The 57,216-nt window shown below is 72.4% G+C and carries 46 protein-coding genes and 1 pseudogene (1 of these 47 only partly in view); 20 read left to right on the forward strand and 27 right to left on the reverse strand.

From position 1 onward, the window contains the following. The 5 genes and pseudogenes from ABD236_RS31055 to ABD236_RS31075 form a co-directional block, all read right to left on the reverse strand. Nucleotides 1–280: pseudogene (locus ABD236_RS31055) on the reverse strand (class F sortase); the annotation flags it as partial. Next, entirely contained in the window at nucleotides 267–893 is a 627-nt protein-coding gene (locus ABD236_RS31060) for a hypothetical protein (RefSeq protein ID WP_344079523.1), read from the reverse strand. The gene ABD236_RS31060 and the pseudogene ABD236_RS31055, both read right to left, overlap by 14 nt. 155 nt (nucleotides 894–1,048) lie before the next feature. Next, complete coding sequence (locus ABD236_RS31065) at nucleotides 1,049–2,422, reverse strand: CitMHS family transporter (protein WP_344079733.1); 1,374 nt, start codon at nucleotides 2,420–2,422, stop codon at nucleotides 1,049–1,051. A gap of 123 nt (nucleotides 2,423–2,545) precedes the next feature. Then, nucleotides 2,546–4,771 carry a molybdopterin oxidoreductase family protein gene (locus ABD236_RS31070; protein WP_344079526.1) on the reverse strand — a complete coding sequence of 742 codons (2,226 nt, stop codon included), beginning with the start codon at nucleotides 4,769–4,771 and terminating at the stop codon, nucleotides 2,546–2,548. A 151-nt stretch (nucleotides 4,772–4,922) separates the two neighbouring features. After that, nucleotides 4,923–5,537: a TetR/AcrR family transcriptional regulator gene (locus ABD236_RS31075; protein ID WP_344079736.1), complete on the reverse strand. Its 615-nt coding sequence runs from the start codon at nucleotides 5,535–5,537 to the stop codon at nucleotides 4,923–4,925. A 97-nt stretch (nucleotides 5,538–5,634) separates the two neighbouring features. Between ABD236_RS31075 and hmgA the strand changes: the two genes are divergently transcribed. From hmgA to ABD236_RS31095, 4 genes are all read left to right on the forward strand, one after another. Next, nucleotides 5,635–6,954, forward strand: coding sequence for a homogentisate 1,2-dioxygenase (hmgA, locus tag ABD236_RS31080; protein ID WP_344079529.1), 1,320 nt, complete (start codon nucleotides 5,635–5,637; stop codon nucleotides 6,952–6,954). Between the two features lie 112 nt (nucleotides 6,955–7,066). Next, nucleotides 7,067–7,843, forward strand: coding sequence for a GntR family transcriptional regulator (locus ABD236_RS31085; RefSeq protein WP_344079532.1), 777 nt, complete (start codon nucleotides 7,067–7,069; stop codon nucleotides 7,841–7,843). Nucleotides 7,844–8,211: 368 nt separating this feature from the next. Continuing rightward, complete coding sequence (locus ABD236_RS31090) at nucleotides 8,212–9,381, forward strand: type ISP restriction/modification enzyme (protein WP_344079739.1); 1,170 nt, start codon at nucleotides 8,212–8,214, stop codon at nucleotides 9,379–9,381. 49 nt (nucleotides 9,382–9,430) lie between these two features. After that, nucleotides 9,431–10,627, forward strand: coding sequence for a CaiB/BaiF CoA transferase family protein (locus ABD236_RS31095; protein WP_344079535.1), 1,197 nt, complete (start codon nucleotides 9,431–9,433; stop codon nucleotides 10,625–10,627). A 91-nt stretch (nucleotides 10,628–10,718) separates the two neighbouring features. On the opposite strand, the gene ABD236_RS31100 is transcribed toward ABD236_RS31095, so the two are convergent. Next, entirely contained in the window at nucleotides 10,719–10,982 is a 264-nt protein-coding gene (locus ABD236_RS31100; RefSeq protein WP_344079538.1) for a hypothetical protein, read from the reverse strand. Nucleotides 10,983–11,250: 268 nt separating this feature from the next. Here ABD236_RS31100 and ABD236_RS31105 point away from each other — a divergent pair, with 268 nt between their 5' ends. Further along, the gene (locus ABD236_RS31105) at nucleotides 11,251–12,909 is read left to right on the forward strand and encodes a serine/threonine-protein kinase (protein ID WP_344079541.1); all 1,659 of its coding nucleotides are present in this window, start codon (nucleotides 11,251–11,253) and stop codon (nucleotides 12,907–12,909) included. Between the two features lie 43 nt (nucleotides 12,910–12,952). On the opposite strand, the gene ABD236_RS31110 is transcribed toward ABD236_RS31105, so the two are convergent. Beyond that, the gene (locus ABD236_RS31110; RefSeq protein ID WP_344079544.1) at nucleotides 12,953–13,768 is read right to left on the reverse strand and encodes an SGNH/GDSL hydrolase family protein; all 816 of its coding nucleotides are present in this window, start codon (nucleotides 13,766–13,768) and stop codon (nucleotides 12,953–12,955) included. 307 nt (nucleotides 13,769–14,075) lie between these two features. On the opposite strand from ABD236_RS31110, the gene ABD236_RS31115 reads away from it, so the two are divergent. The 4 genes from ABD236_RS31115 (at nucleotide 14,076) to ABD236_RS31130 (ending at nucleotide 17,645) form a co-directional block, all read left to right on the forward strand. Beyond that, nucleotides 14,076–14,432 carry a hypothetical protein gene (locus tag ABD236_RS31115; RefSeq protein WP_344079547.1) on the forward strand — a complete coding sequence of 119 codons (357 nt, stop codon included), beginning with the start codon at nucleotides 14,076–14,078 and terminating at the stop codon, nucleotides 14,430–14,432. A gap of 347 nt (nucleotides 14,433–14,779) precedes the next feature. Further along, the gene (locus ABD236_RS31120) at nucleotides 14,780–15,673 is read left to right on the forward strand and encodes a glycosyltransferase family 2 protein (protein WP_344079550.1); all 894 of its coding nucleotides are present in this window, start codon (nucleotides 14,780–14,782) and stop codon (nucleotides 15,671–15,673) included. Nucleotides 15,674–15,699: 26 nt separating this feature from the next. Beyond that, entirely contained in the window at nucleotides 15,700–16,857 is a 1,158-nt protein-coding gene (locus tag ABD236_RS31125; RefSeq protein WP_425543996.1) for a glycosyltransferase family 2 protein, read from the forward strand. 20 nt (nucleotides 16,858–16,877) lie between these two features. Beyond that, nucleotides 16,878–17,645, forward strand: a complete 768-nt coding sequence (locus ABD236_RS31130; RefSeq protein WP_344079742.1) for a polysaccharide deacetylase family protein — start codon at nucleotides 16,878–16,880, stop codon at nucleotides 17,643–17,645. A gap of 17 nt (nucleotides 17,646–17,662) precedes the next feature. On the opposite strand, the gene ABD236_RS31135 is transcribed toward ABD236_RS31130, so the two are convergent. After that, on the reverse strand, nucleotides 17,663–19,060 hold the full coding sequence (locus ABD236_RS31135) for a GH39 family glycosyl hydrolase (protein WP_344079557.1): 1,398 nt from the start codon (nucleotides 19,058–19,060) through the stop codon (nucleotides 17,663–17,665). Between the two features lie 142 nt (nucleotides 19,061–19,202). On the opposite strand from ABD236_RS31135, the gene ABD236_RS31140 reads away from it, so the two are divergent. Beyond that, nucleotides 19,203–20,306: a DUF5925 domain-containing protein gene (locus ABD236_RS31140; RefSeq protein WP_344079560.1), complete on the forward strand. Its 1,104-nt coding sequence runs from the start codon at nucleotides 19,203–19,205 to the stop codon at nucleotides 20,304–20,306. A 113-nt stretch (nucleotides 20,307–20,419) separates the two neighbouring features. Here the strand turns inward: ABD236_RS31140 and ABD236_RS31145 are convergent, their stop codons facing one another. Next, complete coding sequence (locus tag ABD236_RS31145) at nucleotides 20,420–20,794, reverse strand: GntR family transcriptional regulator (protein WP_329397503.1); 375 nt, start codon at nucleotides 20,792–20,794, stop codon at nucleotides 20,420–20,422. A gap of 76 nt (nucleotides 20,795–20,870) precedes the next feature. Here ABD236_RS31145 and ABD236_RS31150 point away from each other — a divergent pair, with 76 nt between their 5' ends. After that, nucleotides 20,871–21,371: a DUF402 domain-containing protein gene (locus ABD236_RS31150; protein WP_344079622.1), complete on the forward strand. Its 501-nt coding sequence runs from the start codon at nucleotides 20,871–20,873 to the stop codon at nucleotides 21,369–21,371. 171 nt (nucleotides 21,372–21,542) lie between these two features. Continuing rightward, nucleotides 21,543–22,559 (forward strand): lytic polysaccharide monooxygenase auxiliary activity family 9 protein, encoded by a 1,017-nt coding sequence (locus ABD236_RS31155; protein ID WP_344079625.1) that lies wholly within the window; start codon nucleotides 21,543–21,545, stop codon nucleotides 22,557–22,559. Nucleotides 22,560–22,632: 73 nt separating this feature from the next. Here the strand turns inward: ABD236_RS31155 and ABD236_RS31160 are convergent, their stop codons facing one another. From ABD236_RS31160 to ABD236_RS31170, 3 genes are all read right to left on the reverse strand, one after another. Then, the gene (locus ABD236_RS31160; protein ID WP_344079628.1) at nucleotides 22,633–23,511 is read right to left on the reverse strand and encodes an esterase/lipase family protein; all 879 of its coding nucleotides are present in this window, start codon (nucleotides 23,509–23,511) and stop codon (nucleotides 22,633–22,635) included. Nucleotides 23,512–23,737: 226 nt separating this feature from the next. After that, on the reverse strand, nucleotides 23,738–24,784 hold the full coding sequence (locus ABD236_RS31165; protein WP_344079631.1) for a DNA polymerase Y family protein: 1,047 nt from the start codon (nucleotides 24,782–24,784) through the stop codon (nucleotides 23,738–23,740). Further along, nucleotides 24,781–28,263 (reverse strand): DNA polymerase III subunit alpha, encoded by a 3,483-nt coding sequence (locus ABD236_RS31170; protein ID WP_344079634.1) that lies wholly within the window; start codon nucleotides 28,261–28,263, stop codon nucleotides 24,781–24,783. Before ABD236_RS31170 ends, ABD236_RS31165 begins: the two co-directional genes overlap by 4 nt. A 183-nt stretch (nucleotides 28,264–28,446) precedes the next feature. Here ABD236_RS31170 and ABD236_RS31175 point away from each other — a divergent pair, with 183 nt between their 5' ends. Continuing rightward, nucleotides 28,447–29,490 (forward strand): ABC transporter permease, encoded by a 1,044-nt coding sequence (locus tag ABD236_RS31175; protein WP_344079637.1) that lies wholly within the window; start codon nucleotides 28,447–28,449, stop codon nucleotides 29,488–29,490. A 55-nt stretch (nucleotides 29,491–29,545) separates the two neighbouring features. Here the strand turns inward: ABD236_RS31175 and ABD236_RS31180 are convergent, their stop codons facing one another. After that, a complete protein-coding gene (locus tag ABD236_RS31180; RefSeq protein WP_344079640.1) occupies nucleotides 29,546–30,352 on the reverse strand; it encodes a slipin family protein in 807 nt (268 codons plus the stop codon). A gap of 212 nt (nucleotides 30,353–30,564) precedes the next feature. On the opposite strand from ABD236_RS31180, the gene ABD236_RS31185 reads away from it, so the two are divergent. Then, nucleotides 30,565–31,434: an alpha/beta fold hydrolase gene (locus ABD236_RS31185; RefSeq protein ID WP_344079643.1), complete on the forward strand. Its 870-nt coding sequence runs from the start codon at nucleotides 30,565–30,567 to the stop codon at nucleotides 31,432–31,434. 76 nt (nucleotides 31,435–31,510) lie between these two features. On the opposite strand, the gene fxsT is transcribed toward ABD236_RS31185, so the two are convergent. From fxsT to fxsA, 5 genes are read right to left on the reverse strand one after another with little or no spacing between them, the layout of a single operon-like run. Further along, on the reverse strand, nucleotides 31,511–35,446 hold the full coding sequence (gene fxsT / locus ABD236_RS31190; protein WP_344079646.1) for an FxSxx-COOH system tetratricopeptide repeat protein: 3,936 nt from the start codon (nucleotides 35,444–35,446) through the stop codon (nucleotides 31,511–31,513). Further along, nucleotides 35,430–36,770, reverse strand: coding sequence for an FxsC protein (fsxC, locus tag ABD236_RS31195; protein WP_344079649.1), 1,341 nt, complete (start codon nucleotides 36,768–36,770; stop codon nucleotides 35,430–35,432). The genes fxsT and fsxC overlap by 17 nt, the downstream gene beginning before the upstream one ends. Nucleotides 36,771–36,830: 60 nt before the next feature. After that, the gene (locus ABD236_RS31200) at nucleotides 36,831–37,646 is read right to left on the reverse strand and encodes an AAC(3) family N-acetyltransferase (RefSeq protein WP_344079652.1); all 816 of its coding nucleotides are present in this window, start codon (nucleotides 37,644–37,646) and stop codon (nucleotides 36,831–36,833) included. Next, nucleotides 37,639–39,885, reverse strand: coding sequence for a radical SAM/SPASM protein FxsBH, inactivated beta-hydroxylase extension form (gene fxsBH / locus ABD236_RS31205; RefSeq protein WP_344079655.1), 2,247 nt, complete (start codon nucleotides 39,883–39,885; stop codon nucleotides 37,639–37,641). Before fxsBH ends, ABD236_RS31200 begins: the two co-directional genes overlap by 8 nt. 27 nt (nucleotides 39,886–39,912) lie before the next feature. Next, nucleotides 39,913–40,080 (reverse strand): FxSxx-COOH cyclophane-containing RiPP peptide, encoded by a 168-nt coding sequence (fxsA, locus tag ABD236_RS31210; protein WP_344079658.1) that lies wholly within the window; start codon nucleotides 40,078–40,080, stop codon nucleotides 39,913–39,915. A 243-nt stretch (nucleotides 40,081–40,323) separates the two neighbouring features. On the opposite strand from fxsA, the gene ABD236_RS31215 reads away from it, so the two are divergent. After that, complete coding sequence (locus ABD236_RS31215) at nucleotides 40,324–41,229, forward strand: DUF4231 domain-containing protein (RefSeq protein ID WP_344079661.1); 906 nt, start codon at nucleotides 40,324–40,326, stop codon at nucleotides 41,227–41,229. 16 nt (nucleotides 41,230–41,245) lie between these two features. On the opposite strand, the gene ABD236_RS31220 is transcribed toward ABD236_RS31215, so the two are convergent. From ABD236_RS31220 to ABD236_RS31235, 4 genes are all read right to left on the reverse strand, one after another. After that, nucleotides 41,246–41,725, reverse strand: a complete 480-nt coding sequence (locus ABD236_RS31220) for a hypothetical protein (RefSeq protein WP_344079664.1) — start codon at nucleotides 41,723–41,725, stop codon at nucleotides 41,246–41,248. Between the two features lie 160 nt (nucleotides 41,726–41,885). Next, a complete protein-coding gene (locus tag ABD236_RS31225; RefSeq protein ID WP_344079666.1) occupies nucleotides 41,886–42,791 on the reverse strand; it encodes a S1 family peptidase in 906 nt (301 codons plus the stop codon). Nucleotides 42,792–42,985: 194 nt separating this feature from the next. Further along, complete coding sequence (locus ABD236_RS31230) at nucleotides 42,986–43,774, reverse strand: DUF1684 domain-containing protein (protein WP_344079668.1); 789 nt, start codon at nucleotides 43,772–43,774, stop codon at nucleotides 42,986–42,988. 175 nt (nucleotides 43,775–43,949) lie between these two features. Further along, nucleotides 43,950–45,170 (reverse strand): DUF5685 family protein, encoded by a 1,221-nt coding sequence (locus ABD236_RS31235; RefSeq protein WP_344079671.1) that lies wholly within the window; start codon nucleotides 45,168–45,170, stop codon nucleotides 43,950–43,952. A 314-nt stretch (nucleotides 45,171–45,484) separates the two neighbouring features. Between ABD236_RS31235 and ABD236_RS31240 the strand changes: the two genes are divergently transcribed. Beyond that, a complete protein-coding gene (locus tag ABD236_RS31240; RefSeq protein WP_344079674.1) occupies nucleotides 45,485–45,919 on the forward strand; it encodes a cell division protein SepF in 435 nt (144 codons plus the stop codon). A 30-nt stretch (nucleotides 45,920–45,949) separates the two neighbouring features. On the opposite strand, the gene ABD236_RS31245 is transcribed toward ABD236_RS31240, so the two are convergent. Together ABD236_RS31245 and ABD236_RS31250 are read right to left on the reverse strand one after the other, a co-directional pair. After that, a complete protein-coding gene (locus tag ABD236_RS31245; protein WP_344079677.1) occupies nucleotides 45,950–47,149 on the reverse strand; it encodes an acyl-CoA dehydrogenase family protein in 1,200 nt (399 codons plus the stop codon). Between the two features lie 133 nt (nucleotides 47,150–47,282). Further along, nucleotides 47,283–48,932 carry an MFS transporter gene (locus ABD236_RS31250; protein ID WP_344079680.1) on the reverse strand — a complete coding sequence of 550 codons (1,650 nt, stop codon included), beginning with the start codon at nucleotides 48,930–48,932 and terminating at the stop codon, nucleotides 47,283–47,285. 523 nt (nucleotides 48,933–49,455) lie between these two features. Here ABD236_RS31250 and ABD236_RS31255 point away from each other — a divergent pair. Continuing rightward, the gene (locus tag ABD236_RS31255; RefSeq protein ID WP_344079683.1) at nucleotides 49,456–50,454 is read left to right on the forward strand and encodes a phosphatase PAP2 family protein; all 999 of its coding nucleotides are present in this window, start codon (nucleotides 49,456–49,458) and stop codon (nucleotides 50,452–50,454) included. 130 nt (nucleotides 50,455–50,584) lie between these two features. Here the strand turns inward: ABD236_RS31255 and ABD236_RS31260 are convergent, their stop codons facing one another. Beyond that, complete coding sequence (locus tag ABD236_RS31260) at nucleotides 50,585–50,800, reverse strand: I78 family peptidase inhibitor (RefSeq protein ID WP_344079686.1); 216 nt, start codon at nucleotides 50,798–50,800, stop codon at nucleotides 50,585–50,587. Nucleotides 50,801–51,285: 485 nt separating this feature from the next. Between ABD236_RS31260 and ctaD the strand changes: the two genes are divergently transcribed. After that, a complete protein-coding gene (gene ctaD / locus ABD236_RS31265; RefSeq protein ID WP_344079689.1) occupies nucleotides 51,286–52,995 on the forward strand; it encodes an aa3-type cytochrome oxidase subunit I in 1,710 nt (569 codons plus the stop codon). Nucleotides 52,996–53,094: 99 nt separating this feature from the next. Here the strand turns inward: ctaD and ABD236_RS31270 are convergent, their stop codons facing one another. Further along, nucleotides 53,095–53,814, reverse strand: coding sequence for a transglycosylase family protein (locus ABD236_RS31270; RefSeq protein WP_344079692.1), 720 nt, complete (start codon nucleotides 53,812–53,814; stop codon nucleotides 53,095–53,097). 526 nt (nucleotides 53,815–54,340) lie between these two features. Between ABD236_RS31270 and ABD236_RS31275 the strand changes: the two genes are divergently transcribed. Next, entirely contained in the window at nucleotides 54,341–55,114 is a 774-nt protein-coding gene (locus tag ABD236_RS31275) for a hypothetical protein (RefSeq protein ID WP_344079694.1), read from the forward strand. Nucleotides 55,115–55,352: 238 nt separating this feature from the next. Continuing rightward, nucleotides 55,353–55,781: a hypothetical protein gene (locus ABD236_RS31280; protein WP_344079697.1), complete on the forward strand. Its 429-nt coding sequence runs from the start codon at nucleotides 55,353–55,355 to the stop codon at nucleotides 55,779–55,781. A gap of 83 nt (nucleotides 55,782–55,864) precedes the next feature. Here ABD236_RS31280 and der read toward each other — a convergent pair whose 3' ends face one another. Next, a protein-coding gene (der, locus tag ABD236_RS31285; protein WP_344079700.1) for a ribosome biogenesis GTPase Der crosses the window boundary here: on the reverse strand, nucleotides 55,865–57,216 show its 3' portion. Its footprint extends 106 nt past the window's final position; only the last 1,352 of its 1,458 coding nucleotides appear in the window; the start codon falls outside the window, past its right edge; it ends in the stop codon at nucleotides 55,865–55,867.

The following is a 57,216-nucleotide window of genomic DNA, read 5'->3' on the forward strand; positions in this document are numbered from 1 at the left end:
GCCTGCCGCGCCCGGCCGGGGCCGGCGCCCGTGCGTCCGGCGGGGCGGGCCGCGCGGGCGCCGGCGGCCCCTGCTTGTCCCCGTCGGCCCCCGTGGGGGCGGAGGGCGTCGCCACGCCTCCGCCCCCGGCGGCGCCCATGGCGACCGGTGCGACCGACCCGTCGTCCTGGGCCCACCAGACGCCACCGACGACCAGGGTCGCGGCCAGCGCGGCCGTCCGCGTCAGCCGGTAGGCGCGGGTGCGGTGGAAGGGCCTGGGGGATCCGCTACGCGGCGCCATGGGGGCGGCGGCGCAGACGTCGGACGAAGAACACCCCGGAGAGCCCGACGAGGCCGAGGGCCGCGATGCCCGCGGCGGGCGGGATGCCGTCGGTGGGGCCGTCGGTCCCGGCCAGCCCGCCGCCGCCGGCGTTCGGCCCGCCGGCGGGGATCACCCGGGGGACGGCCGACGGGCCGGTGACCGGGCTGCAGTCGACCTTGAAGACCTTCATCTTGCCCGCGCCGTTGCCGCCGGCGATCTTCCAGGTGAGCTTGTACTGGCCGTTGGGGAGGGTGAGCGGCAGCGTGTGGCCGACGCCGGTGGCCAGGGTGATGGCGCCGCTGAGGGTGGCGCCGCCGGCCCGCAGCGGCTGCGTCTGGATGGACCAGGTGACGCTCTGGGCGGTGTCGAAGTTGAACCCGTCGAGGTAGAACCCGCAGACCTTGGGCTCGTTGCGCTGGTCGCTGAACGGGGTGCCCAGGTTGTGGATCTTCACGTCGCCGTTGTCGCCGGGCGCCGCGTACGCGAGGGGCGTTCCGCCCACGACGACCGCGGTGAGCCCGAGGGCGAGGGCCGCGGTGGCGGTGAGGGCGGGGCGGCGGACGGTGGGACGCGGGGGTGAGGAGGCAGACATGCGCTTTCCTTTGAGTCAGATTGTCATATAAATCGACCTTTCGTCTGACTCTCTTTCACATCCGCACGGCGAAACGGCGGCGCAGCGCCGGACGGGCCGCCCGATGTCGCCCGTCCGGCGCAGCGCGCCCCGCGTCCGCCCCTCGGCGCCCGGTCTCAGATGATCCCGAAGAGGATTCCCGCGCCGAGGACCACCAGCGAGGTGAGCGCCGCCCACTTCACCGTGAACCGGGTGTGGTCGCCGAACTCGACCTTGGCCATGCCCACCAGCACGTACACGGCGGGCACCAGCGGGCTCGACATGTGCAGCGCCTGCCCCACCAGCGAGGCGCGGGCGATCTCCACGGAGGAGACGCCGTGCGCGGCCCCGGCCTCGGCGAGGACGGGCAGCACGCCGAAGTAGAAGCCGTCGTTGGACATGAAGTACGTGAGCGGCAGGCTCAGCACGCCGGTGACCAGCGCCATGTGCGGGCCCATGCCCTCGGGGACGGCGCCGACCAGCCAGTCCGCCATGTGCTTGACCATGCCGGTGCCGTTGAGGACGCCGGTGAAGACGGCGGCGGCGAAGACCATGCCCGCCACGTTGACGACGTTGTCGGCGTGGGCGGCGATCCGGGCCTTCTGGTCCGGCATCTGCGGGAAGTTGACGGTGAGCGCCAGCGCCGCGCCGAGCAGGAACAGCACCGGGATCGGCAGCCACTCCATGATCATGGCGGTCAGCAGCGCCACGGTGAGGGCGGCGTTGAACCAGTACAGCTTGGGCCGCAGGGTCGGGCGCTCGGGGTCGAGCCCCGGGAAGTCGGCGGCCTCGGGCAGGTCGGCCCCGCCGCCCGTGCCCGGACGCGGCGTCTCGGAGCCGCCCGCCGCCACCAGGACCGTCTCGCTCTCCGGCTCCAGGACCTCGTCCAGCGTGAGGTAGCCGAGCCGCTTGCGCTCGCGGCGCCCCAGCACGTACGCGAGGACGAACACCGCGACCAGACCGACCGCGAGGGCCGGGATCATCGGGACGAAGATGTCGCTCGCGTCCAGCTTGAGGGCGGTGGCGGCGCGGGCGGTCGGGCCGCCCCAGGGCAGGGTGTTCATCACGCCGTTGGCGGTGGCCGCCACTCCGGTCATCACGACCAGGCTCATCCCCAGCCGCTTGTAGAGCGGGTACATCGCGGAGACCGTGATCATGAAGGTGGTCGAGCCGTCGCCGTCGAGGGAGACGATCGCGGCGAGCACCGCCGTACCGACGACCACCCGCACCGGGTCGGCCTTGCAGAACCGCAGGATGCCGCGGACGACCGGGTCGAAGAGGCCGACGTCGATCATCACCCCGAAGTAGATGATCGCGAACATCAGCATCGCGGCGGTCGGCGCGAGCTTGCCCACGCCCTCGACCACGTAGTCGCCGAGGTGGGCGCCCTTCCCCACGAAGACGCAGAAGAGGGCGGGGATCAGAACCAGCGCCGCGATGGGCGACAGCTTCTTCAGCATGATCAGCACCAGAAAGGTCGCGATCATGGTGAAGCCGAGGACGGTCAGCATGGAGGACACCTAACGTTCACCCTTGAACTCCCACCAGGGGGCTGGTGGTGCGGATGACGTTAGGTCGGCCCTTCCGGCGTCAGCAAGACGTTGACGTGTGAGCAATACGAGCAAAACCCCAGGTCAACGAAGTGCCACCAACTCGACGGGGAAGCCGTTGAGCACCGCGGTGCCCGACAGCGGGTCAAGGCGCGAGCCGTCGAGCAGCTGGTTGACGTTGACCCCGGGCCGCCCGGCGGCGACCCCGAGCCGGGTCTCCGGGCGGTCGTGGCCCCACCCGTGCGGCAGGCTGACCACGCCCGTACGGACCGAGTCGGTGATCTCCACCGGCGCCGCCACCTCGCCGCCGTCGGCCTTGACGCGCACCGGGTCGCCGTCGCGCAGCCCGAGCCGTGCCGCGTCCTCGGGGTGGACGTGCAGGGTGCAGCGGTTGGAACCGCCGTTCAGCGAGGCGATGTTGTGCAGCCAGCTGTTGTTGGAGCGCAGATGGCGCCGACCGACCAGGACCAGCCCGTCGGGCCGCGAGTCCAGGGCCGCGCGCAGCCGGGGCAGGTCCTCGGCGATCGGGGCGGGCAGCAGCTCGATCAGCCCGCTGCGGGTCCGCAGCACCTGCGGCAGCCGGGGCCGCAGCGGGCCGAGGTCGATGCCGTGCGGGTGGGCCAGCACCCGCTCCAGGGTGAGGCCGTCGGGGTCGGCGCCGAAGCCGTCGCCGTACGGGCCGAGCCGCAGCATCATGTCCAGGCGCCGCTCGGGGCCGCTCTCGCCGGTGAGCCCCGCGGCGAGCTCCTCGGGGTCGCGGCCGTGCACGGCCGAGTGCGGGTCGGCGACGGCCTTGCCGAGCGTACGGTCGACGACCATCGCGTCCACGGCGTCGGCCGGGGCGCCGTGCATCCCGCTCGCGGCGAGCACCAGCCGGGCGTGGATCTCGCACTCGTCGAGCCTGCCCTCGGCGAGCGGCACGGCCGGGCGGGTGTAGCGGACCTGGTTGCGCACCGCGAGCGCGTTGAAGGCGAAGTCGAAGTGGGCGCTCTGCGAGGGCGGCGGCGGGGGCAGCACGACGTCGGCGTGGCGCGAGGTCTCGTTGAGGTACGGGTCGACGCTGACCATGAAGTCGAGCCCGTCCAGCGCCCGGTCGAGCCGGTCGCCGTCCGGCGCGGAGAGCACCGGGTTGGCGGCGCAGACGATCAGCGCCCGGATCTGTCCCTCCCCCGGGGTCTCGATCTCCTCCGCGAGGGCGGCGGCCGGCAGCTCCGACTTGGCCTCGGGGTGGCCGCCGACCCGGCTGCGCCAGCGGCCGATCTCGAACCCCCGGCCGGGCCCGGGCGGGCGCGGCGCCCGGTCGGTGGCGGAGAGCGGGAAGAGCGCGCCGCCGGGCCGGTCCAGATTGCCGGTGAGGATGTTGAGGACGTCGACGAGCCAGCTGGCGAGGGTGCCGTGCTCCACCGTGCAGCTGCCGATGCGGCCGTAGACGGCGGCGCTGGGCGCGGCCGCGAGCTCCCGGGCGAGGACGCGGATCTCGTCCGGGTCGAGATCGCAGGCCGCCCCGACGGCCTCCGGGGTGAACTCCCGTAGCGCCTCCTGCACTTCCGCAAGCCCCTCCCCCGCCACCCGGTCCGCGAGCTCGCCGGGCGCGGTCAGCTTCTCCTCGAAGAGGACGTGGGCGAGCGCGGCGAGCAGCAGCGCGTCGGTGCCGGGCCTCGGCGCCAGGTGCCGGTCGGCCAGCTTGGCGGTACGGGTGCGGCGCGGATCCACCACGGTGAGGGTGCCGCCGCGCGCCCGCAGCGCCTTGAGCCTGCCGGGGAAGTCCGGCGCGGTGCACAGACTGCCGTTGGACTCCAGGGGGTTGGCGCCGAGCAGCAGCAGATGGTCGGTGCGGTCGAGGTCCGGCACCGGGATGGCGAACGGGTCGCCGAAGAGCAGGCCGCTGGAGACGTGTTTGGGCATCTGGTCGAGGGTGCTGGCGGTGAAGAGGCTGCGGGTGTGCAGGGCGCCGAGCAGCACGGGCGGATAGAGGGCCCCGGCCATGGTGTGGACGTTGGGGTTGCCGAGCACCACCCCGACGGCGTCGGCGCCGTATGTCTCGACCACCGGCCGCAGCCGCGCCGCGACCAGGTCGAACGCCTCGTCCCAGGTCGCCTCCACCAGTTCGCCGTCGCGGCGGACCAGGGGCCCGGTGAGCCGGTCGGGGTCGCCGTCGACCTCCCCGAAGGAGGCGCCCTTGGGGCAGATGAACCCCTGGCTGAACACGTCGTCCCGGTCGCCGCGGGCGCCGGTGACCCGGGTTCCCTCGACGGTCAGGGTCAGCCCGCAAGTGGCTTCGCAGAGGGGGCAGATGCGCAGTGCGGACATGGGGGTCCTCCCCGGGGCGGCGGCGGGTGACGCGCGGGCGCTCCGAGCATACCGACCGGTAGGCATGGTGGCGAGGGGCTGCGGCGGACCGTTACCGCGGCCCGCGCCACCGACGGGGAGCCGGCTCTCGGACCCCGTCGTCGACGCAGACTCAGCCCAGGGTCCTCGCCAGATACGCGTGCAGCAGCTCCCGGGTCTCGGAGACGATGCCCGGGTCCCCGGCCGGGTCGGTGCGGAAGGCGAGCCGCAGCAGGGCGTCCGCCGCCTCGACGGCGACCAGGATGGTCAGCCGCAGCTCGGCGTCGGGCGCACGGCCGAACTGGGCCGGGAGCAGCTCGGCGAGCCGGTCGGCCAGCAGGTGGTTGGCGTCGGCGGCGGGGTCCGTGACCGGCTGCGGTCCGCCGAAGTCCACCAGGTTGAAGCCGGGCACGGTCTTCTTCAGGACCAGGTACTCGTCGAGCACCGCGTCGATCGCCGCGCGCCAGTCCTCGGCCTCGATGGTGGCGAGCCGGGCGCCGACGATCTCCGCGAACCGGTCCAGGTTGCGGGCGGCGAGCGCCTCCGCGAGGGCCCGCTTGTTGCTGAAGAAGCGGTAGACCGAGCCGATGGGCACCCCGGCCCGCTGGGCGACGGCCCGGGTCGACAGCTCGTCGTAACCGGTTTCGTCCAGCAGCTCGGCGCAGGCGTCCAGGATCCGGGTGAGGCGCTCGGCGCTGCGCTGCTGCACCGGTGCGCGACGGAGGTTCGCATGGGGCACGGCCCCCATCATGCCGCGCTCGGCCGGTTTTGCCGTTGACGCGATCGAATCCGAATCCTACGGTGACCCATAGGATTGCAGGATTCTTCAGCGGCGGGAGCGGCAGATGACGACCAGCAGCGAGCAGGCCAGGAAGACGGCAGAGGCGCTGACGTACTCCCCGGGGTTCGGCAACGAGCACAGCTCGGAGGCGGTTCCCGGTGCCCTGCCGCATGGCCGGAACTCGCCGCAGCGCGCACCCCTCGGGCTGTACGCGGAGCAGCTGAGCGGCTCCGCGTTCACCGAGCCGAGGGCGCACAACCGCCGCTCCTGGCTGTACCGGATCACGCCGTCGGCCGCGCACCCCGCGTTCGTACGGACCGACAACGGGCGGCTGCGCGGCGCGCCCTTCACCGAGACCGTGCCCGACCCCAACCGGCTGCGCTGGAACCCGCTGCCGCAGCCCGCTCCCGGGACGGACTGGCTGGCGGGCCTGTGGACCCTGGGCGGCAACGGCGACGCCACCCAGCGCACCGGCATGGCCGTGCACCTCTACCACGCCAACGCCTCCATGGACCGGGTCTTCAGCGACGCGGACGGCGAGCTCCTGATCGTCCCCGAGCGCGGCGGGCTGCTGCTGCGCACCGAGTTCGGCCTGCTCGCGGCCCGCCCCGGCGAGGTCGCGCTGATCCCGCGCGGGGTGCGCTTCCGGGTCGAGCTGCTCGACGAGTCGGCCCGCGGCTATGTGTGCGAGAACTACGGACAGCCCTTCCAGCTCCCCGACCTCGGCCCGATCGGCGCCAACGGCCTCGCCAACGCCCGCGACTTCCTGGCGCCGGTCGCGGCGTACGAGGAGGTCCAGGGTCCGGTGGAGGTGGTCAACAAGTTCTGCGGCAACCTGTGGACCGCCGAGTACGACCACTCGCCGCTGGACGTGGTCGCCTGGCACGGCAACCACGTCCCGTACGTCTACGACCTGCACCGCTTCAACGTCATCGGCACCATCTCGTACGATCACCCGGACCCGTCGATCTTCACGGTGCTCACCTCCCCCTCGGACACCCCCGGTCTCGCGGGCGTCGACTTCGTGGTCTTCGCGCCGCGCTGGCTGGTGGGCGAGGACACCTTCCGCCCGCCGTACTTCCACCGGAACGTGATGAGCGAGTACATGGGCCTGATCGAGGGCGCGTACGACGCGAAGGCGGAGGGCTTCGTCCCCGGCGGCGGCTCCCTGCACAACATGATGTCGGCGCACGGCCCCGACCGGGAGACGTTCGACAAGGCCAGCGCCGCCGAGCTGAAGCCGCAGAAGATCGACGACGGTCTCGCGTTCATGTTCGAGACGCGCTGGCCGGTGACGGCGACGGCGCAGGCGGCGTCGGCGGAGCACCTCCAGCGGGGGTACGACGAGGTGTGGCGGGGGATGGAGCGCCACTTCCGCGCGTGAGGCGCGCGCCCGGTCCCGGCTGCCCGGCCGTCCCGGCCCGGCCCGGGACCGGGTGCTCCCGGATCCTGAGCGGCACCTTCCGCCGCGCCCCAGAGCCTGATACGGAATGCCAGTGACCTCCTCCCCCGCAACGCCCCCGGCCTCCTCCTTCGCCCCGGACTCGCTGGTCCTGAACCGCAAGCTGCCGCTCTGGTACCAGGTCTCGCAGTCCCTGCGCGCGTCGATACTCGGCCGCTCGCCCGACGCGTCGCTGCGGCTGCCCACCGAGGAGCGGCTGGCCGCGCACTACGGGGTGAGCGTGCTGACGATGCGGCAGGCGCTGAAGGAGCTGGAGGAGGAGGGGCTGATCACCCGTCACCGGCGCCGGGGCACGTTCATCGAGCCGGCCGCGCGGCGGGGCGCGCCGGTGCGGCTGCTCGGCTCGATCGACGCGATCGTGGCCCAGCAGTCGGGCGAGCCGACGACGGTGCTCGGGCACGGGCCGGAGCCGGTGCCCGGGGAGCTGGCGGAGTACTTCCCCGACTGCGACTCGGTGGTCTCCTACCGCCGCCTGCGCCGCGACGGAACGAGCGGCGAGCCCACCAACTGGGCGGAGAACGCCGTCCGCCCCGAGCTGGCGGCCGGCATCGAGGTGCGCGACCTCGAGCGCTGGCCGATGACGAAGGTGCTGCGGGACTCGGTGGGGGTCCGGATCAGCCGCATCACCGACACGGTGGAGGCACGCCTGGCCGACCCCCGGACGGCAGAACTCCTGGAGGTCCCCCTCCTGTCCCCGATCCTCCACTACACAGGCGTGACGTACGACGCCTCGGGCCGAGTGGTGGACGTGGCCCGGATCCGCTACCGGGGGGACCGGTTCTCGTTCTCGGTGACGGTGGAAGCGCGGTAGCTTGTGCCCGGGCTTTGTCTGCGGCTGAGCGGTGGGCTGGCCGCGCCCCCGGTCGTGCCCGGCCTTCGTCTGCGGCTGAGTGGATGGCTGGTCGCGCAGTTCCCCGCGCCCCTTAGGTACGTCGCCCGAGCCGGGGTACTTGGCTCAGCCACAGGTCTTTAGGGGCGCGGGGAACTGCGCGAGCAACCGGCCACGGTCCGCAGACGAACACGCAGCGGGGGGCCCGGGGGCGCAGCCCCCGAGAGAGCCACCTTCGCCCTCACCCACCCCCGGAGGGTTTAGGGAAGGGGTGGGGAGGGGCCAAACACCCCGCCGGGCGCCTAGCATGGGCCCCCGTGAGTGACGACCTCCTGCCGCTCGACGACGTGATGCCCTGGTCCGTCGCGCCGATGCGCCCCGGCCGCCCCTGGGTCACCGCCCCGGACGAGCGCACACTCAGAACCCGCTGGGCCACCCTCCTCGCCGCGGACACCCCCACCCGCGAACGCCTCTTCCACCCCACCCGCGCCCGTACGATCCACACCCGGGTCCCCGCCCTCCCGCTCCCCGAACCCGCCGGCACCGCCCCCCTGGCCCAGGAGTCCGGCCCCTGCCCCGCCCCCCTCCGCTTCACCCACGGCCCCTTCGACCAGCAGTGGCTGATACCGGACCACCGGCTCCTGGACGCCGCCCGCCCGGAGCTGTGGCGCGTCGCCGACGACCGGCAGCTGTTCGCCGTGGAGCAGGCCTGTCCGCCGGCCCCCAAAGCCGCCCCCACGGGCCCCGCCCTCACCGTCTCCGCCCTGCTCCCCGACGGCCGCTCCCCGGCCGGCCGCCCGGGCCGCATCCGCCCCCTGTACCGCCGCCCCGGCGCCGTGGAACCCAACCTCGCCCCGGGCCTGCTCGCCCTGCTCGGCAAGGAGTACGGGCACGACGTCGCCCCGGAGGACCTGTTCGCCTGGATCGTGGCGGCCGCCCGGCCCGCCCCGAAGGGCTGCGTAGTGCCGCTCACCCCCGACCCCCGGCTCTGGGAGCAGGGCGTCGCGCTGGGCCACCGGATCGTCGAGCTCACCGTGCGCGGCGCGCGCGGCGGCGAGAAGCCCCGGCTGCCGGGCGGCCGACGCCCGTACGTGCGCGCCGCCCTCCCGGACCGCCCCGGCGAGCCGCGCTACGACCCCGAGGACGAGAGCCTCTGGATCGGCGAGGGCCGTATCTCCCCCGTCCCCCCGGGCGCCTGGGAGTTCGAGGTCAGCGGCGTACGCGTACTGGAGCTGTGGTTCGAGCGCCGGACCGGGAGCGGCGAGGCGGGCACCCTGGACGCGGTCCGGCCCGCCTCCTGGCCGCAGGAGTGGACCTCGGAGCTGCTGGAGCTGATCACCGTGCTGGCCCTGCTCGACGAACTGCGGCCGCGCCAGCGGGAGCTGGCCGACGGGCCGCGGCTGGCCCGCGACCGGCTCGTGGAGGCGCGCGTGCTGCCCGTACCGCCGTCGGCCCGCCGCCCCGCCTCCGTACTCGACCACCGGGAAGAGGGCCCCGACGGGCAGCTGGCCCTGCTGTGAGCCGGCGGGCCGTGACAAAAGTGCCCCGTACACGATAGGTACGGCTGCCATGAGCACTCCGCAGCCCCTGCCCCTCGACGGGATCACGGTCGTCGCCGTGGAACAGGCCGTCTCCGCCCCCTTCGCCACCCGCCAGCTCGCCGACCTCGGCGCGAGGGTGATCAAGGTCGAGCGGCCCGACGGCGGTGACTTCGCCCGCCACTACGACACCGCCGCCCGCGGTCTCGCCTCGCACTTCGTCTGGTGCAACCGGGGCAAGGAGTCCCTCGCCCTGGATCTGAAGGACCCGCGCGGCCTGGACGTCCTGCGGCGGCTGATCGCCGGGGCCGACGTGTTCGTCCAGAATCTGGCGCACGGGGCCGCCGCACGCCTCGGTCTGGACGCGGCCACGCTCTGCGCCGCCCACCCCAGGCTGGTCGCGGTCGACATATCGGGGTACGGCGCCGAAGGCCCGTACGCGCACAAGCGGGCGTACGACATGCTCGTCCAGTGCGAGGCCGGTCTGGTCTCCGTGACGGGGACGCCGGAGCAGCCCGTGAAGGCCGGTGTCCCGGCCGCCGACATCGCCGCCGCGATGTACGCCTACTCGGGCGTCCTGGCGGCGCTGCTGCGCCGGGGCACCACCGGCCGGGGCGGCCCGGTGGAGGTCTCGATGCTGGACGCGCTGGCGGAGTGGCTGGGCCATCCGCTGCACCATGTGATGCACGAGGGTACGGAACCGGCGCGCACCGGGGTCGCGCACGCCGTCATCGCCCCGTACAACGCCTATGCGACGGTGGACGGCCAGGTGCTGCTCTCCGTACAGAACGACCGCGAGTGGCGCAGACTGGCCGAACAGGTCCTCGGGCGACCGGAGTTGGCCGAGGATCCGGCGTACGCGACCAACACCGCGCGTACCGCGCACCGGGCGGAGACCGACAAGGCGGTCGGTGCGGCGCTGGCCGCGATGGACTGCGACGAGGCGATCGCGCGTCTGGAGGCGGCGGGTATCGCGTGCGCCCGGCTGAACACGGTCGCCGGGGTCGCGGCCCATCCGCAGCTGGCGGCGCGCGACCGCTGGCGGGAGGTGGACTCGCCGGTGGGGCCGCTGCGCGCGCTGCTGCCGCCGGTCGTCCTGCCGGGCGGCCCCGAGCCGAGGATGGGTGCGGTGCCGGCGCTGGGCGAGCACACCGAAGCGCTGCTGCGAGCCCTGGGGATGACAGAGGAGCTGACAGCAGCGCTGCGCCGGGACGGCGTGATCGCCTGAGCGTGGGTCAGGAAGTCACTGGGTGCTCAGGACGCCGGTCCTCGGGACGCCGGTTTCTTCGGGGGAGTCACTGTCGTGAACTGGCGTGACGTCAGCCGCGGCTGCCGAAGAGCGAGCGGCGAAGGCGCCGCAGCGGGGCGAAGAGCGAGACGCGGTGGCTCTTGCTCCTCCGGCTGTGCGCGGCGTCACGCGAGGTCAGCTCACGCATCAGCAAGGTCGCCTCGGCCGACTCCCGCAGCGGGACGGCGGGGCCGCCCAGCACCGAGAGATGGCGGTCGAGCCGCGAGCTGGTCGCACTGCTCCCGCAGGTGATGGCAGGCACTCGCGCCCTGCTGCGCACTGTTATCTGTTCCATGTCACTCCCCACCCATACGAGGGCACCCGGCCCCGGGCAGGGTAACCCTATCGCCCCCGCATCACACTCGTGTATCCCGGTGGTGGGATTCACCTCTCCCGGGGAGGGGTTGACACCGGACTCCGATTACTCTCTGAATATGCCTGATTCCAGGGCGAGTTGGACAACGCGTCAGAGGGGGCCGCTACCGCGCTGACCTGAGCTAACGTGGAGAGGTTCCGCGGTTGTGGTCATGTGGTGGTCGTGCCGTCCCCGAGGAGGCCCGCCAGTGAGCGAAGTGCCGGGCAACGAACAGCGCGTGATCGGGGGCCGCTACCGGCTGCTCTCGCCGCTGGGCCGCGGCGGCATGGGCGAGGTGTGGCGGGCGCGCGACGACGTGCTGGGGCGCGAGGTCGCCGTCAAGGAGGTGCGGGCGCCGGCCGGGCTCGACTCCACCGACGAACAGCGGATGTACGCGCGCCTGGAGCGCGAGGCCTGGGCGGCGGCCCGGATCTCGCACCGCAACGTGGTCACCGTCTACGACGTGGCGACCCACGACGGCCGCCCCTGGATCGTGATGGAGCTCGTGCGCGGGCTCTCGCTCTCCGAGGCACTGGAGGCGGACGGGCCGCTGACCCCGCGCCGCGCCGGGCACATCGGCGCCGAGGTCGTCGCGGCCCTGCGCGCCGCGCACGACGCCGGGGTGCTGCACCGCGATGTGAAGCCGGCCAACGTGCTGCTCGCCAACGACGGCCGGGTGGTGCTCACCGACTTCGGGATCGCCATGGTGGCGGGCACCTCCACGCTCACGATGACGGGCGAGGTCGTCGGGTCGCCCGAATACCTCTCCCCCGAACAGGCGTTGGGCCGCACCCCGGGGCCCGCCTCGGACCTGTGGTCGCTGGGTGTGCTGCTGTACTCGGCGGTCGAGGGCCGCTCGCCGTTCCGCCAGGCCACCGCGCTCTCCACGCTGCGGGCCGTGGTCGACGACGAGCTGCCGCCGCCGCGCCGGGCGGGCGCCCTCACCCCGGTGATCGCGGGGCTGCTGCGCAAGGACCCCGCCGAGCGGCTCTCCCCCGAGGAGGCCGAGCACCAGCTGCGGGTGGTGGGCGCCGGAGGCGAGGTGCGGGAACTGCCGGACCCCGGGCCGTACGGCGTGGCGACGGTCGCGTACGGAACGCCGGGCGCCGACGGGACACCGCCGCTGCCGACGCGGGTGGCGCCGGGCGCGTACGACACGACCGCGGCGGACCGGCCGGGGCAGCCGGCGCAGCGGCAGCGGGGGGCGGGCGTGGTGCTGCTGGCGGGCGGCCTCGTCCTGCTGCTCGCCCTCGGCGCGCTGGTGTGGGCCCTGGTGCGCAGCGGGGGCGGCGAAGCGGCCGACAAGAACAGCGGCACGCCCTCCGCACCGCGCACGGTGGCGCACTCCACGCCGCACAGCAGCTCCGCCACCACGGGTCACAGCACCCCCACCGTCACCACGAGCAGCCCCAGCCCCAGCGCCAGCGCCAGCGCGAGCAGCTCGCCGCCGCCCGCGCCGTCGGTGAAGGTCTCCCTCAAGAGTGTTCGCGGGAGTTACGAGGGGACGTGTCCGCCGCCGGACGACTCGGCTCCGGCGGTGATGGCCACCTTCACGGTGGGCCGTACGCCGGTGGACGTCCAGTACCGCTGGGTGACGGCGGACGGCGAGTCGTCCGACCCGGGCTGGAAGACGCTGGGCTTCGGGCCCGGCGACCCGAGGAGCAAGGAGGTGCGGCACGTGGAGAAGGGGTACGAGGCGGGGAAGACCGTGCACAACGCGGTGCAGCTGGAGGTGCGCTCACCGGTCGCCGCGCACTCCAACCCGGTCGCGTACGCGGTCACGTGCGAGGAGGAGACCCCGTCGGGCGGGGCCTCCTCCCCTTCTACGGAGCCGGCGGACGGCGGCTCACTCTCGCCCGCCGGCTGAGAGCCCGGTTCGCAGACGGGCTCCGAGGTGGTGGCGGCTCGGCTCAGGCCGCGCTGGTGAAGGTGGGCAGGTAGGCGCCGGACTGGCCGGCGGAGGTCGGGTGGTAGGACTCGCCGATGTTGGTCCAGACGAGGCTGTTCAGCCAGGAGCTGCTGGAGCAGATCTCGTGGTTGGTGAAGGGCGGGACGACCGAGGCGAAGGTGTAGCCGTGGTCGGCCGCGCGCTTGGCGGTGACCGTGTTCAGCTCGTCCGCGGCGCTGTTGATGGCCGCGCGCGAGGTGTCGCTCAGCCCGCCGAAGCAGCTGCCGCCGATCTTGTAGAAGTGCGGGTATCCGATGACGACGACATGGGCGTTCGGCGCCTTGGCTCTGATCGCGCTGTAGACGGAGTCGAGCTTTCCGGGCAGGACGGTGTCGGCGTAGGTGCGCGCCTGGTCGATGCGGTTGAGGCAGGTGGCCTGCGAGTACAGCACGCAGGTCGTCATGACGTCGGAGAAGCCCGCGTCATTGCCGCCGATGGTGATCGAGACGAGGTCGGTGGCGGAGTTGAGCGGGCCGAGCTGACCGGCGGTCACATCGCCGGTGGTGGCGCCGGAACAGGCGGTGAAGGCGAACGAGGCGGGGGCGTGGGACACCGCCCACAGGGACGGGTAGGCCTTGGGCGAACGCTTGCAGGAGCCGCTGGAGCTGTCGTACGTACCGGTGCCCACTCCCGAGGAGTAGGAGTCGCCGAGCGCCACGTAGTCGATGCCCGCGGCCTGGGCGTGGGTAGCGGCACTGGCCACGCCCGCCCCGGTGAGGGCGAAGGCTGCGGTCAGGAAGATCGACGACACATAGGCCGTCATACGGGAGAGCTTCATGTGGGGGCCTCCTAGTGCGGGATATCCGCCACAGATGTGGTACCAGCGAGTAGGGATCACCGGAAGTGGACATGCCAAGAACTTTCAGAAATCCGCTCCAACGGGGGAAACCCTGACCGTGAGTTCCCGTCAATTGACCTTGGGAGCCGGGAACTTCACTGCACGCCCCTTGCCTTGACGGGCCTGCTGGGCTGCGCCACATTGAAGCCCCGCCCACCCGCCCCGGAGGACCGGAGTGGCCCGTACGGCATCGCCCCCACGGGGCCCACGGCCTGATGGGACATCGGTTCGCGCGGATCTGACGGCGGTGGCGGCCGGTGCCGCACTCGCCCTGTCCGCGGCCGGCGGCGTGCTCGCGTACATTCCGCTGCATTCACCCCTGCGCGCACCCTTGTCACTCTTCTTCTCGATCGCCGCACCCGCCGAGGCGCTGCTTTTCGTCCTGCGCCGACGGGAACCGTTTCCCCGCGCCGTGGCGTCGTTGTCGGGGGCGCTTCTCATCGATGGGGTGATCGCCGAAATCCTGGCGGGCGCTCATGTCCGGTCGGTACGGGGCGAGATCATCGCGATCTCCTTGATCAGCTTTCTTCTTTTCCTGTCGGGAACAGGAGTGAATAACTCCGTGAACGATCGGTCGAGAAAGGTCAAAAAAACAAAAAAGTGAGACCGCCTTCCAGGTCTTGCCATATACGCCCAATCATCAATACCGTCTTACATCCACCCGCATCGGTCCATCACGCGAAGCGGTTCCTGGGGAGGGCTCGAGAACCGCGATGGGTGCCGGAGCGGGGCGCGCTAGGGGGGTACCGTGCTCGGTCTTCGTGCGTCGTCGACCGGTCGCGGGCCGCGCGGCCGGCAAAGCCAGCTCACCCGCACAGCACACAACGCGAGACGTCGTGCCGGACATGCCGGCCCGTCACGACCGGGGTGAGAACCCCCCTTTCGTCACCGGACACTCATCCGGACCACCCGGGGGCGGGCGGTCCACCGGACGAGAGGGACAGAGACTCGATGAGCTCTTTTGTGCGCCCGGACAGCCGGGAGCAGGATCCATCGAACGCACCGCAGGAACAGGGCGCGGCCGGTGAGACGATCACCTCGGTGGCCGACGAATCCACCGCCCGAATACCGGCCCTTTCCGCGCACTACCGCGCGGTCTCACCCAATTTCGCGATCGCGCCGCCGGTGAGCGTCGTGATCCCCGCCATGAACGAGGCGGAGAACCTTCCCTATGTCTTCCGGACTCTTCCGGACTGGATCCACGAAGTCGTCCTGGTCGACGGGAATTCCACCGACGACACCGTACGGGTCGCCCGTGAACTGCGGCCCGACGTCAAGGTCGTCAAGCAGGTCGGAAAGGGCAAGGGCGACGCCCTCATCAGCGGCTTCGCCGCCTGCACCGGGGACATCATCGTGATGGTCGACGCGGACGGCTCGGCCGACGGCGAGGAGATCGTCAGCTATGTGTCCGCCCTGGTCGGCGGCGCCGACTTCGCCAAGGGCTCCCGCTTCGCCAACGGCGGCGGCACGGACGACATGACACCGGTGCGCAGACTCGGCAACCGGGCGCTGTGCGGCATCGTCAACCGCAAGTTCGGCGCCCGGTACACCGACCTCTGCTACGGCTACAACGCCTTCTGGAAGCACTGCCTCGACAAGATCGTCCTCGACTGCAGCGGCTTCGAGATAGAGACCCTGATCAACATCCGGATCGTCAAGGCCGGACTGCGGGTCCAGGAGGTGCCCAGCCATGAGTACAACCGGATCCACGGCGTCTCCAACCTCAGCGCCGTGCGCGACGGCATCAGAGTGCTCAAGGTGATCCTCAAGGAGAAGGCCGTGCCCCGGGGCCACCGGCGGCCGCAGGCCGTCGGCCTCAACACCGGCCGTGGCGAGGCGATGTGAGCGCGCGTCAGACCGCTGACTTCTCCGTGGTGGTCTGTGTGTACACCGAGGAGCGCTGGGAGGACATCCTCGCGGCGGTCGCCTCGGTGCGCCACCAGTCACGGCCGGCCCTGGAGACCCTGCTGGTCGTGGACCACAACCCGGCGCTGCTCGCCCGACTGCGCCGGGAGTACGCGCGGTGCGCGGCGGACGGGGAGGTGCGGGTGCTCGCCAACGCGGGCCCCCGCGGCCTCTCGGCGGGGCGCAACACCGGGATCGCCGCGGCGCGGGGAGCGTTCGTGGCGTTCCTGGACGACGACGCCGTGGCCGAGCGCGACTGGCTGCGGCACTTCCACGCGGGGTACGCCGACCCCCGGGTGATGGCGGTCGGCGGGCGCACCGAGCCCGCCTGGGCCCGTGGCCGCCGCCCGGCCTGGTTCCCCGAGGAGTTCGACTGGGTGGTGGGCTGCACGTACCGGGGGCTGCCGCCCGGCCGGGTGCGGGTCCGCAACGTCCTGGGCGGCAACGCGTCCTTCCGGCGCACGGCCTTCGACGCGGCCGGCGGCTTCGCCACCGGCATCGGCCGCGACGGCGACAGGCGGCCGCTGGGCTGCGAGGAGACGGAGCTCTGCATCCGCCTCTCCCGGGCCCTGCCGGACGCGGTGCTCCTGATCGACGACCGCGCGGTGATCCACCACCGCGTGCCGACGGCCCGCGAGCGCTTCGGCTACTTCCGTACGCGTACGTACGCCGAGGGCCTCTCCAAGGCGCTGGTGGCGCGAAGCGTGGGCGCGGGCAAGGGACTCGAGTCCGAGCGCCGCTACACAACGCGGGTGCTCCCGGCCGGTGTCGTACGGGGGCTGCGCGACGCGGTGCTCGGCCGGGCCGGCGGGGCGGGGCGCGCGGGGGCGATCGTGGCGGGCGTGGCGGTGGCGGCGACCGGCTATCTGGTCGGCACCGTGCGGGCCCGCCGGGGCGGCACGGTGTTCCGGGTCGCGCCGCTCGCGGGGGCGGACGGGGGCGAGTTGGGCGGGTGCGAGCCGGACGGGGGTGAGCCGGAGAGGGGTGAGCCGGGCAGGGGGGAGCCGGGCCCTGGCGAACCGGGCCGTGGCGAGCCGGGCCGTGGCGGGCCGGGCTCCGATGGGGCGGCGCCGGGCAGGACGGCCGCCGCCGGGGTCGGCCGCAGCGACGAGGAGGCCGCGTGAGTGCGCCCGTGCCGATCCTGATGTACCACGCGGTGGGCCACCGCCCGGCCGACGCCACCTATGGGCTGTCGGTCGCGCCAGAGGCGTTCGCCGAGCAGATGGACCTGCTGGCCGACCGGGGGTTCACCCCGCTCACCACGGCCGCGCTGGCCCATGCGTGGCGCACGGCGGGGGCGCTGCCCCGGCGCCCCGTCCTGATCACCTTCGACGACGGGTACGAGGGGGTGCACCGGCACGCCCTGCCCGTACTAGCCGAGCACGGCTTCGCCGCCACCCTCTTCGTCTCGACCGGCTGGCTGCGCGGCGCGCACGGGGAGGGCGGCGCCCCGGACACCATGCTCGACTGGGACCAGGTGCGCGAACTGGCCGGGGCGGGCACCGAGATCGGCGGCCACAGCCACACCCATCCGCAGCTCGACCAGCTCGACGACGAACGGCTGTGGTCCGAGACCCTGCGCTGCAAGGAGATCGTCACCGAGGAGCTGGGCACCCGGCCCGTCTCCTTCGCGTATCCCTACGGCTACTCCAGCCGCCGGGTGCGCCGGACCGTCCGGGCGGCCGGGTTCACCCAGGCGCTGGCGGTCGGCAACGCGCTCGCCCGGCGCCGCCAGGGCCCGTACGCGCTGGAGCGGGTCACCGTGCGGCGCCGTACCGGCATCGAGGAGTTCGCGCGGCTGGTCGAGGGGCGGGCCCTCGGCCGCGCCTTCGCCGCCGACCGCGCCCTCACCCAGGGGTACGCGGTGGTCCGCCGGGCCCGGCGGGCCGGCCGCGCACTGGCCGGAAGGTGAGCGGCGACGGCCAGAGCTCAGCGGTCGAGCCAGCGCACCTCGTACGCCTCCAACGGGACCGGCCGGCCGGTGACCCGGGCCCGCACCGCGCGGTCCAGGGTGTTGACGACGAGGACCGACCGGTCGCCCGCCAGCACCCGCACCCCCGGTATGTCCTCGGCGGTGCTCTCGCCCCGCCCGTACCGCGTGCCCGGCGGGAACTCCTCGGCGAAGCGGGAGAGCAGTCCGTACATCGGCAGGGCCGCTCCCCCGTCGGCCAGTCGGGTCGGCTTCCACAGACAGCCGGGGCACGGCCCGGTGGTCTGCTGGGGGCTCCAGTAGAACGCGGTGGTGGCTCCGCCCCGGGCGATGGCGATCATCGCGGTGGCCTGGGCGGCGACGCGGCGCCGCTCGCTCCAGCCCGATCCCTCCGGCTCCACGTAGTACTCCGTCCACCACAGCGGCAGCCCGCCCGCGTGCGCGCGCAGCCAGCGGCCGACGTCGGTGAACTTGTCGAGCGCGGTGAACGGGCCGGGCAGCGCCCGGTCGTCGCGGGTGAACCCGGCGCCGTCGACGGCCACGAAGTCGGCGCCCTTCTTGTGCGCGTTCCAGTACGCGAAGGCGTCGAGCACGCGCTGGTCGACCGAGCCCCAGGGCCCCTTGAGCTCGGAGGCGAACTGGGTGTCCTGGGGCGCGTAGCTGTCCATGACCAGATAGGGGCCGCCGACCCGGTTGTGCGGGTCGACCTTCTTCAGCGCCTCGTACACGAGGTTGTAGAGCCGGGTGTAGCCCTCGTAGTCCCAGCGGTGGCGGGTCTCGTCGAAGAAGCCCTTGAACTCGTTCCACACCACGAAGTGGCGCACGTCCGGGTAGCGCCGGGCGACGGTGGCGGCGAGGTCCGCGAAGTCCGCGTAATGACGCGCGAGCGGCGCGGACTCGAAGGACTTGAGGCTCCAGTCCGTGTGCTCCGCGCCCGGCTTGCCGCCCTTCATCCAGTCGGGCGCGCAGCAGAGCGTGATCACGGGGGTGGATCCGGTGGAGCGGATGAAGGCGATGCGCCGGTCGAGGTCCGCGAAGTCGTACACCCCCGGCGAGGGCTCCGGGTTGCCCGCCCCCCAGCCCATGATCGCCTGGCCCTGCGGCAACGGCTGCCCGGACAGCAGCTTCCGGGCGCGCGCGACGGCGTCGGGGGCGCCGCTGTCCGCGCTGAACTGGGTGTGGGTGAAGCCCCAGCCGAGCTCCGGGTCGTCCCGGGCGGGGCCGGTGGCACCGCCGCCAGGCCTGGGGCCGGACCTGCCGTCGGATCTGTCGCCGGACCTGTCGCCGGACCTGTCGCCGGAGGAGCCGTTCGGGGAGCCGCTCATGGCGAGCACCAGCGCGAGCACGGCCGCGACCAGGCCGAGCAGTACGGCCGGAGCCCATACATGACGACGCATCACGATCCAGCCTATCGACGAAGGGTGGCCTTTCGGACGATTTCCCACCGAACGCTCAGGGAACGTCCGGCGCCCCGCCGCCGGTTCCCGTCCCGGCCCAACGGGACAAAACACCGTGCACGGAGGGGCGTGTTGCCGGATCATGGACGCCATGTCCGCGAACCCTGAAGCCACGCTGCCGATCCGGCTGAACGTGGACGACAGCGACTCCCCGTCCGATGTCGTCGACGCGCTGTTCCTCGGCCGGTTCGCCACGGGCGAGCAGCCTTTCTCGCACAGCTCCTCCATCGACCGGGTCAAGAAGGGCGTCAGCCTGCTGCCGCCGGGCGCGACCGTGCTGCGCGCGGCGCGCGACGACGACCGCAGCGCCACGCTCGCCGAGGGCGAGGGCTGGACGCTGCTCGTCTCGCGCTGGAACCGGGGCGCGGACGTCACGGTGACCGCGACCACCGAGGAGCTCGCCGAGCGCGTGCTCAAGCAGGCCACCGAGGGCGCGGAGGACGAGCCGGAGCCGGTCCCGGAGAACGTGACCATGGGCTTCTGGTACGTCTCACCGCGCCGCGGCCCGCACCGCACCACCCGCCAGATCGCGGCCGGCACCTGGGACGAGGTCCGCCCCAACTACACGGCCCCGGTGGCCGAGGCGATGGACCGCCTGATGAAGGTGACCCCCGACGACATCGCGGGCCGGCTGCTGCTGCTCCACGGCCCGCCGGGCACCGGCAAGACCTCCGCGCTGCGCACGCTCGCCCGCTCCTGGCGCGACTGGTGCCAGGTCGACTGCGTCCTGGACCCCGAGCGCCTCTTCAACGACGTCGGCTACCTCATGGACATCGCGATCGGCGAGGACGACGGCTCGGCGAAGGGCCGCTGGCGGCTGCTGCTGCTGGAGGACTGCGACGAGCTGATCCGGGGCGAGGCCAAGCACACGGCGGGGCAGGCCCTGTCGCGTCTGCTGAACCTGACGGACGGACTGCTGGGCCAGGGCCGCAACGTCCTGGTGGGCGTCACCACCAACGAGGACCTGGAGCGGCTGCACCCGGCGGTCGTCCGCCCCGGCCGCTGTCTGGCCCGTATCGAGGTGGGCCCGATGACCCGCCGCGAGGCGGTCACCTGGCTGGGTACGGAGGAAGGCGTCGGCCGCGAGGGCGCCACCCTGGCCGAGCTGTTCGCCCTGCGCCGGGGCACGGCACCGCCGAGCGTGCCGGATCCGAGGGAGGGCGCGGACGCGGGGTTGTACTTGTAGGGCGGGGCGCCCCTGTAGACGTAGATGGGCGCCCTTGTAGGCGGGGCGTCCCTGGAGGGGGCGGCCGAGGTCCGGCGGCCCGCAGCTCCAGGCCCCCGGACGCCGGCCGCGTCTCAGTCCCCGTACACCGCCCGTACCGCGTCCGACACCGCCGCCTGCGCGGCCTCGCGGCCGAGGCCCAGGCGGCGCGCCTCCTCCGCGTAGGTGCGGGCGGCCGCCGCGGCCCGGCGCTCCGCCGCGTCGCCCGCCGCCGCGACGAACGTGCCGTTGCGGCCGCGCGTCTCGATCACCCCGTCCGCCTCCAGCGCGCGGTAGGCCTTGGCCACCGTGTTGGCGGCGAGCCCGAGCTCCTCGGCGAGGCCGCGCACCGTGGGCAGCTTGTACCCGACGGGCAGCACCCCCGCCCGGGCCCGTTCGGCGATCTGCGCCCGCAGCTGCTCATACGGCGCGCTCGCGGCTTCCTGGTCAATGACGATCTTCAGGGTCACAGCCCGATTCTGCCCCTCCTCCACGCGGGGCGAAAATGGGAGGCACCCGCCGCGCCCGCCCCGTAACGTCCGGGCCATGACCTCGAACTCGGCCGAGCCCGGCTCCCTCCTCACCGTCACCCTGGTCAAGGGCGGCCGTACGAAGATCGGTTACCCGGCGTCGGTGGTGTCCGACGACGGTGTGCGGCTCACCGTCAGCGCGCCCTGGGCTGCCGACGGCGTCCGTGACTTCGGCTTCGTGCGGTTCGAGCCGGGCGACGTCTTCACCGAGCACTACTGGCGGGACCGCTGGTACGCGGTGAAGGAGGTGCGGGCGGCCGACGCCTCGCTCAAGGGCTGGTACTGCGACATCACCCGCCCGGCCGTGGTCCGCGACGGGGCGGTGCTCGTCGAGGACCTGGACCTCGACCTCTGGGTGTCCGCCGACGGCGCCGACGTACTGCGCCTGGACGAGGACGAGTTCGCCGAGAGCGGCTTGGCCGAGCGCGACCCGGAGGCGGCGGACCGCGCCGTACAGGCTTTGGACGAGCTCGAAGCCCTGGCGAAGCTGGGGAAGTTCACCGCCCTCATCGACTAGTCGACGAGAGGAATGACCCATCGGCGAGGCATGAGGCTTAACCGTCTCTCAGTCGTCCCTTAACGCCGTCATAAAGATCGCCATCACCCGTTCCCAGCAGCCGATTTCACGGATTTCGGCGGCTAGCGTGCTCCACGCCCACCCCGTGCAGCACCGAAGGAGAACGTCACGATGACCGCTCACCGCAAGGCCGCCACCGTCGCCGCCCTGGCCATGGCGCCGCTCGCGCTGACCGGGCTCGCGGCAGGTACCGCCGCTGCCCACGGCTCGATGACGGACCCGGTCAGCCGGGTCTCCGCCTGTTACGCCGAGGGGCCCGAGAGCCCGCGCTCGGCGGCCTGCAAGGCGGCCGTCGCCGCCAGTGGCACCCAGGCGTTCTACGACTGGAACGCGGTCAACATCGCCAACGCGGCGGGCCGGTCGAAGCAGATCATCCCGGACGGCAGGCTGTGCAGCGCGGGCAACGACAAGTACAAGGGACTCGACCTCGCGCGCGCGGACTGGCCGTCCACCAAGCTGACCGCCGGGTACCACACCTTCCGCTACAAGGGCACGGCGCCCCACAAGGGCACCTTCGAGCTGTACGTCACCAAGGACGGCTACGACCCGCGCAAGCCGCTGAAGTGGTCGGACCTGGAGCCGACACCGTTCGCCAAGGTGACCGATCCGCCGATGCGGAACGGCGACTACGTCTTCGACGCCACCCTGCCCGCCAAGTCCGGCCGCCACCTGGTCTACTCGGTCTGGCAGCGCTCGGACAGCCCCGAGGCCTTCTACACCTGCTCCGACGTGGTGTTCGGCAAGGACAGCGGCGTCGGCGGGTCCGCCCCGGCCCCGACGGCCTCGGCGCCGACCCAGCGGCAGGTCGAGGCGGGCGCCGCCAAGTCGACGGTGGAGCACCACGGCCACGGTGACGACGACGCCGGCACGGGCGCGGGAGCGCCCGCCCGGCCGGCCGCCGTCAAGGGCGAGCAGAGCCCCGGACAGGGCGGCGGCAACCAGCCGCAAACCGACAGCGTGGCCGCGGCTCCCGCCGGGAACGGCGCGCCCCGCACCGAGAACCTGGCCGAGACCGGCGGCAGCGCCACCACCCCCTATCTGGCGTTCGGCGGCGCGGCCGCCCTGGCCGCGGGCGCCGCGTTCCTCTTCCTGACCGTCCGCCGCAAGGCCGCCGCGGGCGGCCGCTGACCCGCCACAGGGCGAGGCCCCGCCACCTCTGGAGCAGGTGGCGGGGCCTCGTCGGCGCGTACGGAGAAGGAGTTCAGCCGATGACGGAGGCACAGGTGGTGGGGGTGGCGTGCGCGGGGTCGAGCGCGTTCACCACCTCGTGGTAGGCGACGCGGTCGACCAGTCCGATCGCCACGTGCTCGGAGAGGTCGAGCGCGCACTTGTCCTGGATGAGCACGTTGGTGACGTCGGGCCCGTCCAGGAACTGCGAGCGGTACGGGGTGACGACCTCGTCGTACCTGCTGCTGATGACCGTGTAGCGCACTCCGGGAACGGTGTCGCCGCCCGCGTTGAGCTTGGTCAGGAACGGCGATCCGGCCACCTGGTCGGCGAGGCCGGGGGTGGCGAGCTTGAGCAGGTCACCGGCGCCGGGGAAGTAGGGCAGCAGCTTCGTGAGGCCGAGCAGGGTGGTGCCGTGGTTGTCGGGCGCGATACCGACCAGGCTGTTCACCTTGGAGGCGCCGCCCAGGAACTTCAGATACCAGCGCGGCATCATGCCGCCCTGGGAGTGCCCCACCAGATCGGCCTTGGGGGCGCCGGTCGCCGCGAGCACATTGTCCACGAAACGGTCCAGCTGTTCGGCCGACTTGTCGATGGGGCCGAGGCCGTTGAAGAGCGGCACGCCCGGCAGTTGGCCGTAGTCGAGGGAGAAGACGCAGTAGTCCCGGTCGACCAGGTACGGCGCGAGGGCCAGCCAGTTGTCGACCGAGTTCCCGAAGGTGCCGTGGACCAGTACGACGGGCCGGGGATGGGCGGCGGAGGGCTTGCAGGAGTAGTCGTTCCAGCCGCTGCTGGGCGCGGACTGGGCGTGGGCGGCGGCCGCCGGGACCGCGGTGGCCGCGGCGGCGAGCAGCAGCGCCGCCAGCGGTCTGAACAGGCGCTTCCAGGGGCGGCGGGACTTGGGGGGCAGCATCGAGCGATCTCCTTGCGGCTCAAGGGGAGTTGCGGGGACACGCGCCCTGTGATCCGGACCACAAGTGCTGTTCGTCCGCCAAATTACGCACCGGTAGCCTGAGAAGTGAAGTTACGCGTCAGTAAAAAGTGCCGTGTCACCCCTCCGGATGAGCTTTACTGTCTGCCCGCTGCCTGCTTTGCCCGCGTTTCCACCGTTATGGACAACCATTGCCTCCAGCAGGCCCCTAGGCGGCCTCGGCCAGCGGGGCGTCGGCCAGCGGGGCGTCGGCCCTCTCCGCCAGCGCCCCCGGCATGATCGCGGCCGGGCCGAAGCGGGCGCGGGCGCGGTCGGCGACCGCCTCGATACGGCGGGCCCGGTCGTCCGCGGGGTCGAACGTCAGCTGCCGGGAGGCCAGTCGGGCGGGCGTCAGCCCCTCGGCCCGCAGGGAGACACCCCGGACACGGGCCCGCTGGAGGCCGAGCGACTCATGGAGCGCGTACGCCAGCTCGGCGAGCGCCGGGGAGTGGGCGGTGGGCTCGCGCAGCGTGCGGCCACGGGTGGTGGTGGACCGGTCGGCGTACCGGACGGTGAGCGTCAGGGAGCGGCACACCTGCTCCGTGCCGCGCAGCCGGGCGCCCAGCTCCTCGGTGAGGGAGAGCAGCGCACGGCGCCGGCGGTCGGGGTCCAACTCGTCGCGGGGGAAGGAGCGTTCGGCGCCCAGGGAGCGGGCCGCCGCGTTCGGCACGACGGGGGTGCGGTCGATGCCCAGGGCGCGTTCGTGGAGTTCGCGCCCGGCCCGCGCGCCGACGATCCGCTGGAGGGTGGCGAGCGGGGCGGCGGCGAGGCGGCCGATCGAGTCGAGTCCGTACGAGCAGAGGGTACGGGCGGTCGCGGGGCCGACCCCGTCCAGCGCGGCGACGGGCTTGTCCGCCAGGAACCGCGGCACCTCCTCCGGGGGCAGCAGCAGGGTCGCGCCCGGCCGGGCGCCCTTGGCGGCCATCCGGGCCAGCATGGGGTTGGGGCCGGCCCCGATGGTGCAGTCCACCCCGCGGAGGGCGAGCGCCCTGACCCGGATGACGGAGGCGAGCTGGGCCGCGTTCCACCCGAAGTACCGCTCGGCGCCCCGGACGTCGACGAGCGCGGCGTCCGGCGGGAGCGCCTGGACGACCGGGGTGAGGCCGCCGAGCACGGCGAGCAGCGCGGGAAGCGCGGCCTCGCAGCCCTCGCCGGCGTCCGTGTTCCCACCGGAAGGCGCGTGGAACCGTACGCAGAGGATCATCCCGCGCTTCATCCCGCGCTCCCCGGGCTCTGGTGCCACAGCTTGCGGCCGGTGGCGGCGCGGTCGCCGGCGGGCTGGAGGTCGGCCCAGGGGTTCAGCCGGTACCCCGTGGGCAGTTCGATACGGCGTCCGCCACCGGGCTCCTTCCCGCTCTCCCCGCCCTCGGTCTCACCCTCCCCGTCGGCCGTCGGTACGGGCTCCGACAGGCGGGCGGAGACCGCGTCCAGGCCGCCCTCGCGGCGCAGTTCCACCAGCTCGGCCAGGTTCCAGGCCGCGGCGCCCACCACGCTGAGGCTGCGCGGGCCGCGCCGCTGCACCACCCCGCGCACCAGCAGGAGCCAGGAGTGGAAGACCGTGTGGGCGCAGGCCTCGTGGCTGTCGCCGAAGAAGGCCAGGTCGACCAGGCCCGTGCCGTCGTCCAGCGTGGTGAAGATGACCCGCTGGCCGGACCTGATGGGCGGGGTCTGGGTGGCCGCCTTGGCGCCCGCGACCAGCACGGTCTCCCCGTGCCCGGCGTCCCGCAGCCGCTTGGCCGACACCACGCCCAGCTCCTTCAGGAACGTCTCGTGGTCCACCATCAGATGGCGGGAGGTGTCCATGCCGAGGACGCCCAGCTCGGCGCTGAGCCGCTCCGCCTCGTCGAGGTCGGGCAGCCCGGCGCGGGCCGTGCGCCGGCCGTCGTCGAGCGGCAGCTGGCCGCCGCCGGACCCGGCCGCGCGCTGGGCGCGGTGGAGTTCGGCGAGGTGCAGCAGCAGGTCGCGCCGGTTGCCGCCGAACGCGTCGAGCGCGCCGACCTGGGCGAGCCGTTCGGCGACCGGGCGGCTGGGCCGGGCCCGGCGCCAGAAGTCGAGCAGGGAGGAGTAGGGCTGCCCCTGTTCGATCCGGGCGGTCTCGGCCTCGCTGATCCCCTGGACGTCCGCGAGGGCGAGGCGGAGCCCCCACACCCGGGATTGGGACACCAGTTCGATGCGATGGACGGCCGCCGACCGGTTCACGTCCACCGGCAGGATCGGCACCCCGCGCCGCCGGGCGTCCGCGAGGAGCAGCCGCTTGGGGTACATCCCCGGGTCGTGGGTGAGCAGCCCGGCGTAGAAGGCGGCCGGGTGGTGGGCCTTGAGCCAGGCCGACTGGTAGGTCGGCACGGCGAAGGCCACGGCGTGCGCCTTGCAGAAGCCGTACGAACCGAAGGCCTTGATGATCTCCCAGGTGCGGTCGATCACTTCGGGCGTGTACCCGCGCTCGGCCGCGCACGCGGCGAACCAGACGCGGATCTTCTCCTGCGACTCCGGGTCGGAGAGGGCGCGCCGCGCCTGGTCGGCCATGGCCCGGTCGCAGCCGGTCAGCACGGACACCATGGTGATGATCTGCTCGTGGAAGACGACCACGCCGTAGGTCTCCCCCAGCACGCCCTCCAGGTCCTTGTGCGGATGGCGCACCGGGGCCCGGCCGTGGCGCGCCTCGATGAACGGCCGGACCATGTCGGCGGCGACCGGTCCCGGCCGGAAGAGCGAGATGTCCACGACCAGGTCGTGGAAGGTCGAGGGCTGGAGCCGCCCGACCAGGTCGCGCTGGCCCGGCGACTCGATCTGGAAGCAGCCGAGCGTCTCGGTGGAGCGGATGAGCCGGTAGGTCGGCAGATCCCCCTGGGGGACCTGGCGCGGGTCGTCGAGGTCGAGCTTGCGGCCGGTGGTGCGGCCGATCTCGGCGACCGCGTGCGCCATCGCCGACTGCATCCGCACCCCGAGGACGTCCAGCTTGAGCAGCCCGAGGTCCTCCACGTCCTCCTTGTCGAACTGGGACATGGGGAACCCTTCGCCACTGGTCGGCACCACCGGGGTGCGGCGCAGCAGCGTGATGTTGGAGAGCAGCACCCCGCACGGGTGCATGGCGATCCCGCGCGGCAGCCCGTCCAGCGCCTCGACCAGCTCCCACAGCCTGCCGTGCCGCCCCTGCTCCGCCGCGATCTCGCGCAGCTCCGGCAGTTCGGCCATCGCGGTACGGGCGTCGCGGGCCCGGATGTGCGGGAAGGACTTGGCGATCCGGTCGATCTCGGCCGGGTCCATGCAGAGCGCGGCGCCCACGTCGCGTACGGCGTGGCGGACCCGGTAGGTCTCGGGCATGGCGACGGTGGCGACCCGTTCGGTGCCGAAGCGGCCCATGATCGCGCGGTAGACGTCGAGACGGCGGGCGGACTCGACGTCGATGTCGATGTCGGGCAGCACATAGCGCCGGTGGGACAGGAAGCGCTCCATCAGCAGGCCGTGCTCGACGGGGTCGGCGTGGGCGATGCCGAGGAGGTGGTTGACGAGCGACCCGGCGCTGGAGCCGCGCGCGGCCACCCGGATCCCCATCCCCCGGATGTCGTCGACGACCTGGGCGACGGTGAGGAAGTACGCGGCGAAGCCGTGGAAGGCGATGACGTCCAGCTCCCGGTGCATGCGGTCCCAGTACGCGCGGTCGCCGGCGTAGCCGCGCAGCACCATGCCGGCGGCGGCCCGGGAGGCGAGGACCCGCTGCGGGGTGCGGTCGGCGGCGCCGACGAGACGGGGCTCGGGGAAGTAGCTGTACGTCTTGATGCCCAGCTCCTCGCCGGGGTCGACCCGGCACGCGGCGGCGGTCTCCTCGGTGGTGGCGAGCAGCCGGTGCGCGGTGTCCCGGCGCAGCCCGGCGGCCTGGGCGACCTGGTCGGCGGCGCGGGCCATGGCGGCCGGGTCCTTGAGCCAGCGCTCCCCGCTGTCCAGCCCCCGGCGCGGGTCGACGGGGACGAGCCGGCGAGCCGCGTCCAGGACGTCGGCGACCGGCCCGAGCCCGGCGTCCGCGTACCGCACGGCGTTGGTCAGCACGGCCGGTACGCCCTGTTCGGCAGCGAGGCCGAGGGTGCGGGCGGCGAGCCGCAGCGAGCCCGGGCCGGTGCCCGCGCGCCCGTGGTGCACGACCTCCAGGCGCAGGGCGTCGCCGTAGATCTCACGCCAGGGCGCGAGGAGCCGGGCGGCCCGGTCCGGGCGGCCGGCGGCGAGCGCCCGGCCGACCTCGGAGCCCGGTCCGAGCAGCACGGTGAGGCCTTCGGCGGGCAGCGCGGACCAGGTCAGGGCGGGCTGCCCGTCGGCCGTGTGGGCGGCGGTGATCAGCCGGCAGAGCTCCGCCCAGCCGGTGGCGCCGTCCCGGGCGAGGAAGGTGGCGCGCGGCGCCGACTCGTCGACGAAGGCGCCGCCCCGCACCGGGGTGCGCGGGCGCCGGGCGGGGGCGCTCCCCTCCCCCGGCCGTTCGAGGTGGTGTTCCGGGACCGCGAGGTCGGTGCCGAAGAGCGGGCGCACCCCCGCTGCCGCGCACGCCTTGGCGAAGCGCACGGCGCCGGCGAGGGAGTCCCGGTCGGTGAGAGCGAGTGCGTCCATCCCCCGTTCGACGGCACGCTCGACCAGCCGTTCCGGGTGGGAAGCCCCGTACCGCAGGGAGAAACCCGAAACCGTGCGCAGATGCGTGAAGCCGGGCACCCGCACCTCCTGGACCAGTCGTTCTCACTTCCCCCTCCTTTCACCATAGACCAATTTCGAACGCACGTACGACACATGTGTTCGACTCGTACGCGGCTCGTACGGGAGCCCCCGCCGACGGGCGTCAGCCATTCGGCTCAGCACCGACTGCGCCGCCCTGCCGCGCCCCGGAGCGTGAGGGGCATGACGTTCGTCGACGAGGTGAAGAGCGCCGTCACCGTGCGGGCCGCGCTGCTGGTCACCGGGGTACTCGCACTGATGGTCGCGTTCATCGCGTCCTACGCCGGGGCCTTCCACAGCCCTAAGCCGAAGGACGTCCCGTTCGGGGTGGTCGCGCCCGCGGAGATCAGCGCCCAGTCCGTGCGGCGGCTGAACGCGCTGCCCGGCGGCGCGCTGGACGCCCGTGCGGTCAAGGACCGGGCCGAGGCCACCCGACAGCTGCGCGACCGCGACATCGACGGGGCGCTGCTCGTCGACCCGAGGTCCACCACCGACACCCTGCTCGTCGCGGGCGGCGGCGGGGCGTCCCTCTCCCAGGCCGTCGAGCTGGTCGTCAGCGCGCTGGAGAAGGCCGAGCAGCGCACCGTGAAGGTGGTCGACGTCGCCCCGGCCGACCGGCAGGACTCCCGGGGCCTGTCCTCGTTCTACCTGGTCGTCGGCTGGTGCGTGGGCGGCTATCTGTGCGCCGCGATCCTGGCGATCAGCCATGGCGCCCGGCCCGCCAACATCCAGCGGGCGGTGATCCGCCTCGGCGCGCTCGCGGTGTACGCCGTCGCCGCCGGGCTGCTCGGCGCCCTGATCATCGGGCCGGTGCTGGGCGCGCTGCCGGGCAGCTATCCGGGCCTGGCGGGCCTGGGCGCGCTGGTGGTGTTCGCGGTCGGCGCCACCACCCTGGCCTTCCAGGGCCTCGCCGGGATCGTCGGCATCGGCCTGGCGATCCTGGTCGTCGTCGTCCTGGGCAACCCGAGCGCGGGCGGCGCGTATCCGTATCCGCTGCTGCCGCCGTTCTGGAAGGCGATCGGCCCCGCGCTGCCCCCGGGCGCCGGTACCTGGGTGGCGCGCTCCATCGCGTACTTCCGGGGCAACGCGGTCACCGGCCCGCTCCTGGTGCTCTCCGCCTGGGCGGTGGGCGGGGCGGCGGTCACCCTGGTCATGGCCGGGGTGCGCAGAAGGGACGAGGACGCGGGGGAGGACCCGCTGGAGGTCGGCACCCGGGCCGGGGCCTGAACTCCCCGCCCTCGGCGGGCCGGTGCCCGAATCCCCGGCCGCCGGGCCCGCGGGCTCAGGTGTCCACTGCGGGTGCGGGCGGGGCCTGCGGGGTCTGCTGGATCTGCTGGGCCCGCTCCAGGAACCGCAGCAGCTCCACCGGGAACGGCAGCACCAGAGTCGAGTTCTTCTCGGCCGCCACCGCCACCACCGTCTGGAGCAGCCGCAGTTGGAGCGCGGCGGGCTGCTGCGACATCACCCCGGCCGCCTCGGCCAGCTTCTTCGACGCCTGGAGCTCCGCGTCCGCATTGATCACCCGCGCCCGGCGCTCCCGGTCGGCCTCGGCCTGCCGGGCCATCGAGCGCTTCATCGTCTCCGGCAGCGAGACGTCCTTGATCTCCACCCGGTCGATCTGCACGCCCCACCCCATCGCCGGGCTGTCGATCATCAGCTCCAGACCCTGGTTGAGCTTCTCGCGGTTGGAGAGCAGATCGTCGAGGTCGCTCTTGCCGATGATCGAACGCAGTGAGGTCTGGGCCATCTGGGAGACCGCGAAGCGGTAGTCCTCGACCTGGATGACCGCCTCGGCCGGGTCGACCACCTTGAAGTAGATGACCGCGTCCACCCGGACCGTGACGTTGTCCCGGGTGATCCCGTCCTGCGCCGGGACCGGCATCGTCACAATCTGCATGTTCACCTTGTGGAGCCGGTCGGCGAACGGAAGGATCAGGGTGAATCCCGGGCCGCGCACCGACCCCCTGAGCCTGCCCAGCCGGAACACCACACCGCGTTCGTACTGTTTGACGACCCGGGCCGCCGCCATCACGTACACGATGCCGGCGGATCCGACGGCCACCGCCGTCGCCACCAATGCCTCGACCATCACGGCCCCCAAGGGTCCGAATCGGACGTGTACTTCGACGGTAACTCCGCTTCCGTCCCGGGGGGAGTCGCGGTCACACTCCACTGAATGGGTAAAACGCGGACGGGAGGGGAATGCCGCAACAGTCGATGCCTGTATACGACAAACGATATGGGCGGTACGAGGACGGGCCCGGCGATCGGTATCGCGAACCACGACCGGAGGGGGCACGAGTGCGCGGTCGGGTGCGCGCGGCCGACGGCCGGCATCTGATGGTGGAGCGCTTCGGGGACCCGCGGGGCAGACCGGTCTTCCTGCTGCACGGCACCCCCGGCAGCCGGCTGGGCCCGGCGCCCCGCGGCATGGTGCTCTACCAGCGCAGGATGCAGCTGATCGCCTACGACCGGCCCGGCTACGGCGGCTCCGACCGGCTGGAGGGCCGCAGCGTCGCCGACGTCGTCCAGGACGTGAAGACGATCGCGGACAGCTACGGCCTGGAACGCTTCGCCGTCGTCGGCCGCTCCGGCGGCGCCCCGCACGCGCTGGCCTGCGCCGCCCTGCTGCCCGAGCGGGTGACCAGGACCGCGGCCCTGGTCACCCTGGCGCCCCGGGACGCGGCCGGGCTCGACTGGTTCGACGGGATGACCGCCTACAACGTGGAGGAGTACACGGCCGCGACCCTCGACCCCGAGGAGTTCGCCGCCCGGCTCATCCCGCGCTCCGACGAGATCCGCAAGAACCCCATCCAGCTCCTGGACGAGCTGCGCCGCGACCTCACGCACGCCGACCGGATGGTGGTCAAGGACGCCGGAGTGCGCTCCATGCTGCTGCGCAACTACCAGGAGGCGCTGCGCACTTCGGCGTACGGCTGGATCGACGACGCCCTCGCGCTGAGCAGCCCCTGGGGGTTCGACCCCGCCGACATCATCGGCCAGGTGCTGCTCTGGCACGGGGTGAAGGACGTGTTCTCCCCGGTCGGCCACTCCCGCTGGCTCGCCGAGCGCATCCCGGGCGCGACGGCCGTCCTGGAGCCGGCCGCCGCCCACTTCGACGCGCTGCACGCCCTGCCCGACATCCTCACCTGGCTGATCGAGGAGGACTGACCGGGGCTGAGCGCCCGCGGTGCCCGGCGGAGGGAACCGGTGCGATCACTCCGGTCGCACCGGTCGTCCCCTCGTCTCACACCGCCAGCGGCTCCAGGTCACGCTGCACCCGGCGCTCGTCCCGGGCGATCCGCACGAACGCGTGCTCGTCGCCGAGCAGCCGCTGGAGCTCCTCCACGGCCTCCGCCCGCACGTGCGACGCCTCCTCCTTGCGGCCCAGCCCGTCCAGTGTCACCGCCATGTTCGCGGCGCAGGCGAGCGTCTCGGGGTGGTGCGGCCCCAGCACCTCCCGCAGCCGCGCGACCGCGTTGCGCTCGATCTCCAGGGCACCCTCCAGATCCCCCATGTCGGCCTTCACATTGGCCAGGTTGACGGTGGCGAACAACGCGTGCGGATGGTTCTCGCCGAGTATGTCGCGCATCGTCCGTATGGTGTTCTCCAACAGCGTGTCCGCCGCGTCCAGCGCCCCGCAGCCCCACTGGTAGATGCCGAGGTTGTTGGTGGCCGCCAGGGTGTACGGGTGCCGCTCCCCCGGCACCTTGATGTACTGGTCGACGACCTCCTGGGCCGCGTCCCGCGCCGCCGCCGGGTCCCCGGCCGCGAACAGGTCGGCGGCCAGGTTGAGGTCGCAGGCCAGCCAGTCGGGGTTGGCGGAGGTGTACTTGGCGCGGTAGCGGTTGCGGGTGGCCGTGGTCAGCCGTTTGGCGTCCTCCAGCCGGCCCGCCCGGCGCAGCGACACCGCGAGGCTCTTGGCCGCCGCCAGGGTGCCCGGGAAGGCCCGGCCCAGCTGCTCCTTGTAGAGGTCGTAGGTCCGGCTGAGCAGCGCCACCGAGTCCTCGTAGCGCCCCACCTCACGCAGGTCGCGCGCCAGGTTCATCGCCGAGGAGAGGGTGTACGGGTGCTCCGGGCCCAGCACCTCGGTGCGCCGGTCGTAGACGTCCTGGTCGAGCTCGCGGGCCCGGGCGTACTGGCCGAGCATCCGCATGTTCAGGGCCAGGTTGTTGGCGGCGGCCAGCGTACGCGGATGCGACTCGTCGAAGATCTGCCGGAACCCCTCGTGCGCCTCGGTCGCCAGCTCCATCGCCTTGCTGTACTGGCCGAGCGCGCCCAGGTCCATCGCCAGGGCGCTGGTGGTCATGTACGTGTGCGGGTGCGAGGCGCCCAGCACCTCCGTCTGGCGGGACAGGGTCTCCTCGTCCAGCTCCATCGCCTCGACGTAACGGCCGCGCGAGCGAAGGATGTTGGAGAGGTGGAAGCGCAGGTACAGATACTGGAGGTCGTTGGGCCCCAGCTTCTCGCGCCACTCCTCGCGCAGGTCCTCGGCGAGGTTGGCGGCCGCGTTGAAGTCACCGCGCTTCCACAGATAGCGCACCCGGTCGATGAGGAGCCGACGGGTCTCCGGCTCGTCGCACAGCCGCGCCCCCGACGGCGTCAGATGCGGCCAGATGGTGTTGAACTGCGCCCAGGTCTCCGGGTTGTCGATCGGCTCGTCGGCGTCCGGCCGGGCGCCCGCGAGGATGCGGTGCACCGCGTGCCGGGCGTCCATCTGCTCCTCGTCGCTGAGCTGCGCCCGGATCACCGCCTGGACGAGGCGGTGCACCTGGATGGAGCTGCCGACCTGGTCGACCTTGGCCAGGGCGAACCGGCCGATCTCCCGGATGACCCGGCCCAGCACCAGCTTCTCCTGGAGCGTGGCGTCGTACGGCTTGAGCGCGTCGATCATCTCCTTGCTGTAGAGGAGATTGGCCGAGATCGGCTCGGGCGCGAAGAAGGCGCAGAGCTGGAGGAGGCGGACCGCCGCGGGTGAGCGCTGCTTCAGCCGCTCGATGGAGACGTTCCAGGTCGCGGCGACCGGCTCGGGGTAGCCGGCCGGCTGGTTGAGCGCGAGGACGCTCGGGGCCTGCTGGGCCAGCTGCTCCAGATAGGCGGCGACCGGTGTCGCGGTCTCCGCGATCCAGGCCGCCGCCTGCTCGACGGCTAGCGGCAGGTCGCCCACGGCGATGGCGACCTGGTCGGCGTCGTCGATGGAGAGCCCGGGGGCGCGCCGCTGGAGGTGCTCGATGGACTCCTCGCGCAGGAACACGTCGACCGGCAGCGCGTCGCCGTACTGCGACCAGGTCTGGTTCCTGGAGGTCACCAGGACGTGGCCGGGGCCGCCCGGCGGGAAGAACCGCTTGAGCTGCTCGGGGTCGTCCGCGTTGTCGAAGACCAGCAGCCAGCGCGAGGTGGGCACCCCGCGCCGCAGCAGGTCGATGGCCTCGCGGGAGGCGGAGTTCATGTCGTCGCCGCCCTGCACCCCCAGCCGTACGCCGAGCTCGGCGAGGCCGGCCACCACGTCGTCGGGCTGCTCGGCGGAGATCCACCAGACCAGGTCGTAGTCGGCCATGAACCGGTGGACGTACTCGAGCGCCACCTGGGTCTTGCCGACGCCGCCGAGGCCGTACAGCGTCTGCGGCTGCGGCAGGACGACGGCGAGGCCGCCGCCGAGCTGGTCGCGCATCCGCTCCAGGACCAGCGAGCGGCCGGTGAAGCCGGGGTTGCGCGGCGGCGCGTTCCAGATCTTGGGGACGGTGCCGGGGAACCGCGGCCCGGGCGCCACCCCGTCGCTGATCTGCACCGGCCGCTCCAGGGCCCGCAGCAGCGCGGTGGTGGCGTGCACCTCGTCGAGCCGGAACAGGTCCACCGGGTTGCGGTCGATGTAGGGCGCGGTCAGCCGGACGTCGCCGACCCGCAGCGGCAGCAGCTGGCGCCGCGCCCCCGAGGGGTCCTCGGCGGCGGCCCGGGACCAGATCTCCACGGCGCGGGCCGACTTGAGGTAGGCGCTGGAGAGCAGGACCACGGTCCGGGCGGCGTTCTCCGCGGCGACCGCCTCCCCGTCGGCGCCGCTGGGTTCGGCCGAGACATCGCGGGGCACCACCCGGAACCCGGCCCGGGTCAGCACGGACTCGATCCAGTCCGCCCACATCCGGTTCTCGGCCACATAGCTGAGGAACAGATCGGCCGGCAGGGCGGGCCTGCGGCGGGTGAAGGCGTCCCGGATCCGCAGCCGGATCTCCTCGTTGACGGTCGGCATCGAGGTGATCCGGCCCTCGGTGACGACGGAGGCGAGGCGCTCGAAGGCGGAGAGCAGCGAGTTGGAGAGCCCGGCCTCGTCCCCGAAGGTCGCCAGCGTCTCCTCGTAGGCGTAGTAGGGGCGGTACGGGATCTCCACCGCGCCCCAGTACGCGGTGAGTTCGTCGCCGGAGAGCCCGGCCGGGAAGCGGTCGAACTTGAGGCGCGCCAGCGCCCGGCCGGCGTCCGCCTTCTCCTTCTCGCCCTCGTCGATCCGCATCGGGACGGGCAGGATACGGATGTTCTGCCCGCTGTAGCGCTCGTCGATCTGGCGGGCCACCGAGGCGGCGCCGTCGATGGACTGGTCGCTGAGGGTGAAGCAGTCCACCAGCACGTCGGGCAGGTGGACGGTGCAGATGTCGGCGATGTCGCTGAGGCCGGTGCGGCTGTCGATCAGGACGTAGTCGTAGTTCTCCTTCATGTCCTCGCGCAGGGCGTCGAAGAAGTGCCCGCCGCCCAGGCGGTCGTAGAAGTTGTCCCAGTCGAAGGTGGAGACGGTCGCCGAGTACTCGCGGTTCTGCCGGCCGGCGGAGACGAAGTCCAGGGTGCCGCCGTCGGGGAACTGCCAGCCGAGCGCCTCGGGGGTGAGGGAGACCGCGTGCGGCTGGATGCGCGCGTAGTCGCGGTGCCAGTCGTCCGAGCGCGGCACGGGGCTGGTGGCGGCCCAGGCGTACTCGGTGATCAGGTCGATGACCCCGGTGGTGGCACCGAGCGTCGAGGGGTCCAGGAACGGGTGGAAGAAGCGGTGCAGCCCCGGGGCCTCCAGGTCCCAGTCCACCGCGAGGACCCGCTTGCCGTTGGCGGCAAGGATCCAGGCCGTGTTGGCGAGGGCCATGGTGCGGCCCGTACCACCCTTGTACGAGTAGAACGTGACGATGCGTCCGTCACGACTGGCTGTCATCCGTCTCCTCCGCATCGGGCGCGTGATCGAGCCTGTCGGGGATGTACTGCGTGGTGCCGAAATCGGTGCCCATCGGCCCGACCAGGCGCGGCCGTTCGGTGTGCCCGCCCCCCGCGGGCGGATAGACCGTCGCATGTCTCAGATACTGCTGTGCCGCCGCCTCCACGACCTGGGGCAGTATCTGCCCGAAGGCCTCCATGCTCGGTACGCCCTTGGCGGCGGCCCGGCAGGCGGCCCGCCCCTGGCGCATCTTGGACGGCATGGTCTCTTCCAGCCGGTGCGACAGCTCGGCCTCCGACGCCCGGCTCTGCTGGTCGTCGCGGTTCCACGGGACGACCACGCTCACCCAGGGCCGGTGCTCGGCGTCGAAGGCCGCGAGCCGGGCCCGCCGGTCCTCGTCCTCCAGCGCCCACCGGTCCACCAGCAGCACCTCGGGCCGCGAGGGCGGCTGTTTGCCGTCGAGGTGCAGCACCTCCTCGTCGAAGGAGGAGACGGTGGTCTGGTAGTTGAGCGAGCGCACCATGTCCTCCGCCACCAGGGCCAGCGGCCGGGCGGAGACGGGGTGGTAGGGGTTCCACTCCAGCGGGCTGTCGCCGTAGTACGCGTCGTCGCGGCCCTCGGGCAGCTCGTGGCGGGTGGGCGCGGCGACGGTGACGTGCATCGGGCGCGGTCCCTCGCCGGCGGCCGCACCGAAGGCGCTGGGCGCCAGCCGGTAGTCGACGTGGCGGCCGGGCCGTATCGCGGTGGCGTCGGCGACGCTCACGATGCGTTTGGCGAGCTCGTAGACCGCGCGTTCGTACTCCTCGGCGAAGATGCGCAGCTTGATCAGCCCGTAGAGGCCGTCGGTGACATAGCGGTCGCCGAAGGCCCGGTGGTTGAACTGCAACCGCTCGGCGGGCCCGGGCAGTTGCTCGGGCGGGACCGGCACCCACAGGGCCGGCACGATCGCCTCGGCCGGGCGGTTGGTGTACGCCTGGTGCTGGATGGTGCGCTGCTCGAACGCGTACCACTCGCGCCCGCACATCTCGCTCGCGAAGTAGCGCGGCGAGAACAGCGGGACGAACACCCGGCAGGAGGCGAGGACTTCACCGAGCCGCTCCGACCAGCCCTCGCCGGAGCGTATCTCCCGGTCCATGAAGCCGGCGGGCGCACCGGCGGGCAGATCGGTCATGGCCATCACATGGCCGCAGAGATCACGGAAGAGCCGCTCCACCCACATGTCGGGGTCCGGGCCGCCCGCCCCGTACCTCGGCGTGTGCGCGTAACTCAGAAAGAAGTAGGGCCGATGTTGGTCGGCCGGACGCGGCTGCGCTGATGCGTGCACACGACCCCCGTCCTGCAGTATTGAAGAACATCATTCCGGAGCGCACGACGCTCCATCCCCTCACCGTTCGGTCAAACAAGGCCGCTTTTCGGTCATCCAGTCCACCGCATGGTCCACCGCCCCCTTGATCGAAAACAATCGTGCGGTTCTCCGCCCCAGCTGCCACTCTTTGCGCATTTCCTCCGGAAGGTCCGCCCCGACCGCCTCGAAGTCGCTGTCGCGCAGATCGACGTCGGGATAGTGGAACCACCCCCGACGCCCACTCTCGTCCCGCACCACACAGCTGTACAGCTTCTGCGGCGGGTTCGGCAGATATCGGTATTCCGCGAGGTGAAAGGCGGTGCAGACGGCGAATCCCACATTGATCATGAGAACGCGCGCCTCGGCCCGGTAGAGCGCCCCGAGCGGCGACTTCTCGCCCAGATGGCAATCGGACGCGTGCCCCTCCATCAGCTCCAGGGCACGACAGCCCCAGGCGGCGAAGGAGGTCTGGGGATGAGTGCTGCGCACCGCCCCTTCCGAGGTGCGCACCCACTCGGCCAACCGGCCCATTCCCTGACTTCTGGTCAGCTGGGGGTCGAACGGCGGCATTCGCCGCTTGTAGTCCTTGTACGCGGCGGTGCCCAGCACTTTCGCGGCCCGGCGGCGATGGGCCGGGGAGGTGAGCGAGTTCTCCGCGGTGAAGGCCGGGACCACCAGGGTGCCCTTGAGCCGGCCGCCGACCGCCGCCCGCAGGGCCCGCCCCAGCACCGCCGGGCCGTGCCCCAGACCGCTCAGCGAGGCGTGCACGAGCAGGGTGTCCCCCTCGGCGACCCCCATGGCGACGAGGTCGTCGTATAACGCGCTCTCCAGGGCCGTTCGGGCTCGCTCATCCACGGGCTGCCTCTTCCCACTCCGACAGGACGTCGGCGACCAGCCTCTTCCCGCCCACGGTGAGTTCGGCCGCCCCCTGAAGAGCTTCCAGCGCGCGCCGGGTCTCCGCCAGAGTGCGTGCACTCCTGTCGTACGCGGCGACCGCCACCCGCTCGTGTGTTTCGGCCAGCAGGACCGAAACCGGCACCGGCTCGTCCCGCCAGTCGGCCCGGTGGTGCCGGCCGCCGTCCAGCGCGTAGAGGTCCGCCACGTCGCGCAGCGCCCGGAAGGTGGTCCTGCGGTAGCCGCGCAGCAGCCCCAGCGCCAACGCGTCCCCCGTGAGCCCCACGGGCACCCCCAGCGCCCCGTAGCCGTGCCGTCCGGCCACCGCCCCGCCGTCGCCCGCGAGCGGGGTGAGCGTGGTCAGCGCGGCGGCGGCGGGGCCCGCGTGGCCCGGCACGGTGGCCGAGAGCAGCCCCCAGGCCGCGCCCAGGCGTCCGCTCCACTCGTCGGCCTCGGCGAGCCCCAGGCGCGGCAGCACGGGGGCGCCGAAGCAGTCGCGGTACGGGTCGAGGTCGTCCAGCGCCGGATCGGGCGCCCCGTCCCGGCCCAGGCCCCGCACCGGCCGCCAGTCGCCGCACGGCTCGCGCGGGCACTCCACCTCGGTCTCGAAGCGCTCGCCCAGGACGCCCCGGACGCGAAAGCCCTTCTCCGCCGAGACCACCTCCGCGCGGCCCGATCCACCCGGAGCGCCGACCCTCAGCTCCCCGAGGGTGGGCAGCGCCAGCCTGCCGTCCGCGTACCCGACGGTGACCGGCAGTTCGAGCCTGCCGCGCACGGCGGCGGCCGCGGTGTAGGCGGCCAGCCGGTGGGCGTGGGCGACCGCGTCGGGGCGGCCGGCGCGCAGCGCCTCCAGGGCGGTGAGCAGCCAGCTGCGGGCGTACGGATGGGTCAGGACCTCGTCCAGGGCCGGCCCGTCGACCAGGGCGGTCAGCCGCCACGCCTCGGCCCACTCGGCTCCGCCGCGCCCCGCCAGATCGGCGTTCAGCCGGGCCAGCAGGGTGCGGGTCAGCTCGTGCTCGGCCGCGACGAGTTCGGCGGGGTCGGTGAGGGCGGCGGGGACGAGCCGGGCGGCGGTGCGGGCCTCGATGCCCCCGACCAGCGCCGCCAGGTCCTCGCAGTAGACCGAGGGCCCGTCGAAGGGGTCCCGGCCCGCCTCCTCGTTCGCCGAGCGGTAGCGGTGGGTGTAGAGCCCGCCGCCGCAGGAGCGGACGACCGGGCACTCCTGGCACTCGGGTCCGACCCCGGCGAGGCCGAGCTGGCGCACCCGGACGCCCGGGTGGGCGGCGACCTCGTCGAAGGAGTGCCGGAAGACGTCGAACCCGGTGGCGGCGGCGCCGTCGTAGGCGCTCTTGAGCGAGTCGACCTGCTCCAGGCTGCCGTCGGTCTCCACCACCACCAGGTCGGTGGGGGCCAGGCCCAGGGACTCGGTGAGGCTGGGGCCGCCGTTCAACGTCGACAGTACGGACTCGAACAGCCGGACCGGCACCGCCCTGCCCTGTTCCTCCCACCGGTCGAAGATCTTGAGGATCCACTCGGCGTACTCGGTCGGGGAGCCGTTCGGGCGGGCCGGGGGCGCGTCCCAGGTGGCGTGCGGCAGCAGGTAGTCGATGCGCGGCGGGTCCAGGGCGATGAGCGCGTCGTGCACGGCGACCGGGTCGTTGGCCACGTCGATGGTGCAGAGCAGCCCGAGGAAGAGATGGCGGTAGCGCTCGCTCTGGAGCAGTTCCACGGCCCTGAGGACCAGCGGATGGCTGGTGCGGCCGTCGGCGAAGCGGCGGTGGCGGTCGTTGGCGGCCTTGTCCCCGTCCAGGGAGATGCCGACGCGCACACCGAACTCGTCGAAGAGGTCGAGGTAGCGGGGGCTGAGCTGGAGGCCGTTGGTGTGGATGCGCAGATCGAGCTCCGCGACGCCGTCGAGGGCGGCGGTCAGCTCCTCGCAGACCTTGCGCAGCCGGGCGGGACCCGCGAGCAGCGGCTCCCCTCCGTGCAGGATCACTGACACGGAGGGCAGTACGTGTTTCTCGGCGTGCTCGGCCAGTCGCCGGGCCGTCCAGGAAATCGCCTCGTCAGAGATTGCCTTGGGGCGGGTACGCCAACTCTGATCAGGGGCTTCGTAGATATAGCAGTGATCACAAGCAAGATCGCATCTGCTGTGAACCTTGAGCACGATCTCGCGGAAAGGGACCACGGGTCCAGTCATTCCGCCAGTCTAGAGCTCTCCGACGGACTAGAGCGCCGAGTTGAAGGTCGACGCCTGCACCGGGCGGCCGATGGACGAGGGCAGCACGCGGCCGAGCTTCCTGGCGGCATCGGCGCCACGGACGTCGATCTCGGCCAGGGGCACACGGCTCTTCTTCGCAGGGGCGAAGGAGAGAGAATTCACGGAGGTCTTCACGGCCGTCCTTGGTGGGTAATTCCTGCATGTGGACAGTGGTACCGACGACATGCACCGTTGCAGTGTCGGCGGCACGACTTTACTCTCTTGGCCACTGTTGGCAACTGAGCACGACCGCTTGCCGCAAAGGCGTGACCCAGCAATGGCGGAAGGTGTACGGAACGAGTCGTTCCATCGAAAGAGTGATGACTAAAACCGCAGACAGGGGTGGATGTGACGGCGATTCCCGGTCCTCTGCAAAGCATGGTCTTCCGCAACGCCGACCTGCCGGGTCTCTTCCATCACGCGGACTCCCTCGCGATAGGGCGCCAGCGGGCCGCGGTGAACGGCACCCGCTGGCAGTTGTGCCTGCTGGTGGTGGGGGCGGCGCTGGCGGCACTGCCGTGGAAGATGACGCTCGGTGGTGACTTCCAGCTGACCAGCGCGCTCAGCGCACTGGCGTACGCGGGGGTGCTCGCGGTGAGTTTCCGCGCCACCCGCGGGCATGCGAAATCGCATTGGCAACTGAACCGTTCGGCGGCCGAGTTCATCAAATCCATGTGCTGGAGGTACGCCGTCCACGGCGCCCCCTTCGACTCCCAGGCCGCCGATCCCGAAGGTCTGTTCACCTCCCGTCTGGAGGAAGGGCTGCGGGAACTGCGCCGGGTCGGCTGGCGGGATCCGCGCGAGGACCCGGCGTCGGGGCTGGCCGACGTGCCTCTTGTCACCGCGCCCATGCGGGAGTTACGGGCGAAGGCCTTCGCCGTGCGCAAGGAGACGTACGTCCGGGACCGGCTGATCGAGCAGCGCAACTGGTACCGGCGCCGGCAGGAGGCGTCCCGGCGGGCGACCGCGCTGTGGACCTCGGCGATCACCCTGCTCACCGTTCTCGCGTTGCTCTTCGCGACGCTGCACATGTTCGGCGCGGCCCAGGGCGTCAAGGTGGCCGGGCTGCTCTCGGCCGCGGCCGCCGCGTGTCTGGCGTGGAGCGAGATCCGCCGCCACCAGCCGCTGATCTCGGCCCACTCGCTGGTGGAGCAGGACCTCAAGGCCATGCACGTGGCCATGGAGAACACGGTCAGCGAGCGGGAGTGGCCGGCGGCGGTCTACGAGACCGAGCGGGTCGTCTCGCCCCAGCACACCGACTGGCTGGCCCGGCTCCGCAGTTGATCGCCACAGCGGGGCCTCAGGGCCTGCGCACCCCGTCGCACCACACCACCGTCACCGCTCTGCCCAGGCCGCGGGCGTACGCGACGATGTCGCCGGTGCCGCCGAGGCCCCGTGCGGGCTGGCCGTCCCAGACGGCGACCAGACGGTCGCAGTTGTCCGCGATATAGGCCCCGGCGGCGTAGTAGGCCTCGTCGGTGGCGTGCGGGAAGTCCATCCGCACCTCCTGCGCCGCCCGTCTCTTCAGCCCCCGGTAGCGGGCGAGTTCGCCGGGGTCGGCGAAGCCCGTCTCGTAGTCGCCACTGGGAATGACCACGGTCAGCGAGGCGCCGCACTCCAGGGCGATGGCCGCGAAGAGCTGGTCCGCGCCGGCCGCCAGGCTGGAGAGGGCCTCCAGCGAGCCGTCGTGTCCGCACAGCAGGCTCCGCAGACAGGCGCGGATCTCGTCCAGCGCCTCGGAGGGAATGTCGCGGTGACCGGTCACTCCGATGCGTTTCACTGACTCACCCCGTGTGTCCGGTCGCCCTCTCCGCCGTGACCATCCTCCCAAAAAGGCGCATGGCGCGCAGTCGTGGTCCTGGGCGGCACGCGGGAGAAGAGCCCCCGCCCGAGGGCCGGACGGGGGCTCGCCGCTGCCGGGGCAGCGTGGTGATCAGCCGTCAGAAGAGGCTGACGCCATAGGCGTTCATGGCTTCCACCACGGGCTGGAAGAACGTCGTGCCGCCGGACGAGCAGTTGCCGCTGCCGCCGGAGGTGAGGCCGAGCGCGGTCGAGCCGGCGTAGAGCGGTCCGCCGGAGTCACCGGGCTCGGCGCACACCGTGGTCCTGATCAGGCCGTACACGATGTCGCCGCCGCCGTAGTTGACGGTGGCGTTGAGGGCGGTGACCCGGCCGCTGTGGATGCCGGTGGTCGAGCCGCGCCGGGTGACCGTCTGGCCGACCGTGGGGTTGGCCGCGCTGCTGATGGGCTGGCTGCCCACGGCGCTCGGGTGGGAGAGCGAGGTGTTGCTGTACTGCACGAGGCCGTAGTCGTTGCCCGGGAAGCTGGTGCCGACCGTCGGGCCGATGCTCGTGGAGTGCGAGGAGCTCGTGTAGTAGTTCGGGTAGCCCTCGGTGCAGTGGCCGGCCGTCAGGAAGTAGTAGGTGCTGCCCTTCTTGACGTTGAAGCCCAGCGAACAGCGCCAGCTCGGCGCGTAGATGGCGTCGCCGCCGGAGAGCAGCTTGCTGAACCTGCCCGCCGTCCGCTCGATGCGCAGGGCGGAGGCGTTGGCGCCGGCCTGCCGCTTGATCTTGGCTATGTCGGCCTTGCTCACGGTGGAGTCGGCGGTCACGACCACGGTGTGGGTGGCGGGGTCGACGTTCCAGGCGGTGCCCGCGACATCGGCGCCGAGCACGGCGGCGCTGGCGGCGGAGAGCTGGGTGGCGCTGAACGCCTGGGACGGGGTGGCGCTCGCGGTGGGGACCGCGAGCGCGCCGGCGGCGAGCAGCCCGGCGGTGAGGGCGACTGCCTTGGTGCGTCTCGCGAGAGGGCGGCGGCGGGTGGGGGTGGTGCGCTTGATCCTCACTTCTGTTCCTCCCGAGGGGAATCGAGGGGCCCGAGTTGGGTGGGGGGACCCCGTGAGGCGCAGCCGGAGCTGACGGCAGCACTGTTGAGCGCAAGCCGTGCTCCTGACAAGCGCTGGGAGGGAGTATTCGGCCGCCCGGCCATGGGGCGCAAGAGCGCCTTTCGGCCGGGCTGCCGGGGTTTGGGAAGCGTGGGTCAGCGAGTGAGAACGGTCCGCTCGCCCGCCTCGACGGCCACGTCCAGGGTGTTGCCCGGGGGCGGGAAGGGGCAGATGAAGTGCTCCGCGAAGGCGCACGGCGGAAGCAGTGCGCGGTTGAAGTCGACCGTGAGCCGGCCGTGCGCGTCGGGTGCGCCGGGGCGCAGGAAACGGAACCGGAAGGTCGAGTCCCCGCTGGTCGCATCGGCGAACACCGCCCAGAGCGAGCCGTCGTCCTCGACCGCCACCTGGAGGGTGTGCTCCCGGCCGTCGAGCGCGAAGGCGAGCTCCCCGCCGAGGCCGAGCCCGCGCTCCACCCCGTCGGCGTTCGCCACCCGTACGGTCCGCGCCTGCTCGTACGGACGGAAGACGGCGGGCACCGCCCAGCGTGCGTCGTACGGCGTCGCCCCGATGCCCGCGAAGGCGCGCCGGCGCTCGGCGGCGGGGTCCCAGACCCGCACCGCCCACAGCCCCTCGCGGCGCATCACCACCAGCCGCCGCGCGCCCTGGGCCAGCCGGGACTCACCGACCGGCGCGTGGTCGGCGGCCAGCCGCACCTCACCGTCGAAGGGCTTTCCGTCGAGGGTGATCCCGTCCTCGGGGGCGGCCGTGAGCACCAGCGCGTCGTCGTCTTCGCGCCACTCGCCCGGCACGGCCGGAATTCGCCCTTCCACCGCGTCGGCGAGCCAGTGGGTCCCGATCAGTGCCAGTGGGCCGTAGGGCGCCGAGACGGTCTCGGCCCGCCGTTCGTGCCAGTCCCTCCACTGCTGCGCCGCGTCCATGCTCATGTGTTCGACCCTTTCGTACGGGGGCGGGAAGCCCCAGGTACGAGCGCAGGGCCGAGCCGGAGTATTCCGTACGGAGGCCTCCTCGGCCCTCTTCCGCCGCGGTCGCCGTCGTCCGCGCCCCGGATCTCACCCACCGAACACAAGTGACCCTGTGCGCACGCTTCGTGACGGTACGTCAGCAGTCACAACCGCAGTCGCAACAGTCGCACCCATCACAGCATTCGCAGCAATTGCAACAGTCGCAGGAATCACAGCAGTCGCAGTCGCGGCAGAAGCCCTCGTGCTTCCGCCGCGACCAGGGGCCCTCGTACTCCTTGGCGCAGCACATCTGGCAGGTGCAGCAGAGCCCGGCGAAGACGCCGCACCCCGCGAGGAAGCCGCGCGGCGCGGGCGGCCGGGGGCCCTCGCCCTGCGGCGGCGAGCCGTACGGGTTGCCGGGGACGGGCGCGTACGGCCCGCCGGGCGGCGGCGATCCGTAGGGGCCGGGCTGGTGGGAGCCGTGGGCGCCGGCGGGGGCGCCCGCCTCGCCGTGGACGCAGCCCGCCGTGCCGAAGGACCGGTTCACCGACTGCTTCAGCTCATGGGCGAGCAGCACGTGCGCCAGCCTGCCGTCGACGAAGTCGGCCTCGCGCAGGGCGAGCCGGATGCCGTGCACCGCGTCGTCGGCCAGGCGCCGGGCCTCGACGAGGTCGGTACCGGTCGCGGTGAGCGGGTTCCAGGCACCCGACGCGGCGTCGGCCGCCTGGTCCTCCACGGCGTCCAGCAGATGCGCCAGCCGTCCGAAGAGGCGGCCCGCCTCGGCCAGCGGCTCGGCGTTGTGCGGCCGTCCGGCCAGCACGGCCGTGTGCGCGAAGGCCGCGGCGGTGGCCGTCTCGGTCGGCTCGGTGACGGTGAGCAGGGAGGTGCCCGGACCCGCGAGCGCCTCGATGCCGGTCTGCCGGTCGACCGCGTCGACCAGGACCGCCGTGTCGAACCCGAGGGAGGCGCCGGTGCGGGCGCCCGCCCGGTCCCAGCTCGCGGCGACCCGGCGGGCGGCCAGCGCCACCGGCCTGCGCCTCAACAGGCCGTCCCGGTCGGCGACGTGGTCGCGGACCTTCGCCGAGGCCAGCACCAGCGAGACGGCCGCGGCGAGCCGGGCGCCCTCGCCCTGTGCGACCGGGGCCGTGCGCATGGCGCGCAGCGGGCAAGGCCCGGCGGTGCGCCTGCGCCCGGTGCGGCTCTCGACCTGAGCCTCCGTCAGAACCGAGACGATCAGCCCGTCGTAGTTGGTGACGACCCTGGCGAGCTGGCCGTGGTCGGAGCGAAGTGCCAGGCAGAGCCCGCAGAGATGGGCCATCCACTCGGTTTTCAGCCCCTCGGTGAGCCGATGCGAGCAGGGCCTGACGATTCCGAACACGACGCTCCCCCGGGCGCCGTGGGGCGGCTGGCCCCACGGCTCGTTCAACAGTGCGGCAGGCATCGTATCGAGCGATCCGTTCACCCGTACGTCTGCCGCATCACCCGTCTGGACGGAAGTTCATATTTTGTATCCGTTACCCGTCATACAGCGGAAGAAAGCTGACGATTCGCCACATCTTCTGCACCAGTACCGTCACGAATCCCCTGCGCGGCGGCTATCCACTTGGCGCGGTATCCGCATCATGGACGACCATAGGGGTGCGGAACGCGAGCAGAAGCATGAGAAGAAGTCCGCTGTGAGAGGAGGCGTCCATGGGATCGGTGCGCAAGGCGAGTGCCTGGCTGGGGCTTGTCGAGGACAACGACGACCGCTACTACGACGACGAGTACACCGAGGAAGCCGGGTCCGGCGAAGCCTGGGTGACGGACCCGCGGGTGCGGGTGGCCTCCGAGGCGGCCCACGAGCAGGGCCGGCGGATCGCCACGGTCACGCCCGACGGCTTCCGTGACGCGCGCGGCATCGGCGAGCTCTTCCGCGAGGGCGTCCCGGTCATCGTGAACCTCACGTCCATGGAGCCCGGTGACGCCAAGCGCGTCGTGGACTTCGCGGCCGGTCTGACGTTCGGACTACGCGGCTCCATCGAGCGCGTGGCGACGAGGGTCTTCCTGCTGACCCCCGCCGACACCCAGATCGTCAGCGGCGAGGCCGCGGGCCGCGCCACCGGCGGCTTCTTCAACCAGAGCTGAGCAGGGCGCTCACCGGACCGCCAGGGACGCCTAGCGAAACGCGTCGAGCCCGGTGAGCGCCTTGCCCAGCACCAACTGGTGCATCTCCACGGTGCCCTCGTAGGTGAGCACCGACTCCAGATTGGTGACGTGCCGCATCACGGGGTACTCCAGCGAGATCCCGTTGGCCCCGAGGACCGTGCGCGAGGTGCGGCAGATCTCGATCGCCTCCCGGACGTTGTTGAGCTTTCCGAAACTGACCTGCTCCGGACGGAGCCTCCCGGCGTCCATGCGCAGCCCCAGATGGTGGGCGAGCAGGACGCCCTTGTGCAGTTCCACCGCCATGTCGGCGAGCTTGGCCTGGGTGAGCTGGAAGCCGCCGATGGGCCTGCCGAACTGCTCGCGGGTCTTGGCGTACTCCACCGCCGCGTCGAAGGAGGCGCGGGCCGCGCCCATCGCGCCCCAGACGATTCCGTACCGCGCGTGCGAGAGACAGCTCAGCGGGCCCTTGAGCCCGGTGACCCCCGGCAGCACCGCGTCCGCGGGCAGCCGCACCTCGTCCATCACCAGCTCGCTGGTGACCGATGCCCGCAGCGACCACTTGTGCTTGATCTCGGGCGCCGAGAAGCCCGGGGTGTCGGTGGGGACGGCGAATCCCCTGATCCCGCCGCTGCCCTCGTCGGTCTGCGCCCAGACCACCGCGACCCCGGCGACCGAGCCGTTGGTGATCCACATCTTGCGCCCGCTGAGCACCCAGTCGGTGCCGTCCCTCTTGGCGTACGTCCGCATCCCGGCCGGGTCGGAGCCGTGGTCGGGCTCGGTGAGGCCGAAGCAGCCGATGGTCTCGCCCGCCGCCATCGAGGGCAGCCACCGCTGCTTCTGCTCCTCGGAGCCGTACTTCCAGATCGCGTACATCGCGAGCGAGCCCTGGACCGAGACCAGTGAGCGGATGCCGGAGTCGGCGGCCTCCAGCTCCAGACAGGCCAGGCCGTACTGGACGGCGGTGGCGCCCGCGCAGCCGTAACCGGTCAGCGACATGCCCAGGGCGCCGAGGGAGCCGAGCTCGCGGGCGAGTTCGCGGATGCCGGGGAGCTCGCCGTTCTCGTACCACTCGGCGATGTGCGGCAGGACCCGGTCGGCGGCCCAGGAGCGGACGGTGTCGCGGATCGCGAGGTCCTCGTCGCTCAGCAGGTCGTCGATCCCGAGCGGGTCGGCCGGGTCGAAGGGGGGCAGCTTGGCGGGTGCGGACATGAGGATGCCTCCGGCGTCCCTGGGAACCTGTGCGGCTCAGCTAAAACTAGCGGTGGTAGTTATTGCTGTCCGCTGACGTTACGGCTCAGTGTGCCGCGCGTCCAGACCCGCCCCCGCGCGCGGGGCCCCGCTCTCAGGAGCCGCCGGCCGCGGAGCCCGACGCCTCGGCGCCCGCCGCCGCGGGGACCCGCAGATGGAGCTCGGAGCGCTGCTCGGGGAGCCCCGGCGCGAGCTCGGTGGGCTGCGCCCCGCACTCCATCACCCGGGGCAGCCGCAGCGCGGCCAGCGCGCCCAGGACCAGCAGCCCGGCGCTGACCAGCAGCGTCACATGCAGCCCATGGACGAAGGAGTGCTCGGCGGCGCTGCGCAGGGCGGCGCCTGCGGGGCCGCCGAGGCGGTCCGCGAGGTCATAGGCCTCGCCCAGCGAGTTGGCCGCGCCCGCCGACGCCTCGCGCGGGACACCGGGGACCGAGTCGAGGCCCGGGGCGTAGGCCGCGTTCATCACGCTGCCGAGCAGGGCGATGCCCATGCCGGCGCCGAGCTGGTAGGAGGTCTCGCCGATCGCGGCGGCGCCGCCCGCGCAGTCGGCGGGCGCCTCGCTCAGCATCGACTCGTACGCCCCGAAGAGCGTCGTCTGAAGGCCGAAGCCCAGGACTATGAAGGCGCTGGTGAGCAGCAGCGGCCGGTCGTGCCCGCCCATCAGGACGAGCAGCAGCACGGCGGCGGCGGTCAGCGCGAAGCCGCACACCACCATCGTGCGCGGGCCGAACCTGCGCAGGGTGTACGAGCCGGTGGCCCCGGCGGCCATCGCGGCGAAGGTGAGCGGGAGCAGCCGCAGCCCGGTCTCCAGCGGGCTGAGCCCTAGCACCAGCTGAAGGTACTGGACGGCTATGAGCTCCAGGCCGACCAGCGCCAGCATGGCGAGGACGATGCACCCCACCGAGGTGGAGAAGGTGGGCCGGGCGAACATCCGCATGTCGACCAGCGGGTGCGCGCGCCGCTTCTGGCGCCGTACGAACAGGGCGAGCAAGGCGGTGCCCGCACACAGCGGCCCCAGGGTGAGGAGGTCGAGCAGCCCGTGGCCCGCGCCCATCCGCTTGACGCCGAGGACCAGGGTGATCACACCGGCGGCGGCGGTCAGCGCGCCGAGCACGTCCCACGGCCCGTCCGCGCTGCCCCTGGACTCCGGCAGCAGCCTGCGGCCCAGCGGCAGGATCAGCGCCATCAGCGGGATGTTGATCAGGAAGACCGAGCCCCACCAGAAGTGCTGGACCAGGAAGCCGCCGAGCACGGGTCCGGTGGCGGCGCCGATCGCGGCGGTCGCGGTCCACACGCCGATGGCGGTGGCGCGTTCGCGGCGGTCCGGGAAGACCGCGCGGAGGATGGAGAGCGTGGCGGGCATGATCATCGCGCCGCCGACGCCGAGCAGCGCGCGGGCCACGATCAGCAGCTCCGCCGACCCGGCCAGGGCCGCGACGGCGGAGGCCAGACCGAAGATGCCGTAGCCGAGCAGCAGCACCCGGCGGCGCCCGACGCGGTCGCCGAGGGTGCCGAAGAGGATGAGCAGGGCGGCACAGACCAGCGGGTAGGCGTCGACGATCCAGAGCAGCGCGGTGGCGCTGGGGCGCAGGTCCTCGGTGACCGAGGGGACGGCGACGTGCAGCACGGTCGCGTCCAGCGCGACCAGCAGCAGGCTGACACAGAGGACGACGAGGACGACCCAGCGGTTGGCGCCGCCGGCGGTCGCACGCGCGCGTGCGGCGTCCGTCGTCGTTCCTGCCATGTGTGTACCTCCTGTACGGCGGCCCGGTGGGGGTCCCGGGACACGCCGTCCTCGCGGTGACGCGTCGGCCCCGCTCTCGGTGGACCCTGGACCTGCGCGGTCCGGTGCGGGCCCGGCATCGACGAGCGAGTGATTCGTCAGCGTACGCGAGTTCCAGCCATCAGCACGTGGTACACCTCTCACCCCCTTGGGCGCACCCTGTGGCGTGCGCCACAGCGGACGGAGTGGGGAGGTCCGCACCCCGGGGCATTAATGATCTTGGCACGCCGTGTCGGTGAATCCTGGCACCCGGTGCCAGGCAGGATGGCCGAACGATGAATTCCGCCCCGCTTCCCGGAGAATCTGTTCAGCGGAATCAATGCGCGTTCCTGAGTGGCCTGCGAAGAAATAGATTCCAAGGTCATCCACCCATTTCGCGGGCCCGGGAATAAACCGTGACGTGAGACATACTCCACATCACATCGTCATCACAAACCCGCCGGATCGGCCTGGGCCGTCACTCACTCGCTGTAACGTCGATTGAGTGCGTACCGACCGAATCTTCGCCCGTCTGGACCGGGAGCCCGAGCCGCCGAAGATAGCGATCCCGCGGATGAGCCGTCACCGCGTGATCCTCTTCAGCGCGACGATGGCGTTCTACGTCGCCATCGTCGTCGCCGTGCTCGCCTCGTCCTGGCTCGTCGAGCTGGACTGGAAGGTCATGCTGTTCCGGCCCTACGAGCAGTGGCCGCAGATGCACGCCTTCCTCGACTACTTCGTGGTGCTGGGCCAGCGCGGCCCCACCGCGGTGATGGTCGCGGCCTGGCTCGGCTGGAGATCCTGGCGCCAGCACACCCTGCGCCCGCTGCTCGCGCTCGGCGCCTCGCTGCTGCTCCTGAACATCACGGTCGGCGCGGTCAAGCTGGGCCTGGGCCGCCTCGGTCCGCACTACGCGACGCAGATCGGCTCCGCCGAGCTCTTCGCGGGCGGCGATATATTTCCCTCCGGCCACACCGCCAACGCGGTCGTCACCTGGGGCATCCTCGCCTATCTGGCCACCACTCCCAGGGCCCGGCGCTGGCTGTCGGTCATCTCGGCCGTGGTCGCCCTGGGCGTCGGCGCCACCACCGTCTACCTCGGTACGCACTGGGTGAGCGATGTGCTCCTCGGCTGGGCCGCCGGACTGCTGATCCTGCTGGCGCTGCCCTGGTGCGAGCCGGTGATCGCCCGCGCCGAGGCGCTGGTCTTCGCGCTGCGGAACAAGTGGCGCGCCCGTGGAACTGCCGCTGCGGCACCGCCCGTTCCGGCCGGCACACTGCCCGGCGTGTTCGCCCAGCGCTCCGCGAGCGAGGACGAGACGCCCGTACGCGAGCCGGTGGGCGCGGCCAGTGGCGGGCGCGCCGCCGGTGCCCGCGGCCCCGCCCGGCCGCCGGGCACGGGTCCGCGCCCCGACCGCCCGCCGGAGCCCCCGGCGGCGCCCAGGCGCCCGCAGCACTCCGAGCGCTCCCCGCGCCCGGCCCCGGCGCGCCCCGTCGGCGGCTGACACCCTCCGGACAGCCCTCCACACGACCCTCCGGACAGCGGGAACGGTACGCACAACCAACCCCCGCAGGGCGAAGGCCCCGGCACTCCGCTCGGAGCACCGGGGCCTTCGTCGTCCTCACGCGAGCGGCTCAGCCGCGCCAGCAGCGGATCACCGTGCCGTCCGCCACCTCGAAGTTCAGCCGCCCCTCCAGGTACTCCATGGTGATGATCGAGCCGGGGGCGAGCGATCTGACGGTGGTCCAGCCGCGCGCGCGGGCCAGCCGCTCGGCGGCCTCACCGGCGAGGCCCACATAGGCCTCCGGGGTGTCGTCGGGCTGGGCTGCGGGGGTCGGTATCGGTGCCATACCCGCCACCGTAGGCGCCCCGGGGCGGGGGCGGAAGCCGGGGCGGCGCGGGGCCGGGAGCCCGGGCCGCTGCCCTACCGCTGTCCGCACCACGTCCCCCGCCGGTCACACTTGTGTCACAGGATCATGGGCGGGGTTTGCCTCGAACTTGGTCACTCGTACGGGGAGTTCCGGTCACGCCGCCCGGAAATCGCACAGACCCCGACGGGCCGTTCGGACGCATTACGGAATTCCCTCCCGAGCACTCCCGAAACATCCGCCCGAATTTCCCTCCGACCCCTCCGCGTGGGAAATTGACGGGCCATGGGGAATTCACGGCATCCTTACACGATCCGCACCGACGCCGGTTCCGCTTCGCCGTCGGCTGCGTCCGGCGCGTTGGCTCGTATGCGCCTATCCCGGTCGGTACGCGCCCTGTCGGACCGGGCACCCGCACGAGCATCATGGCTACCGGCCTGATGCCTGACACCTGAGTGGGGGCGGCGATGGGTACCGAGACGGCGGCGACCGCGCAGGCGGAACCGGAGGAGGCCCGGCAGTCGGGCCGGGTGGTCGTGGACTGGCTGACCACCACCGACCACAAGAAGATCGGCCACCTCTACCTGATCACGTCGTTCGTCTTCTTCCTGATCGCCGGGCTGATGGCCATGTTCATGCGGGCCGAGCTGGCCCGGCCGGGCCTGCAGATCATGTCGAACAACGAGTTCAACCAGATGTTCACCATGCACGGCACGATCATGCTGCTGCTCTTCGCCACCCCCACCTTCGCGGGCTTCGCCAACGAGATCATGCCGCTCCAGATCGGCGCCCCCGACGTGGCGTTCCCCCGGCTCAACATGCTGGCGTACTGGCTGTTCCTGTTCGGCGGGCTGATCGTGCTGGGCTCGCTGCTGGTGCCCGGCGGCCCCGCCGCCTTCGGCTGGTTCGCCTACGCGCCGCTCAACTCGGCGACCCGCTCCCCCGGCGTCGGCGCCGACCTGTGGATCATGGGGCTCGCGCTCTCCGGGTTCGGGACGATCCTGGGCGCGGTGAACTTCCTGACCACCATCATCGGGATGCGCGCCCCCGGGATGACCATGTTCCGGATGCCCATCTTCACCTGGAACGTGCTGTTCACCTCGATCCTGGTGCTGCTCGCCTTCCCGGTGCTGGCCGCCGCGCTGCTCGTCCTGGAGGCGGACCGCAGGTTCGGGTCGGTGGTCTTCGAACCGCAGTGGGGAGGCGCGCTGCTGTGGCAGCACCTCTTCTGGTTCTTCGGCCATCCCGAGGTCTACATCATCGCGCTGCCGTTCTTCGGGATCATCACCGAGATCATCCCGGTCTTCGCACGCAAGCCGATCTTCGGCTACACCACGCTGGTCGGCGCCACCATGTGCATCACCGGTCTGTCGATCGTGGTGTGGGCGCACCACATGTTCGCCACCGGCGCGGTGCTGCTGCCGTTCTTCTCCTTCATGTCGTTCCTGATCGCGGTGCCGACCGGGGTGAAGTTCTTCAACTGGACCGGCACGATGCTGCGCGGCTCGCTCAGCTTCGAGACACCGATGCTCTGGGCCGTGGGGTTCCTGATCAGCTTCCTGTTCGGCGGGCTCACCGGTGTCATCCTCGCCTCGCCGCCGCTCGACTTCCACGTCACCGACTCGTACTTCGTGGTGGCCCACTTCCACTACGTCGTCTTCGGCACGGTCGTCTTCGCCACCTTCGGCGGCTTCTACTTCTGGTGGCCCAAGTTCACCGGAAAGATGCTCGACGAACGGCTGGGGAAGATCCACTTCTGGACGCTCTTCGTGGGCTTCCACACCACGTTCCTGGTCCAGCACTGGCTGGGCGCCGAGGGCATGCCCCGCCGCTACGCCGACTATCTGGCCGCCGACGGCTTCACCGCCCTCAACACGGTCTCCTCCATCGGCGCCTTCCTGCTCGGCATGTCCACGCTGCCGTTCCTCTACAACGTCTGGAAGACCGCGAAGTACGGGACGAAGGTGGAGGTCGAGGACCCCTGGGGGTTCGGGCGCTCGCTGGAGTGGGCGACCTCCTGCCCGCCGCCGCGCCACAACTTCGTGACCATCCCACGGATCCGCACCGAGTCGCCCGCGTTCGACCTGCACCACCCGGAGTTCGCGCCGTTCCGCGACGACCTCCTGCCGGACCGGCCCAAGGAGCCGGAGAGGGAGAAGGACGCCCAGGGCCTGTAGGCGCGCTGGGGGACGGTGACCGCCCCGCCCGGTCGCGGGACCGGGCGGGGCGGTGGTGCTCGTAGCGCTTGTAATACTCGTGGTGCGGGGCCGTACCGCCTAGAGGGCGAGCCGCTGGCCGGGCACGATCAGGTCCGGGTCGCCGCCGATGACGGCCCTGTTGGCCGCGTAGAGCGCCTCCCAGGTCGTGCCGTGCGCCTCGGCGACGGCGGACAGGGTGTCGCCCGCACGCACGGTGTAGTCGCCGCCGCGCGCGCCGCGGTCGGCCCGCACGGGCGCCCTCGCCGGCAGGGCCTTGGCCTCGGCCCGGCCGGTGGTGGCCTTGCGCGCCTCGCGCTTGGGCTGTGCCTCGTGCGCGGACCTGGGCTCGGCCTTGGGCTTGGTCTTGGTCTTGGTCTTGGTCTTGGTCTTGTGACCCGACGGCTTGGGTGCCGAGGGCGGGTCCCCGTACGCCCCCGCCCTGGCGGCGCAGACGGGCCACGCGCCCCAGCCCTGAGCGTGCTGGAGCCGGGTGGCGACGGCTATCTGCTGCGTCCGGCTGGCCCGGTCGGCCGTGGACGCGTACGCCCCGCCGCCGTACGCCCGCCAGGAGCCGGCGGAGAACTGGAGTCCGCCGTAGTAGCCGTTGCCGGTGTTGATGTGCCAGTTTCCGCCGCTCTCGCACCGCGCGATGCGGTCCCACACCGCACCGTCCGCCGCGCTCGCCGGGCCGACGGAGACGGCGAGCAGCGCCAGCGGCGCCGCCACCACGGCGGCGCCGATCGCCGCCATCGTGCCGCGCCCGCGCTTCGAGCCGGAACGACTGGTACCAACAGACATGAAGTCCCTCTTCCGAAGGACCCGGGACTCCCAGGCGGTACGGCCCCGCGACGCGTCCGGCGTCCCGTTCCGTGCCGCCCCGCCCGCCGGGGTCGTCCTGTGCCTGTGGTGCGGTCGTACGAGTCGTAGCTTCGTGCGGCCGTACGGGGCGGGCTGCCCGGGCGGTGCTCGGTGCACACGGCGTGGAATGTAGGGACGGGCTCGCTCTGGTATCAACCAATGCCTTGTCATTCCAGGCCAGTTGACTGTTACCTGGAGTAACAGCTATTTCCGGACACCCACTTGATTGAGCGATTTCAGGATTTGTCGACCCGGGCCCCGTACGATCTGTGACTCAGTTCACCGGCCCAACTTCCGTGCAGCCGCCATGGGTTGACATGGAGTAAGGGATTCCGGGGGCGCTCTCACCCTCCGCGCCCGGTGGTTCGATTCCGTTCGCCCTGGGGCGTGACCCCTGCCACAGATCCGCCGTTGTCCTTTCAGGAGCCGGGAACCACCCGGCGCACGCATCCAGTAGGAGCCACCCGTGCCGCGCATGCTCGACGTCAGCGAGGACGTCCGCGCCGAGATCGGCGACGAAGAAGCCGACCGGCTGCTCGCCGGCGAGAACGCCCCGGGCAGCTACGACTGCACCTCCTGCCGTACCCCTGGCGACTCCGAGCACGAGGCCACCAGCACCGTGCTCTTCGTGGGCGAGGAGACCGCGGTCCTCGCCTTCGCCCACGCCTCCTGCATCCCCTCCCAGGTCGTCCAGGTCTCCGAGGAGCAGTTGCAGGGGGCCGTGCGCTCCATCACCGGCGACGAGTTCGGCGGCGCCGCGCCCGAGCAGGCCGTGCTCGGCATCACCAGCGGGCTGATCCTGATCGAGGGCGCGCTGCACCCCGCGCTGGTCGTGGAGCCCACCGCCCCGATCGCCCGCCCCGGCTCGGGCGGCACCACGGACGAGTTCCTGCCGCTCCTGATCGAGCAGGGCTTCGTCCCGGTCACCGACGTCGGCCGGATGCCCTCGGTGCTCTCCGGCTGGTCGGTGCTGCTCGCCATGGGCCAGCTGCACGCGATCCTCCAGCCCGGCACCGGAGGCGGCGGCAGCCCGGTCTCCTGGTGGCAGGCCCACCAGCCGCTCCAGGTGACCGAGGGCTGGCGCGCCGCCGCCAACCGCACCCAGCGCGTCCTGGTCTTCGCGGCCCCGGTCGGCTCCATCGGCCAGCAGCCCCGCGAGGACCTGCTGCGCGACGCCCTGGAGAAGGCGGCCTCGGACGGCACCCTGGTGTCGGCCGCGATGCCGCTGGCGGGCACGTGAGCTGACGGCCCCGCCGCCTCAGCCCCGAAAGCCCCCGCCGCCTCAGCCCCACGATCCGGGGCCCGGACCGCGCACCGGCCCGGGCCCCGGACCCGTTGAGCCGTCCCCGCAACCCCGGCCCCGGCCCCGGCCGCCGCGTGAGCGCCCCGCGTGCGCCCGGATCACCCCGTGCATCCGGTGATGCGTGATATCTGCCGTCAGCCCGCATCCGACGGCCGCCGGGGTCGTTGGCACATACGTGCACACATACGAGCCCTCCCGCCAGCCGTACCAGTCGCAGATCCCCTCCATGCGCCCCGCGCAGGACCTGCTGGGAAGCCACTCGGCCACCCCGATCTACGACGCGCTGTACTCGGAGTACCGCCGGTCCTTCCGGGCCCTGCCGGGCGACCGCAGCGGCGAGGACGACCTCGGCTTCCGGGGCTTCGCGGCCGTCGGCCACTCGGGGTCCCTGGGCTTCAGGGGTGCCCACCAGCACCACCAGCCCACGCACTCCTCGGTGCCGCAGACCGTCCCGAGCTTCCAGCCGTACCCCGCGCACAGCGGCGCGCCCTGGCAGCTGAGCGGCGCGGCCAACAGCGGCACCGGGCCCACGACAGGGCGGCAGCACACCGGGCTCCACCAGCTCCCGGCAGCACTGCCGCCCGGCCCCCGACGGGGGCTGTGACACCCGTGCCGGGGGCTGGGAGCCGGTCTTCGAAGACCGGCTCCAAGAGGCGGTAGCCCCCGGGGCAGCCCCCGCAGCGGGGGTTACTTCTTCCTGTTGGCGCCGCGCTTCTCGCGCACCCGCACCGAGAGGTGGATCGGGGTGCCCTCGAAGCCGAACTCCTCGCGCAGCCGGCGCTCGACGAAGCGGCGGTAGCCGTGCTCCAGGAAGCCGGAGGCGAAGAGGACGAAGCGCGGCGGCTTGGTGCCGGCCTGGGTGCCGAAGAGGATGCGCGGCTGCTTGCCGCCCCGGATCGGGTGCGGGTGGGCGGCGACGATCTCACCGAGGAAGGCGTTGAGCCGGCCGGTGGGGACGCGCGTCTCCCAGCCCGCCAGCGCGGTCTCGATCGCCGGGACCAGCTTCTCCATGTGGCGGCCGGTCAGCGCGGAGACGTTGACGCGCGGTGCCCAGGACACCTGCTGCATCTCGGTCTCGATCTCGCGCTCCAGGTAGTAGCGGCGCTCCTCGTCGAGGTCGTCCCACTTGTTGTACGCGATGACGACGGCACGGCCCGACTCGACGGCCATGGTGATGATGCGCTGGTCCTGGACGCTGATGTTCTCGGTCGCGTCGATCAGGATCACCGCCACCTCGGCCTTCTCCACGGCGGCGGCCGTGCGCAGCGAGGCGTAGTAGTCCGCGCCCTGCTGGAGGTGGACCCGCTTGCGGATGCCCGCGGTGTCGATGAACTTCCAGGTCACCCCGCCGAGCTCGATGAGCTCGTCCACCGGGTCGCGGGTGGTGCCGGCCAGCTCGTTGACGACGACGCGGTCCTCCTTGGCCACCTTGTTCAGGAGCGAGGACTTGCCGACGTTCGGGCGGCCGATGAGCGCGATCCGGCGGGGGCCGCCGACGGCCGTGCCGCCGAAGGTCTGCGCGGGCGCCTCGGGCAGCGCCTCCAGGACGGCGTCCAGCATGTCGCCGGTGCCGCGGCCGTGCAGCGAGGAGACCGGGTGCGGCATGCCGAGGCCGAGGGACCACAGCGCGGCGGCGTCCGCCTCGCCCGACTGGCCGTCCACCTTGTTGGCGCACAGCACGACCGGCTTGCCGGCCCGGCGCAGCAGCTTGACGACGGCCTCGTCGGTGTCGGTGGCGCCGACCTTGGCGTCCACCACGAAGACACAGGCGTCGGCGGCCTCGATCGCGTACTCCGCCTGGGCGGCGACGGACGCGTCGATGCCGAGCACGTCCTGCTCCCAGCCGCCGGTGTCGACGACCTTGAAGCGGCGGCCGGCCCACTCCGCCTCGTAGGTGACGCGGTCGCGGGTGACGCCCGGCTTGTCCTCGACGACCGCCTCACGGCGGCCGATGATGCGGTTCACCAGGGTCGACTTGCCGACGTTCGGGCGGCCGACGACGGCGAGGACGGGCAGCGGGCCGTGGCCCGCCTCCTCGA

Origin of the sequence: Streptomyces crystallinus (assembly GCF_039521265.1) — a bacterium.
Classification (GTDB): Bacteria; Actinomycetota; Actinomycetes; order Streptomycetales; family Streptomycetaceae; genus Streptomyces; species Streptomyces crystallinus.

What these genes read in the sequence shown, in the direction of transcription:
- ABD236_RS31060 (WP_344079523.1), bottom strand. Translation starts at nt 893, where the DNA reads ATGTCTGCCTCCTCACCCCCGCGTCCCACCGTCCGCCGCCCCGCCCTC.
- ABD236_RS31065 (WP_344079733.1), bottom strand. Translation starts at nt 2,422, where the DNA reads ATGCTGACCGTCCTCGGCTTCACCATGATCGCGACCTTTCTGGTGCTG.
- ABD236_RS31070 (WP_344079526.1), bottom strand. Translation starts at nt 4,771, where the DNA reads ATGTCCGCACTGCGCATCTGCCCCCTCTGCGAAGCCACTTGCGGGCTG.
- ABD236_RS31075 (WP_344079736.1), bottom strand. Translation starts at nt 5,537, where the DNA reads ATGGGGGCCGTGCCCCATGCGAACCTCCGTCGCGCACCGGTGCAGCAG.
- hmgA (WP_344079529.1), top strand. Translation starts at nt 5,635, where the DNA reads ATGACGACCAGCAGCGAGCAGGCCAGGAAGACGGCAGAGGCGCTGACG.
- ABD236_RS31090 (WP_344079739.1), top strand. Translation starts at nt 8,212, where the DNA reads ATGCCCTGGTCCGTCGCGCCGATGCGCCCCGGCCGCCCCTGGGTCACC.
- ABD236_RS31095 (WP_344079535.1), top strand. Translation starts at nt 9,431, where the DNA reads ATGAGCACTCCGCAGCCCCTGCCCCTCGACGGGATCACGGTCGTCGCC.
- ABD236_RS31100 (WP_344079538.1), bottom strand. Translation starts at nt 10,982, where the DNA reads ATGGAACAGATAACAGTGCGCAGCAGGGCGCGAGTGCCTGCCATCACC.
- ABD236_RS31110 (WP_344079544.1), bottom strand. Translation starts at nt 13,768, where the DNA reads ATGAAGCTCTCCCGTATGACGGCCTATGTGTCGTCGATCTTCCTGACC.
- ABD236_RS31120 (WP_344079550.1), top strand. Translation starts at nt 14,780, where the DNA reads ATGAGCTCTTTTGTGCGCCCGGACAGCCGGGAGCAGGATCCATCGAAC.
- ABD236_RS31130 (WP_344079742.1), top strand. Translation starts at nt 16,878, where the DNA reads ATGTACCACGCGGTGGGCCACCGCCCGGCCGACGCCACCTATGGGCTG.
- ABD236_RS31135 (WP_344079557.1), bottom strand. Translation starts at nt 19,060, where the DNA reads ATGCGTCGTCATGTATGGGCTCCGGCCGTACTGCTCGGCCTGGTCGCG.
- ABD236_RS31140 (WP_344079560.1), top strand. Translation starts at nt 19,203, where the DNA reads ATGGACGCCATGTCCGCGAACCCTGAAGCCACGCTGCCGATCCGGCTG.
- ABD236_RS31150 (WP_344079622.1), top strand. Translation starts at nt 20,871, where the DNA reads ATGACCTCGAACTCGGCCGAGCCCGGCTCCCTCCTCACCGTCACCCTG.
- ABD236_RS31155 (WP_344079625.1), top strand. Translation starts at nt 21,543, where the DNA reads ATGACCGCTCACCGCAAGGCCGCCACCGTCGCCGCCCTGGCCATGGCG.
- ABD236_RS31160 (WP_344079628.1), bottom strand. Translation starts at nt 23,511, where the DNA reads ATGCTGCCCCCCAAGTCCCGCCGCCCCTGGAAGCGCCTGTTCAGACCG.
- ABD236_RS31165 (WP_344079631.1), bottom strand. Translation starts at nt 24,784, where the DNA reads ATGAAGCGCGGGATGATCCTCTGCGTACGGTTCCACGCGCCTTCCGGT.
- ABD236_RS31175 (WP_344079637.1), top strand. Translation starts at nt 28,447, where the DNA reads ATGACGTTCGTCGACGAGGTGAAGAGCGCCGTCACCGTGCGGGCCGCG.
- ABD236_RS31180 (WP_344079640.1), bottom strand. Translation starts at nt 30,352, where the DNA reads ATGGTCGAGGCATTGGTGGCGACGGCGGTGGCCGTCGGATCCGCCGGC.
- fxsT (WP_344079646.1), bottom strand. Translation starts at nt 35,446, where the DNA reads ATGACAGCCAGTCGTGACGGACGCATCGTCACGTTCTACTCGTACAAG.
- fxsBH (WP_344079655.1), bottom strand. Translation starts at nt 39,885, where the DNA reads ATGACTGGACCCGTGGTCCCTTTCCGCGAGATCGTGCTCAAGGTTCAC.
- ABD236_RS31215 (WP_344079661.1), top strand. Translation starts at nt 40,324, where the DNA reads ATGGTCTTCCGCAACGCCGACCTGCCGGGTCTCTTCCATCACGCGGAC.
- ABD236_RS31230 (WP_344079668.1), bottom strand. Translation starts at nt 43,774, where the DNA reads ATGAGCATGGACGCGGCGCAGCAGTGGAGGGACTGGCACGAACGGCGG.
- ABD236_RS31240 (WP_344079674.1), top strand. Translation starts at nt 45,485, where the DNA reads ATGGGATCGGTGCGCAAGGCGAGTGCCTGGCTGGGGCTTGTCGAGGAC.
- ABD236_RS31245 (WP_344079677.1), bottom strand. Translation starts at nt 47,149, where the DNA reads ATGTCCGCACCCGCCAAGCTGCCCCCCTTCGACCCGGCCGACCCGCTC.
- ABD236_RS31250 (WP_344079680.1), bottom strand. Translation starts at nt 48,932, where the DNA reads ATGGCAGGAACGACGACGGACGCCGCACGCGCGCGTGCGACCGCCGGC.
- ABD236_RS31260 (WP_344079686.1), bottom strand. Translation starts at nt 50,800, where the DNA reads ATGGCACCGATACCGACCCCCGCAGCCCAGCCCGACGACACCCCGGAG.
- ctaD (WP_344079689.1), top strand. Translation starts at nt 51,286, where the DNA reads ATGGGTACCGAGACGGCGGCGACCGCGCAGGCGGAACCGGAGGAGGCC.
- ABD236_RS31270 (WP_344079692.1), bottom strand. Translation starts at nt 53,814, where the DNA reads ATGTCTGTTGGTACCAGTCGTTCCGGCTCGAAGCGCGGGCGCGGCACG.